45 protein-coding genes and 2 tRNA genes are annotated in these 57,671 nt (G+C 48.9%); 26 read left to right on the forward strand and 21 right to left on the reverse strand.

Annotated elements, in window-relative coordinates; genetic code table 11:
• Positions 1–87 precede the first annotated feature (87 nt).
• The 3 genes from EFB08_RS05150 to EFB08_RS05160 are packed head-to-tail and all read right to left on the reverse strand — an operon-like array spanning position 88 to position 2,682.
• Entirely contained in the window at positions 88–1,230 is a 1,143-nt protein-coding gene (locus EFB08_RS05150; RefSeq protein WP_123125854.1) for an outer membrane beta-barrel protein, read from the reverse strand.
• A 12-nt stretch (positions 1,231–1,242) separates the two neighbouring features.
• Complete coding sequence (locus EFB08_RS05155; protein WP_123125855.1) at positions 1,243–2,130, reverse strand: hypothetical protein; 888 nt, start codon at positions 2,128–2,130, stop codon at positions 1,243–1,245.
• A 12-nt stretch (positions 2,131–2,142) separates the two neighbouring features.
• Complete coding sequence (locus EFB08_RS05160) at positions 2,143–2,682, reverse strand: RNA polymerase sigma factor (protein ID WP_123125856.1); 540 nt, start codon at positions 2,680–2,682, stop codon at positions 2,143–2,145.
• Positions 2,683–3,014: 332 nt separating this feature from the next.
• Here EFB08_RS05160 and EFB08_RS05165 point away from each other — a divergent pair, with 332 nt between their 5' ends.
• Entirely contained in the window at positions 3,015–3,407 is a 393-nt protein-coding gene (locus tag EFB08_RS05165; RefSeq protein WP_123125857.1) for a rhodanese-like domain-containing protein, read from the forward strand.
• Between the two features lie 168 nt (positions 3,408–3,575).
• Here EFB08_RS05165 and EFB08_RS05170 read toward each other — a convergent pair whose 3' ends face one another.
• The 6 genes from EFB08_RS05170 to EFB08_RS05195 form a co-directional block, all read right to left on the reverse strand.
• On the reverse strand, positions 3,576–4,496 hold the full coding sequence (locus EFB08_RS05170; RefSeq protein ID WP_123125858.1) for a bestrophin family protein: 921 nt from the start codon (positions 4,494–4,496) through the stop codon (positions 3,576–3,578).
• 47 nt (positions 4,497–4,543) lie between these two features.
• Positions 4,544–4,990, reverse strand: a complete 447-nt coding sequence (locus EFB08_RS05175; RefSeq protein WP_123125859.1) for a hypothetical protein — start codon at positions 4,988–4,990, stop codon at positions 4,544–4,546.
• A gap of 196 nt (positions 4,991–5,186) precedes the next feature.
• The gene (locus EFB08_RS05180; RefSeq protein ID WP_123125860.1) at positions 5,187–6,560 is read right to left on the reverse strand and encodes a HAMP domain-containing sensor histidine kinase; all 1,374 of its coding nucleotides are present in this window, start codon (positions 6,558–6,560) and stop codon (positions 5,187–5,189) included.
• Positions 6,557–7,246 carry a response regulator transcription factor gene (locus EFB08_RS05185; RefSeq protein WP_123125861.1) on the reverse strand — a complete coding sequence of 230 codons (690 nt, stop codon included), beginning with the start codon at positions 7,244–7,246 and terminating at the stop codon, positions 6,557–6,559. The genes EFB08_RS05180 and EFB08_RS05185 overlap by 4 nt, the downstream gene beginning before the upstream one ends.
• A gap of 278 nt (positions 7,247–7,524) precedes the next feature.
• The gene (locus EFB08_RS05190; protein WP_123125862.1) at positions 7,525–7,884 is read right to left on the reverse strand and encodes a CoA-binding protein; all 360 of its coding nucleotides are present in this window, start codon (positions 7,882–7,884) and stop codon (positions 7,525–7,527) included.
• A gap of 73 nt (positions 7,885–7,957) precedes the next feature.
• Positions 7,958–9,535, reverse strand: a complete 1,578-nt coding sequence (locus tag EFB08_RS05195; RefSeq protein ID WP_123125863.1) for an NAD(P)/FAD-dependent oxidoreductase — start codon at positions 9,533–9,535, stop codon at positions 7,958–7,960.
• Between the two features lie 632 nt (positions 9,536–10,167).
• On the opposite strand from EFB08_RS05195, the gene EFB08_RS05200 reads away from it, so the two are divergent.
• The 3 genes from EFB08_RS05200 to EFB08_RS05210 all read left to right on the forward strand — a co-directional run bounded on the left by EFB08_RS05200 (position 10,168) and on the right by EFB08_RS05210 (position 15,641).
• A complete protein-coding gene (locus EFB08_RS05200; RefSeq protein ID WP_123125864.1) occupies positions 10,168–13,293 on the forward strand; it encodes a SusC/RagA family TonB-linked outer membrane protein in 3,126 nt (1,041 codons plus the stop codon).
• 22 nt (positions 13,294–13,315) lie between these two features.
• Positions 13,316–14,791, forward strand: a complete 1,476-nt coding sequence (locus tag EFB08_RS05205; protein WP_123125865.1) for a RagB/SusD family nutrient uptake outer membrane protein — start codon at positions 13,316–13,318, stop codon at positions 14,789–14,791.
• A gap of 442 nt (positions 14,792–15,233) precedes the next feature.
• Positions 15,234–15,641 (forward strand): T9SS type A sorting domain-containing protein, encoded by a 408-nt coding sequence (locus EFB08_RS05210; RefSeq protein ID WP_165864807.1) that lies wholly within the window; start codon positions 15,234–15,236, stop codon positions 15,639–15,641.
• A 197-nt stretch (positions 15,642–15,838) separates the two neighbouring features.
• Here EFB08_RS05210 and EFB08_RS05215 read toward each other — a convergent pair whose 3' ends face one another.
• On the reverse strand, positions 15,839–16,807 hold the full coding sequence (locus tag EFB08_RS05215; protein WP_123125867.1) for a tryptophan 2,3-dioxygenase family protein: 969 nt from the start codon (positions 16,805–16,807) through the stop codon (positions 15,839–15,841).
• 223 nt (positions 16,808–17,030) lie between these two features.
• On the opposite strand from EFB08_RS05215, the gene sdaAB reads away from it, so the two are divergent.
• The 4 genes from sdaAB to EFB08_RS05240 are packed head-to-tail and all read left to right on the forward strand — an operon-like array spanning position 17,031 to position 21,567.
• Complete coding sequence (gene sdaAB, locus EFB08_RS05225) at positions 17,031–17,711, forward strand: L-serine ammonia-lyase, iron-sulfur-dependent subunit beta (RefSeq protein ID WP_123125869.1); 681 nt, start codon at positions 17,031–17,033, stop codon at positions 17,709–17,711.
• Complete coding sequence (locus EFB08_RS05230; RefSeq protein ID WP_123125870.1) at positions 17,712–19,178, forward strand: TolC family protein; 1,467 nt, start codon at positions 17,712–17,714, stop codon at positions 19,176–19,178.
• Between the two features lie 7 nt (positions 19,179–19,185).
• Positions 19,186–20,565 carry an efflux RND transporter periplasmic adaptor subunit gene (locus EFB08_RS05235; RefSeq protein ID WP_123125871.1) on the forward strand — a complete coding sequence of 460 codons (1,380 nt, stop codon included), beginning with the start codon at positions 19,186–19,188 and terminating at the stop codon, positions 20,563–20,565.
• 3 nt (positions 20,566–20,568) lie between these two features.
• Complete coding sequence (locus EFB08_RS05240) at positions 20,569–21,567, forward strand: NAD(P)H-dependent glycerol-3-phosphate dehydrogenase (protein ID WP_123125872.1); 999 nt, start codon at positions 20,569–20,571, stop codon at positions 21,565–21,567.
• A gap of 122 nt (positions 21,568–21,689) precedes the next feature.
• Here EFB08_RS05240 and EFB08_RS05245 read toward each other — a convergent pair whose 3' ends face one another.
• The 3 genes from EFB08_RS05245 to pdxH are packed head-to-tail and all read right to left on the reverse strand — an operon-like array spanning position 21,690 to position 24,219.
• Positions 21,690–22,259 (reverse strand): Maf family nucleotide pyrophosphatase, encoded by a 570-nt coding sequence (locus EFB08_RS05245; RefSeq protein WP_123125873.1) that lies wholly within the window; start codon positions 22,257–22,259, stop codon positions 21,690–21,692.
• Positions 22,246–23,523, reverse strand: a complete 1,278-nt coding sequence (locus EFB08_RS05250; protein WP_123125874.1) for a DUF1015 domain-containing protein — start codon at positions 23,521–23,523, stop codon at positions 22,246–22,248. Before EFB08_RS05250 ends, EFB08_RS05245 begins: the two co-directional genes overlap by 14 nt.
• Before the next feature lie 42 nt (positions 23,524–23,565).
• Positions 23,566–24,219 carry a pyridoxamine 5'-phosphate oxidase gene (gene pdxH / locus EFB08_RS05255; protein WP_123125977.1) on the reverse strand — a complete coding sequence of 218 codons (654 nt, stop codon included), beginning with the start codon at positions 24,217–24,219 and terminating at the stop codon, positions 23,566–23,568.
• Between the two features lie 203 nt (positions 24,220–24,422).
• On the opposite strand from pdxH, the gene EFB08_RS05260 reads away from it, so the two are divergent.
• The 4 genes from EFB08_RS05260 to EFB08_RS05275 all read left to right on the forward strand — a co-directional run bounded on the left by EFB08_RS05260 (position 24,423) and on the right by EFB08_RS05275 (position 27,602).
• Positions 24,423–24,989, forward strand: a complete 567-nt coding sequence (locus tag EFB08_RS05260; RefSeq protein ID WP_227006225.1) for a YqgE/AlgH family protein — start codon at positions 24,423–24,425, stop codon at positions 24,987–24,989.
• 25 nt (positions 24,990–25,014) lie between these two features.
• Positions 25,015–27,228 (forward strand): DUF349 domain-containing protein, encoded by a 2,214-nt coding sequence (locus tag EFB08_RS05265; protein WP_123125875.1) that lies wholly within the window; start codon positions 25,015–25,017, stop codon positions 27,226–27,228.
• 129 nt (positions 27,229–27,357) lie between these two features.
• Positions 27,358–27,433, forward strand: a tRNA-Thr gene (locus EFB08_RS05270).
• 96 nt (positions 27,434–27,529) lie between these two features.
• Positions 27,530–27,602, forward strand: a tRNA-Thr gene (locus tag EFB08_RS05275).
• A 111-nt stretch (positions 27,603–27,713) separates the two neighbouring features.
• Here EFB08_RS05275 and EFB08_RS05280 read toward each other — a convergent pair.
• The 4 genes from EFB08_RS05280 to EFB08_RS05300 form a co-directional block, all read right to left on the reverse strand.
• A complete protein-coding gene (locus EFB08_RS05280; RefSeq protein ID WP_123125876.1) occupies positions 27,714–28,124 on the reverse strand; it encodes a response regulator in 411 nt (136 codons plus the stop codon).
• Positions 28,125–28,241: 117 nt separating this feature from the next.
• Positions 28,242–28,685, reverse strand: a complete 444-nt coding sequence (locus EFB08_RS05285; protein WP_123125877.1) for a hypothetical protein — start codon at positions 28,683–28,685, stop codon at positions 28,242–28,244.
• A 219-nt stretch (positions 28,686–28,904) separates the two neighbouring features.
• Positions 28,905–29,231 (reverse strand): hypothetical protein, encoded by a 327-nt coding sequence (locus EFB08_RS05295; protein WP_123125879.1) that lies wholly within the window; start codon positions 29,229–29,231, stop codon positions 28,905–28,907.
• A gap of 354 nt (positions 29,232–29,585) precedes the next feature.
• Positions 29,586–29,942, reverse strand: a complete 357-nt coding sequence (locus EFB08_RS05300) for a cupin domain-containing protein (RefSeq protein WP_123125880.1) — start codon at positions 29,940–29,942, stop codon at positions 29,586–29,588.
• Between the two features lie 276 nt (positions 29,943–30,218).
• On the opposite strand from EFB08_RS05300, the gene EFB08_RS05305 reads away from it, so the two are divergent.
• The 7 genes from EFB08_RS05305 (at position 30,219) to EFB08_RS05335 (ending at position 40,872) form a co-directional block, all read left to right on the forward strand.
• Positions 30,219–31,598, forward strand: coding sequence for a hypothetical protein (locus EFB08_RS05305; RefSeq protein ID WP_125077652.1), 1,380 nt, complete (start codon positions 30,219–30,221; stop codon positions 31,596–31,598).
• 2 nt (positions 31,599–31,600) lie between these two features.
• Positions 31,601–32,014, forward strand: coding sequence for a hypothetical protein (locus EFB08_RS05310; RefSeq protein ID WP_123125882.1), 414 nt, complete (start codon positions 31,601–31,603; stop codon positions 32,012–32,014).
• 3 nt (positions 32,015–32,017) lie between these two features.
• The gene (locus tag EFB08_RS05315) at positions 32,018–33,469 is read left to right on the forward strand and encodes a hypothetical protein (RefSeq protein ID WP_123125883.1); all 1,452 of its coding nucleotides are present in this window, start codon (positions 32,018–32,020) and stop codon (positions 33,467–33,469) included.
• Between the two features lie 157 nt (positions 33,470–33,626).
• Positions 33,627–37,082: a cell division protein FtsA gene (locus tag EFB08_RS05320; protein WP_123125884.1), complete on the forward strand. Its 3,456-nt coding sequence runs from the start codon at positions 33,627–33,629 to the stop codon at positions 37,080–37,082.
• A gap of 79 nt (positions 37,083–37,161) precedes the next feature.
• Positions 37,162–38,208 (forward strand): hypothetical protein, encoded by a 1,047-nt coding sequence (locus tag EFB08_RS05325; RefSeq protein WP_123125885.1) that lies wholly within the window; start codon positions 37,162–37,164, stop codon positions 38,206–38,208.
• Between the two features lie 243 nt (positions 38,209–38,451).
• Positions 38,452–40,206 (forward strand): hypothetical protein, encoded by a 1,755-nt coding sequence (locus tag EFB08_RS05330; RefSeq protein ID WP_123125886.1) that lies wholly within the window; start codon positions 38,452–38,454, stop codon positions 40,204–40,206.
• 6 nt (positions 40,207–40,212) lie between these two features.
• Positions 40,213–40,872 carry an OmpA family protein gene (locus EFB08_RS05335; RefSeq protein ID WP_123125887.1) on the forward strand — a complete coding sequence of 220 codons (660 nt, stop codon included), beginning with the start codon at positions 40,213–40,215 and terminating at the stop codon, positions 40,870–40,872.
• Positions 40,873–40,975: 103 nt separating this feature from the next.
• Here EFB08_RS05335 and EFB08_RS05340 read toward each other — a convergent pair whose 3' ends face one another.
• On the reverse strand, positions 40,976–42,073 hold the full coding sequence (locus EFB08_RS05340) for a BamA/TamA family outer membrane protein (protein ID WP_123125888.1): 1,098 nt from the start codon (positions 42,071–42,073) through the stop codon (positions 40,976–40,978).
• 415 nt (positions 42,074–42,488) lie between these two features.
• Between EFB08_RS05340 and EFB08_RS05350 the strand changes: the two genes are divergently transcribed.
• The 3 genes from EFB08_RS05350 to EFB08_RS05360 are packed head-to-tail and all read left to right on the forward strand — an operon-like array spanning position 42,489 to position 46,632.
• The gene (locus EFB08_RS05350) at positions 42,489–43,187 is read left to right on the forward strand and encodes an HD domain-containing protein (RefSeq protein ID WP_123125890.1); all 699 of its coding nucleotides are present in this window, start codon (positions 42,489–42,491) and stop codon (positions 43,185–43,187) included.
• Positions 43,188–43,209: 22 nt separating this feature from the next.
• Entirely contained in the window at positions 43,210–44,871 is a 1,662-nt protein-coding gene (locus tag EFB08_RS05355; RefSeq protein ID WP_165864808.1) for a M14 family metallopeptidase, read from the forward strand.
• Positions 44,872–44,880: 9 nt separating this feature from the next.
• A complete protein-coding gene (locus EFB08_RS05360) occupies positions 44,881–46,632 on the forward strand; it encodes a M14 family metallopeptidase (protein ID WP_123125892.1) in 1,752 nt (583 codons plus the stop codon).
• Between the two features lie 78 nt (positions 46,633–46,710).
• Here the strand turns inward: EFB08_RS05360 and EFB08_RS05365 are convergent, their stop codons facing one another.
• A complete protein-coding gene (locus EFB08_RS05365) occupies positions 46,711–47,478 on the reverse strand; it encodes a hypothetical protein (RefSeq protein WP_123125893.1) in 768 nt (255 codons plus the stop codon).
• 458 nt (positions 47,479–47,936) lie between these two features.
• Between EFB08_RS05365 and gyrA the strand changes: the two genes are divergently transcribed.
• From gyrA to EFB08_RS05390, 4 genes are all read left to right on the forward strand, one after another.
• Positions 47,937–50,576: a DNA gyrase subunit A gene (gyrA, locus tag EFB08_RS05375; RefSeq protein ID WP_123125895.1), complete on the forward strand. Its 2,640-nt coding sequence runs from the start codon at positions 47,937–47,939 to the stop codon at positions 50,574–50,576.
• 60 nt (positions 50,577–50,636) lie between these two features.
• On the forward strand, positions 50,637–51,788 hold the full coding sequence (locus EFB08_RS05380) for a tetratricopeptide repeat protein (protein WP_123125896.1): 1,152 nt from the start codon (positions 50,637–50,639) through the stop codon (positions 51,786–51,788).
• A 158-nt stretch (positions 51,789–51,946) separates the two neighbouring features.
• Positions 51,947–52,345 carry a methylglyoxal synthase gene (locus EFB08_RS05385; protein WP_123125897.1) on the forward strand — a complete coding sequence of 133 codons (399 nt, stop codon included), beginning with the start codon at positions 51,947–51,949 and terminating at the stop codon, positions 52,343–52,345.
• A gap of 79 nt (positions 52,346–52,424) precedes the next feature.
• Positions 52,425–52,988, forward strand: a complete 564-nt coding sequence (locus EFB08_RS05390) for a DUF4136 domain-containing protein (RefSeq protein WP_123125898.1) — start codon at positions 52,425–52,427, stop codon at positions 52,986–52,988.
• A 145-nt stretch (positions 52,989–53,133) separates the two neighbouring features.
• On the opposite strand, the gene EFB08_RS05395 is transcribed toward EFB08_RS05390, so the two are convergent.
• Positions 53,134–53,514, reverse strand: a complete 381-nt coding sequence (locus EFB08_RS05395) for a hypothetical protein (protein WP_123125899.1) — start codon at positions 53,512–53,514, stop codon at positions 53,134–53,136.
• A 429-nt stretch (positions 53,515–53,943) separates the two neighbouring features.
• The gene (locus EFB08_RS05400) at positions 53,944–57,384 is read right to left on the reverse strand and encodes a patatin-like phospholipase family protein (protein ID WP_227006226.1); all 3,441 of its coding nucleotides are present in this window, start codon (positions 57,382–57,384) and stop codon (positions 53,944–53,946) included.
• Between the last annotated feature and the right edge of the window lie 287 nt (positions 57,385–57,671).

The raw sequence follows: 57,671 nt of genomic DNA on the forward strand, positions 1-57,671 counted from the left end.
CTTTCAATTAAAAGGAAAACATGGCTGGTAAAAACAAAAGAGGAGCGAAGTCGCTCCTCTTTTGTTTTCATATGTTCTTACTTCAGGTTAGAATTTCAGGATTCTTACTCCGGCGGCGAAGGCGTTGGCTTTTGGTCCTTTGTTGTCCTGGAACATATCATTCAGGTTATACTTGGCGAAGAACTCCAGGCTTCTTACTCCGATGAACCCGGAGAGGCCGTATTGGAAATCGTTCAGGTAGAAATCATCTTTGGCTTTGCTCTTCACGTTGTCCCCGGCTTGGGAGTATTTCACTTTGGAGTGGCTGCTGAGCATGTAGCCAACGAAACCTCCGCCGCCTAGTTTAAAGGCTGTTTTGCCTTTTCTGTTTTTGAAATCGAAACCCAGTTCCAAGGGCACGTTCAGGGAAGTAGTGGCCAGTTTGCTTTTCTCCAGGTTGATTCCAGTGGGGATCACAAAGTCGGTTTTCTCGCCCGTGTTCTGGATCATGATGTTGTCATCAAACATGTAGTTGTGGAAGTCAACCGTGAATCCGGTGATGAGGCGCACAGGGCTTTCTTCTCCGCCAATGCGATTGTACCATTTGGTATTCAAGCTGATGTAGCGGGAAGCTGCTGTCCTGAATTTTATGTCTTGTACCGGGCTGCCGGCCAGTTCTTCTTTGTTCAGCCAGGTAGAAAGGCCCGCGTCTATCTGGAAATCCAAAGTTCTTCTAGGGTGACGGTTTTTATACCGCTCCTCATCCCTTTCCCTTACTTCGGTAGTGTCAGCATCGCCCACGTTTACCTTTACCTTAGTGGAGTTGGTGTCTTCGTTGTGGTCAATGTCAATGCCTACTTTGTCGGTGATCCTGATGCGTTTCTTTTCTTTGATGGTCACCTCGGTACCCTCAGGGCCGTTCTGGGAAATGGTAATGTTCACGTCCTCAGAAGTGTTGGCCTGCGACTTGTCAATGGTCACGGTCACCTCGTCGCCTTTTTTTCCGGCCGCTTCAATCTGGTCGGCGTATTTTTCCACCAGTTGCATCAGGGAGTCTATGCTCTGGTTTTTTAGATTTTTCAAATCTTTCACGTCTTTCACCACAATCAGCAACCGGGCTTCATTTTTGAGCTTCAAAATGAGCGTATCCTGGATTGCAGCCGGTTTAGGGCTAAATGAACTGGCGTGAGAAGGCAAGGCGATAGCTGCAGCCATCATGATGGCCGTAAGCAGGGCATACATACGTTTCATTGAAATGGGATTTTAGAGTTCTATGGACTTTGTGATTTTTTTGTTTCCTATGCGGGTTTCCAAGGCATAGGTGTGTTTGGTAATTCCTAGTTCTGAAAGGTTCACTTTCTCACCGTCTTTGAGGTTCTTCACTTGTTTCAGGATGCCTTTCAGAACACGTCCTGTTCCAGCTTGCCCCTCAGTCTGCGGTGTGTCAGTTTCTTTAGTAGATGCCTGGGCGAGGGATGGGGTTGCCTGGGCATTGTCTAATTTTACAATTATTTCTAAACCGCCGGCAGCATCTGGAGTAGCTTTCGTAGCCTCCTGGGTTTTAGAAGGCGTAGTGGCCGCCATCATCACCGGTTCTTGGGCTTTTTCCGGAGCTTTTGGTCTTTCAAGCTCCCGAGCTTCATTTCTTCTGGTCTCTCCCGCCGCAGCCTTCACCTTTTCTTTGGCAACCGGGGCAATAGGCTTGGTATTCACCGAAGCCAGGGCTTGGTTTTGCTCTGGTGTTTGGGAAGGAGTTACGGGAAAAGAGGCTGTATTCTCATTTTCATTTGATGCCGGGGCGGTGGTATTTTCCACTGAAGGAGAAATCACCTTTGGGGTAGAGGGTTTGGCATCTTGCACCGTGGCCACTGTACCTGAAGGTTGCAGCGGATCAATGTTCTCCCGATTCACCCAAAGTCCCACGCTCAACAACATGGTCACCGCTGCGGCGGCAGAGTAATACCACATTCTTATGGTGCCGCGCTCCTCTTTCTCTTCAGAAGCCACCGGCACCATGAATGGATTAGGGGTTTCCGGCTGACTCGCCTGTTGCATGCGGGCCTGCATCCGCTCCCAAACATCGTTAGATGGGGTAACCGGTTTGTCTTTGAGTTTATCTCTGAATAATTTATCTAAATCTTCTGCGCTCATAGTTTTATCTGATTAGAGGGCGATCATTACTCCTTGCTGGGCCAACATGCGCTGCAACATGGCCCGAGCCTTACTTAACTGCGATTTTGATGTGCCTTCACTGATGTTGAGCATTTCGGCAATCTCTTTATGCGAGTAGCCTTCAATGGCATATAAGTTGAAGACTGCCCTATATCCGGCCGGAAGTTCCTGGAGCAACCCCATCATTTCCTCGGCACTCATGTTACTTTCTGCCGAGGCATCTTCCGACGCCAGATAGTTGTGTTCTTTCTCTATGGCCAGATGCAGAGGCTCCTGTTTGCGCAGGTGCTGTAGCGCTTCGTTAACCATGATGCGGCGCACCCAGCCTTCAAAGCTTCCTTTTTGCTCAAACCGGCTCACGTGCTGGTACACTTTCATGAACCCGTTGATCAAGACCTCCTCAGCATCCATTTCGTTCTTGAGGTACCGCAGGCAAACACCCATCATGGGTCCGGCGTAACGGTCGTACAAGAGTCGCTGGGCTTTGGCATCGCCTTGCTGCAGTGCTAGTACCAGATCTGTCTCGTTCACGGGTTGTAGAAGTTTAAGCTATAAAGTTTGCCTGTTTGTAATGATAGATGCATCCCCTAGAAAATCGGTTGCCTGGGTTCCTAAAAAAACTTTAGTAAATATAAGAAGTTGCGAATACTTTGCGTTACAAGGCATTATTTAATCCTGTAAATACCTGTTGATCAATAACTATACAAAATCAGATCTTGTTCTTACCAATTGTTAGAAGCACAAGAAAATTTGTTTTGGGGCTTGATTTGAAAAAGGAGGCTTAAAGCAGAATCTGTTTTAAGGAACCTACCCCTGAGTGCGACGGTTTTGGTTTACAGAGACAAACTTTCCAACTTTGCAGGATGAGAACTTTCCTTTTTGCCTTCGCCTTGTTTTGGGCGCAACCTCTTTGGGCTCAGGAAGCCCCTAAAAGCACCTTGGTTCCTTCTGAATACAAGGAAATAAAGAAAAAAGAGAAAGGGGTGCTGGTGGATGTACGTACGCCCCAGGAATTCCAAAGCGGACATTTGAAGAAAGCAGTGAACTCAGACTTCAAGGGTGGGCAGTTCAACCAGGAATTTAAGAATTGGGATAAGCAGGAAACGTATTACCTGTATTGTGCCTCGGGCAACCGTAGCGGCCAGGCCCTAAAACTGATGCAGGAGGCAGGATTTACGAAGGTCTACAACCTGGGAGGATTCAAAGACCTGGAGGCAAGCGGCCTGCGGGTGAAAAAAGCCAAACCTTCCAAATAGTTAATCAGGCTTCTTCCGGCTAACTATCATTTTGGGCCTATTTTCTTGAAAAAGGCTCTAAAACGATAATCCTGGTTTAAGCATTCATATAATGTAAAAGCGCCTTCTTCCATGAATGAACCTATTTAAGGTTTTCATGGAAGAAGGCGCTTTTATTTGATCAGCCTATTATAAAATATAGAAGGCTACTTTCTGGTCTTTTTTAGGAGCTGATTCCGGTTCCTGGTATTCCCGAAGCATCTGTTTCAGGTCACGGTCTATGGTTAAGGCAATGGTGCTCATGGGTGTGTCAGTGGGTTTGTTCTCAAAGGGATCCTGCAGGTGAATGGCCATCTTTTCGATGAGCAGGAACGAGGAGGCTACCGCAATCACCAGCGGCACCATTATTATCCCGAACACATCAATCACCCCAAACGGAAGCATCAGGATGAAGAGCACCAGGGCCAGATGCGTGTACAGACTGTAAGTTGCCGGGAACACTGTGTTCTTGATGCGCTCACAGCCTCCCATGGAATTACAAAGCCTGGTAAGGGTTCGGTCTAATTCAATCTGCTGGTATTTATTGATCCAACCTTCTTTATAGGCCTTGCGCAAATCATTACCGTGCAATTCCAGCAAGCCCACCGGTTTGTTGGTGTAATCCCGTAGAAAAGCCAGCTGCTCTTTGGTCATCAGTTCATGGGCACCTTCCAGCGGAGAAAGTTTTCGTAAGGATTGTCCCAGGCTATAGCACCAGGCAATCTGCCGTTTCACAAACCTTTCCTTGAAATAGAGCGCTTCCACGGAGTTGTAGGGCGTGTCCACAAAGTTGAGGACCTGCCGGGTGAGGGTACGGGAATCGTTCACGATGGCTCCCCACAGCGTGCGGGCCTCCCACCAACGGTCATACGCCTGGTTTGACCTGAATGCCAGCAACAATGACAAAATGGTGCCCAGCATAGTAGGCACGGCAATTGGAATAGAAATCCGGGTAAAATGGAAGTTGACGTAGATGACCGCCACAAACACGGCATAAGCCGATACCAGTAAAACTTCCGTTTTGATTTTCCCGAACACGTATCGGATGGGAATATTATTTTTTAATAACATAGGTCAAAATTTAAACTATAAAATAGGAGGAAGGCTTTTGATGAACCTTATTCAATACCCGTTAAGGCCAGTTCCTGAGGCGTGATCTGGATGACGGGTAAGCCGCACTTGGCCAGGAATAAAGAAGGGTTCAGGCTCTGTTTCCCGATAGCCTGGTACTGGTAAGAAGCCGGGGAGGCAATGAAGTCAATGGCATTGGCTTCCAGAAAGCGTTTGAAAGCGACCATGGTAGTGCCGTAAAAGCAAGTCCAGTTCACGGTTACTTCTGGATACGCCTTTTCCAAGGCCCTGCATTGGCGGAAAAAATCAAAAGACACGAGAGTTTCCTCCCGGCTGCGACGGGACAGCATCAATAATTCCGTGATGGAACTTGACAGCCCGAAAGGATGGAAGAACAGAACTTTCAGAGGCATCCCAGGGAAGGTTTCCACCAGTTCAGGGACACAGGAGAAAGAATCATTTTGGAAGTTAGAAGGCAGCAATACGGTGGCCATAGTTTGTCTTGGTTAAGGTTTCTTGAACTTTAGACAAACCTACGGGGGGCACATTAAGCCCATTTAAGAGCTAGATTAGAATCCTATTAGAATTCACGCAAAAGCCTTAATCTACCCAAAAAAGGCTCTGAAAGGAAGTAAAAACTACTGCATTTCGGGCCTTATTTCCTGAAAACACCTGTAAAACAAAGGATGCCTAAACCGCTTCTGCGATGGGTAATTGAATCCGGATTTCAGTACCGGAACCTTCCTGGGTTAGAATCCCGATGCTGCCTTTGTGCAGCCGAATAATGTTGAGAGACAAAGGTAGTCCAACGCCGTGGCCTTCAAAGTCAGTGGTGTTGGAAGCCCGGAAGAAAGGCACGAAGATGTAGGGCAGTTCCTCCTCGGGAATGCCGATGCCCTTGTCCTGCACCGAGATAGTCAATTGCCCTTTCTCGGAGGAAATCTGCACCTGCACCGCCTGGTTATGCGAGTATTTACAGGCGTTCAGGACGATGTTGCTCACGGCCAGTTTCAACAGGTTCACGTTGCCGTTCACCAGCAACTGAGCCTCATCTGGCGGTAATTGGTTTAAATCTATCTGGATGTTGTTTTCGGGGTAAAGCTGGTCCGCCGATTCTTTCACGAGCCAAAGCAGTTCATCAACCCGTACCTGTTCCCAATTCTGCTTTTTTCCATCGAATCCGCTTTGCGCAATCCCTAAAAGGCTGGTGAGGATGTCCTTCAGCTTGCTGGACTCTTGCTGGATCTTCTGCAAGGCTTGTTGGTGTTCTGGCAATAAGCCTGGTTGAGCCAGCGCCAGCTCGGCTTCGCCTTTGATAATGGTCAGGGGCGTGCGTAACTCGTGGGAGGCGTTGCTCACGAAGTTGTTCTGCGTCTCAAAGGCGGTCTCCAGCCGGATGAGCATGTCGTTGAAGGTCTGGGTAAGTTCGGTGAGTTCGTCTTTGTTCGTGCCCACTTCTAACCGCAGGTTAAGGTTTTCTGCCGTAATCCCCTGCACATTCCTGATGATGTCGCGCACGGGTTTGAAGGTGTGTTGGGTGAAACTCCTGCCCAGGAAAAAAACCAGTACAACACAGAAAACGAATCCCAGCAGCAGAATACGGGAAAGGTGCGTCACCAATTCCAATCCGTAAGGATTTTTGGCAGAGACCACTACCAGGTACCTGTCACCATTGCTCTGGTAAACGCTTCCGGCGTAAAGCGCCTGCTTGGTTCTGAACCGGGCGGTTCTATCCTGTAGAGCCTCGGCCAGGAAGGGAATCGGCAAGCCGCTTTTCCTTAACTTGGCTAAGGCGTTTCCCTTAGGAATTTCCAGAATGTATTCCTTTTCATCGGGTAGTTTCTCCAGATAAGCCTGCCTCAGTTTCTTTATTTCCTCGGGCTCACCCGTGGCTTTGATGTCCAAATGGATGGCCGAGGCCAGGTTTACCCGCGTTTCCAGCCGTTTGTAGAAATCCTCGAAGGTGTAGTGGTTGGTGAAGAAGTAAATGAAGCCGCTGAACAGCAGAATCACCAGAGAGGTTAAAACGGAAAACAGGAACGTGGCTCGGGTCTGAATGGTCATGCTTCTTCCTCTTTGAGTACGTAGCCCATGCCAATGATGGTATGGATGAGCTTAGGGGCATAATCTTTATCAATTTTCTTCCGAAGGTAATTGATGTAGACGTCTACCACGTTGGTGCCCAGGTTGAAGTCTATGTTCCAGACGTTCTCCAAGATCTCAATCCGGGAGACTACCCGCTTGTGGTGTTGCACCAGGAACTCTAAAAGGCGGAACTCAGTGGCGGTCAGAGGAATTTTGTTTCCCTGGCGGCTCACCTGTTTCTCCAGCGTGTCTACCTCCAGGTCGGCGATCCTGATTTTAGTTTGCGGGGCAATCCCGTTCTGGGAGCGACGGGTAAGCGTTCTGATGCGGGCACCCAGTTCAGAGAAATTGAAAGGTTTTACCAGGTAATCATCGGCACCGCTGTCAAGGCCCGTGACAATGTTCTCCGGTGAATCTAAGGCGGTAAGCATGAGAATGGGCGTTTCTACCTGGTGTTCGCGCAGTTTTCGGCAGACTTCCAGGCCACTCATTTCGGGCAGCATCAGGTCTAAAATGATGAGGTGAAAGGGAAAATCCAGCGCCATTTTAAGACCGGCCGTTCCGCTCATGGACACGCTCACGGCGTAGCCTTCCTGCTTGAGGCCCCGCTGTAACAACTCAGCCAATTTTGGCTCATCTTCCACCACAAGGATCTTCTTATCCATAAATACCTGCTGCTGATTCGTTCAAAACTAGTACTTGAACGATAACCAGCCAAAACCACAAAGGTTATTCCTCTAGTGTAAGGGTACTCCTCAAAGCTGGGAAAGTGTAGAAAGGCAACAGAATTGCGGAGTTTTAAAGGAGAAAAACGGTGTTTGCGGCTCTTGCTTTCCTATTTTTCATCTGTTTAAACAAAAAAAGAAGCGTTTCAGGGCCGTTTATGTGAAACAAGCCCTAAAACGCTTTTTGCTATTATACTGCGGAATGTCCGCTGCCGTTATTAGTAATTTCCTACCGAAAGCATCACCAGCGTACAGGCATGCATGGTTTTGATGTTTTGCTCCTGGGCTTTTTTCTCCAACTCGTAATTCTCGGTTCCTGGGTTGAAAATGATGCGTTTGGGCTTTAGAGAAAGGATGTAGTCATACCAACTGGGCTGGTTCTGTGGTCCCACGTACAAGGTGACGGTATCCACCTCGTCAATGGTGGGCTTTTCAGTTTCAATTGGCAAACCGGCAACTTCCCCGCGTTTGATGCCCACGGGTACCACCTGGTGCCCAGATCGTTTCAGCTGATGAACAGCCTTATAACTATAGCGCGCCGGGTTGTCCGAAGCACCAATAACCACTGTCTTTTTCATCTTTTTACCCCTCTTTTTGTAAAAACAGGCTTGAAAGGCCTTTCCGTATTTATACTCCTAAAACCGGCTTAAGTTAACGTTGCACCAACAAAGCCACCTGTTCGGCGCATCTTTCCCCGTCCATGGCCGCCGACACAATGCCCCCGGCGTATCCGGCGCCCTCGGCACAAGGGAACAGGTTCTGAATCTGGGGATGCTGCAGGGTCTCCTTGTCCCTGGGGATGCGAACCGGCGACGAGGTTCTGCTTTCCACGCCCACAATCTGCGCATCGTTGGTAAGATAGCCACGCATTTTATAGCCGAATTCCTGAAAACCGCCCCGAAGCCTTTCCCCGATCATGGGTGGCAATACCTCGCGCATGTCCACTGAGGCAAGCCCCGGCTGGTAGGAAGTGTCCAGCAGCGAAGAGGAAACCTTGCCTTTCACAAAGTCGTGTAGCCGTTGGGCCGGGGCTACCTGAGTGCCTCCCGCAGAAGCCCAGGCTTTCTGCTCCAACGCTTGCTGAAGCCTAAGCCCAGCTAAGGCACCATGTTGTTTCAGATCCATGTCCTCCAGGTTTACTGCCACCACAATACCGGAGTTAGCATATTTAGAGTCACGCCGGCTAGGCGACATGCCGTTCACTACCACCTCGCCAGGCGCTGTAGCTGACGGAACAATGAAACCACCGGGACACATACAGAACGAGAAAACCCCGCGCTCCTGGCCTTTGTACGCCACCTGTTGCACCAAGGAATAAGAGGCGGCCGGAAGATGCATGCCCCGGTCACCGTCGCAATGATATTGGATGCCGTCAATAAGACTTTGCTGGTGCTCTACCCGTACGCCCATGGCAAAAGGTTTGGCTTCAATAAGGATGTTTTTGGCATTCAGCAACTCGTAAATGTCCCGCGCAGAGTGGCCGGTTGCCAGAATAACCGCTTCCCCTTCAATGGAAGAACCATCAGCGGTGATGACGCCCTTCATCTGGTTTTTCTCCAGGATGAAATCTGTCACCCGGGTATTGAAGTGAATTTCGCCGCCGGCTTTCAGCACGGTTTCCCGCATCTCGGCAATAAGCACCGGAAGCTTGTTTGTCCCGATGTGCGGGTGTGCGTCGAAAAGGATGTCTGTGGTGGCGCCGTGCTGCACCATAATCTGCAGGATGCGCTGCACATCGCCCCGTTTTTTAGAGCGGGTGTAGAGTTTGCCGTCTGAATAGGTACCCGCTCCGCCTTCGCCAAAGCAATAGTTGGAGTCTGGGTTCACGATATGCTCTTTGTTGATGGCTGCCAGGTCGCGCCGGCGGGCGCGTACATCCTTGCCTCGTTCCACTACTACGGGTTTAAGGCCCAGTTCAAGGCAACGGAGCGCCGCAAACAACCCTGCAGGTCCAGCCCCTACAATCAACACCCTTTTGGCGGTTGGTTTCACCTCTGGGTACTCATAGGTGGGCAGTAGCACCGATAGATCCGGGATTTGGGTGTACACATCGGCCCGTACCTTTACCTGCACCTTGCGGCCCCGGGCATCAATGGAACGCTTTATTTTATGGATGAAGGCCGCCTTCTCGGGGTGGGTGAGGCCGGCTTGTTGCAGGATTTCGCGCTCCAGGAGAGCAGGGTCATAGGCCACTTCGGGCGACAAGACCAGGTCAAGTTCTTTTTTCATGAAAGGTGGTAAGGTAGTTAACCCTAAAGTTGCTGTTTGCTCCTCTTCTATTAGCAAAGAAGAAGGCAAAGATAGATACTCTTCCTGAACCAAATGCAGGCCCGGAAAATTCGTTTAGAGGCTGCATTTAGCAAAACAATCCTAAAATGATGGTTCCGAAAAATAAACCAGGTTCCTTGTGTGAATGCATGTGGCTCATGTTTATTTATAAATACCTGTAAACCAATTGATAAGGGCGAGCTTTTTTGTTTTATTAATATAACCTTTTCCTGAAGTATTTAATAAAATAAAGAATCTTTTAAAAAAGAAAAGTACATAAACTAATTTGTATGCATAGTGCGTTATTTTTGCAAATCAGAGTAATCTGAATTTGAATGATAACCAGAAGGAAAGGAGGGAAGAGAAAGGAAGAATACGGAAAAACCACATCTACAATCACCACCCATAAATCGCTTACACCAGTTTAAATCTATTCTGGCCCAGACAAACTCACAGGTTCCTACCAAAGCGTTGAAAAATAGGAGCTCAACTTTTTAAGGGAAGGAAAATAGACACCTTGCATTTTCTGTATTCGGGTGAACCAACCCTAATCTTGATGCAAATTTCCCGGCCCATAACAATCAAAAACCTAAATGAAGAAAGTTATATTTTTCAGCTTCGTTTTGTTGCTGTCGCTGGTTAGCCATGCGTGGGCGCAAAGTCGGACTATTAAAGGAAAAGTAACCGATGCTAAGACTGGCGAAGGAATGCCAGGGGTTACGGTTCAATTAAAAGGCAGCACGAACGCTGCCCCTACCGGCGTAACCGGTGATTACGAGATTTCTGTGCCTTCTAGTGACGGAACCCTGGTTTTCACCTTCATCGGGTACACCAATAAAGAAGTGGCCATTGCGGGTCAAACCACTGTAAACGTGGCTCTAGTGGAAGATAACACCCAGCTGAGCGAGGTGTTGGTAGTGGCGTACGGTACGGCGGAAGAGAAATCCTATACGGGTTCTGTAACGGCGGTAAAATCTGAATCTATTGAGAAAATGCAAGCCAACGACGTGACCAAGGCCCTTTCTGGTTTGGCTCCAGGCGTGCAGGTAACCTCTTCCAGCGGACAGCCAGGTACTACCAGTGCCGTGCGTATCCGGGGGGTTGGATCTGTGAATGCGAACAGCTCTCCGCTATACGTGGTAGACGGTGCGCCATATTCTGGTGACATCAACGCCATCAACCCGCATGACATTGAGTCCATGACTGTACTGAAGGACGCTACCGCGGCTTCGCTTTACGGATCAAGAGCGGCCAACGGTGTGATCGTGATCACTACCAAAGGCGGAACTGCCCCTAAAGACGCTACCATCACCTTTGGTGCTACCGTTGGGGTTTCTGACTTTGCGGTGAAAGACTACGAGACGGTGAATGCCAGCCAGATGTATGAACTGACCTGGGAAGCACTGAGTAACGATGCCAGAGCCTCTTCTTCTTTGTGGGCAGGGAAATTTGCCTCCCCTGAGGAATATGCCTCTAAAACGGTAGTTACCCGTTTGGCAGGTGCCGGAAACGGTCAGCAATACAACCCTTTCAATGACGCAGAACCGGTTGGTTTGGATGGCAAGATCAAGCCGGGCCTTACCCCAGCCTGGGATGAGGACTGGAGAGATGCCTTGTACCGCAAAGCAGTTCGTCAGGAATATGACCTGAGCGTGCAGGGCGGTAACGAGAAAAGCAATTACTACTTCTCCGGGAACTACCTGGACCAGCAGGGTGCTTTCATCACCTCTGGCTTTAAGCGTTACTCTACCCGCCTGCGTTTAACCTCGCAGGTGCGTGACAACATCAAAGTGGGCTTGAGCGCTAACCTATCCTATACAGACCAGAATGCCCCAACCTCCAGCGGTACTTCCTTCCGGAACGTAGTGTCCTGGGGACGGAACATTTCCAGCATTTACCCGATCTACAGAAGAAAGAACGCCGATGGTTCTCCTTTCACAGGTCCACAGGAGTTTGACTTCAACACAGCCCGTCCGTACGGCGGTAACAGCAACCCGGTAGGTACCACTGCCCTGGACATCATCCAGGGAAGCAACCTGACCTGGGGCTGGAATGGTTTTGCAGAGATCTCCTTCCTGAAAGATTTCAAATACAGAACCTCCCTGGCTTTGAACGGAGACAACTACCGTGGCGAAACGTTCTACAACCCAGAATTCGGTGATGCCGCCGGTTCCATCGGGGGCCGTGGCACGCAAAGCAGAACTTCTTTCACGGAATATACTTTCAACCATATCCTGAGCTGGAACAAGACCTTCGGGCGGCATACCATTGACGCTTTGGGAGGTTTTGAGGTGTACAACCTTTCTTCTAACTCAGTATCTACCCAGAAGACCGGCTTCATTCCAATTGAAGGCATGACCGAGTTGGATAACGCCGCCACCATTGTGAGCTCCAATTCACAAAGAGACAGACGTGCGCTACAAAGCTTCCTGGGTCAGGTGAACTATGGTTTGGCAGATAAATATTATTTGTCAGCTTCGTTCCGCCGTGATGGTTCTACTCGTTTCAAGGCAGATCAGCGTTGGGGTAACTTCTATTCAGTGGGTGCTTCCTGGAGACTTTCTGAGGAAGACTTCATGAAAGAACTGCTGTGGGTGAACAATGCTAAGTTACGTGCTTCCTACGGTACTTCCGGTAATGAGAACCTGGGTTCTTACTACGCCTACAGAGGTCTGTATAATACCGTGTACCCAGATTTATCTGAACCCGGTATGGTTGTTACCACGCTGGAGAACCCTTACCTGACCTGGGAGAAACAAGCCATCTTCAACGTTGGTTTAGATGCCACCCTGTTCAAGAAGTTTGATGTCTCATTGGATTACTATGACAGAGCCTCTAAAGATTTGCTGTTGAACAAACCAATGGCCCCTTCAACCGGCTTTGTGGGTGTTTCTGCTAACCTGGGTGCCATGCGCAACAGAGGTTTTGAGGCCAACATCACTGCCCACATCGTGGATACCGAGAAATTCGGTTGGGATGTGAACCTGAACGCCGCTCATAACACTAACGAGTTTACCGAACTTCCGCAGCCAACCATTCTTGCCGGCACAAAGCAATACAAGGTAGGTCAGTCCATCTATGACTTCTTCATTGAGGATTTCGCAGGTGTTGATCCTAAGACGGGCTTGAGCATGTGGTACCGTGATGTGACCAACGCCGAGGGTGTGGTGGAAAGACAAACCACTACCAACTACGGTTTGGCTACCCGTTACTATGTAGGCAACGCCCTGCCAGACGTAACCGGCGGTTTGTCTAACAACATCCGTTACAAAGGCTTTGACCTGGGTCTGTTGTTCTCTTACAGCTTTGGCGGTAAAATCTTGAACACAGACTACAGCGGCCTGATGGGTGGCGGTGCTTCTGCGGGTACCAACTGGAACACAGATATCCTGAACAGATGGCAGAAAGAAGGTGACGTGACCGATGTTCCTCGTCTTGGAACAGGCCAGTCTCTGAATGCCAACGCCCGTTCTTCTCGTTTTCTGACCGATGCTTCTTATGTGCGCATGCGTAACGTGACGCTTGGTTATACCTTGCCAGCATCGGTGCAAGATCGCCTGAGAATGAAAGGTCTGAGAGTTTTTGTACAGGGTGATAACTTGTTTACCTGGTCTAAAGGCTTGGAAGGAATGGACCCAGAGCAGTCGCTTGACGGTATCACCAACAACAGCTTCCCAACCATGAAGACCTACTCTGTTGGGGTGCGTGCCTCTTTCTAACAACAGACAAATTACTTAGTAGATGAAAATCAATAAATCGAGAATATATACTGTCCTGTTGGGAGCTACCCTAGGTTTAGGGGCTTGCCAGGACGATTTTCTGGAAACGGTTCCTTCCAACGCAGCGTCCTATGAGCAGGCTTTCAGCTCTCCGGCGGCGGTTGAGGCGGCCCTAACCGGAATCTACCGGTTGATGCGGGATGCCCCGGTGAACTCAGGTTCTACTGCCAGCCATGACAACTACGGTATTCCCCACTTCAATGAGACCTGGGATGTAATGGGCCAGGATATTATGGCCAATTCCGGTTGGTTTGCCTTCCAGTATGAGTTGGACAATAAACTGTCTACTTACCGCGGTACAACCATGTTGTGGGCAACCAACTACAACATCATCACCAACGCGAATAACGTCCTTGCTAATGCTGCAAAGGTTCCGGGCATGACGGAGACCAAGCGCCTGGAGTTTGAAGCCGAGGCGAGAGCCTTACGTGCCTTTGCTTACTTCAACCTGGCCAGAACGTATCAGCATACGTACTTGAAGGACCCGAATGCGTTGGCTGTTCCCCTGGTGTTGGAGCAAACCACCATTGACACCGAAGGTAAGCCAAGAGCCACCCTTCAGGAGGTGTTTACCCAAATCTTGGAAGACCTGAGCATTGCCGAGCGTGACCTGCCGGTGACCAGAGTTGCCAAAAGCCGCGTAAATAAAAACGTAGCCCAAGGGTTGCTGGCTCGGGTGAATCTGGAGATGGGACAGTGGGCGCAGGCCGCCGATTTTGCTGTGAAAGCAAGGGAGGGTTTCCCTTTGATGACGCCAAACCAGTGGAAAGAAGGATTTAACAACTACGCCAACGGAGAGTGGATCTGGGGTCTTGCCCAGTCTGCTGACCAGCAAGTTGCCTTCGCCTCGTTTTACTCCACCATGGATGGTCGTTATACCTTAGATGATAAGGGAAACAGAACCTACGTGCGCAGGGGCTACAACAACATCCGGGCAAACGACAAGTTTGTGGAATTGTTTGATGTAACCGATGCCCGCAGGGAGTTCCAGGAAGCGGTTGGTACCACCAACTCTAACCGCTACACAGTGACCAAATTCAAGGACCTGCCTGACCTGAGCGGAGACTTCGTGTTGATGCGTGCTGCAGAAATGTACCTGATTGAGGCCGAAGCCAAAGCCCGTTTGGGTGAGAATGAGGCAGCGCAGCAATTGGTACTGGACCTGCGTCAGAAGCGTTTCACAGATGCCACTGCGGCGGTTAAGCCAACCACAACCGGTGCTGAATTGGTGGATGAGATCTGGGTTGAAAGAAGAAAAGAGCTTTATGGCGAAGGTTTCGGCCTGATGGACATCAAGCGTCTTCAGAAACCGTTGGTGCGGGAAGGGAATCACACGGCTGTTTTAGGAACTACTCCTGCCAACAGTGACCTGTTTATCTACATGTTCCCTCAGTTAGAAATCAACAACAACCCTAACTTCGGACCTCAGAACCCATAAGGGAACCAAAAAGTAAATCATATAAAAGGCTGCTCCTATTGGGGCAGCCTTTTTTGTTTTGGACCTGTTTTTGTAAAAACAGCTTATAAATAGGTTTCTTCTCTGATGGTTTCAAACCGGTTCCTTTCGAATTCTCATCTAGATTCCAGGGAAGGCTTATAAGGGCCGAGATTCCGAGAGAAGTAGGAGCTATTTCCTCCTTTGTTTGGGTGCTTCGGAAGGGGCATTTCCTGCTTCAGCCAATTTATCCTAGGCTTCGTCAGGTACCGCTTCTCATTTGAGAAACAGTGTTTTACATTTAAATTAAAGAATCGCCCAAAAGCAAGATTAAATTGAAAATATAAAGCATTAAAAACCGATATATTATTGAAGGTTAGCCTCTTATCGGAGTAAAAAGTTTAGTAAAGGTAATTTTCCAACTTGATTCTAAAAACAAATGACCATGTCTACCCTCAAAAATGGAATTGCCGCTTTCTTTCTGATTAGCCTGATGTTTCTGGCTCAAGGCGCTGTCGCTTCCCGGAACTTTGTGTTACCAGGTTCAGTGTTGGGGCCAACGGAAGTCCAAAGTTCTGAAGGCACCCCCGAGTTAGTAGTCAGTAGATTGCTTAAGCTCTATCCTAACCCCAATTCCACGGATGAGGTGAACATCAAAGGTTTTACTCCTAAAACCCAGGCCACCATTCTCGTCAAAAATGCCATAGGGTACATCGTCATGAATGAAAAAGCCTACATCTCAGATGAAAGAGGCGAGATTAACATCAAAATCAATTCACTGCAACAAGGGCATTATTACATAGGTATTAAAGTAGACAAAGCACAAGTGATCAAGAAATTGATTAAAATTTGATACTGCTCTTTATTTATAGTGGAATTAAAAAGGTTTTTAATAAAAGAGTAAGGGAGGATTTTGGTGAATGGCTAAGTTGTTTTAAGGCGGTTTTCTGAAAACAAGCCTTTAACAACAGGCACGCACCCAAATCCATATAAATTCAGAAAGGGAGTCAAGCTCCCTTTCTATTAATTAATCTACCTCGCAGGAGAATCTTAATCCACTTCTCCTACAATATTGTTCACCCAGCCTTTGCCCCAATTCTCCTTTTCCTCCTGCGTCCAGACCTCAGGGTAGAAGATGCGCTTCTGAAACTTGGGAGGTAGGTATTTTTGCCAATTGGTTCCGCCGGTAGCCGCAATGATCTCTGGGTCGCGCTGGAGGTACCGTACCGCAGATTTGTAGTGCATGAGGGGCCAGTTCACATTCACATTGCTGTCTAGTTCTTTGAGGTGGTTCAGGAGTTTTTGGTTTTGCTGCTCTTCTTCTGAAAGGCGCTTGAAAACGGCCCAAACGTTTTTATCCTGAAACTCCCTGGCGTGCTGCATCAGGTCTGCCGAATACTTTTCTTCAAACTGCAGCAAGGTGAGGGTCTTGGCACCGGTGGCCGCTTCGGTGGCGCCTTCTTTCCAGTAAATGCACCCGAACATCTCTTCATGGGTACTTTGCAGGCCCAAGGCTTCCCGTTTGGCTTTGTCGGTGAGGTTGCGCAGATCGGTGGAACAGATCTCAATTTTGCGGTACTGCACACTCTGGAATCCGCTGGCAGGCATGAGGGCCATCCTGAACTTGAGGAATTCCTTGGGGTCCATGCCGTCTACCATCACATCGAAAGAATCGATCAGGTTCTCGAAGTAGCGGTTGATGCGGCCAATGCGAGTGATGAGCATTTGGGCGGTGGGGGAAGGGTCCTCGCCAATCTGACGGTACTCATGCAGGCATAGCTTGAAATACAGTTCCGTCACCTGGTGGTACATGATGAAAATCTCTTCGTCCGGAATTTTGGTGCGAGGCGTCTGCAGGCTCAACAGGGTGTCTAAATGTATGTAATCCCAGTAGTTAAGGAAATCTGAGTACAGGAGACCTTCCAGATAGGAGGCCAGGTCCTGGCCCAGGGGGCTATATTTCTGTTGGAGACGTTCCAGCAGTTCCAGTACCTGGGGGGAGAAGGTGCGGTCTGGCATATATTATTTTCTGAATGTTGTAATTATCTTTCTTTACTTGCGACAAAGAAAGTAAAAGAAATTGGTTTGGAAGCTTCTGGTTTCAGAATCATGTAGGGTGGAGCAACCGAACCAGCCTTTTACGCAACTTTCCGGAAGAGGGCCCAGATCCGTTTTTTTCGCTGCGGCTGCCCAAGGGTGAACAATATCTTTAACTTTGGTGCCCAAAGAAAGCACTAAGACAATGGCAGAGAAAAGCAGCATTTTTGATATGATCGGGCCGGTAATGATTGGACCTTCCAGTTCGCACACAGCGGGCGTGGTTCGGATAGCACGGGCCGCCATCCGGATTTTAGGGTCTTCCCCCGCAGTGGCTACCATTACTTTCTATAACTCGTTCGCCCGCACCTATGAAGGCCACGGAAGTGACCGGGCCATTCTGGCCGGGCTTTTAGATTATAAAACCGATGACACCCGCATCAAGGAGTCCTTTTCCCACGCAGATGCCCAAGGTTTGAAATATACCTTCAAATCTGTGGGAAACGCCTCTACCATGCATCCCAATACCATCAAACTGAACCTAACAGCCGCCGACGGTCGCACTGCCGAAGTGATTGGCCAAAGCCGGGGAGGGGGTGTGATCAGCATTGTGGAGGTAGACGGGTTTCCTTCCAATTTTTCTGCCAACCTACACACCCTGATCATTGACGCCGATGACGTGACCGGCAGTATTGCCTTCATAAGCAGCATCATAGCCCACGATGATTGCAACATTGCCACCATGAACGTTTCCCGGAAGGGCCGAAACGATGTTGCCCGCCAGTTCATCGAAATGGACTCGGGCTTGCGCCCCATCTCGCTGGAGTACCTTCGACAGTTGAGTTGGGTAAAGAACGTGATCTATATCCCTAATATTGACTTATAAATGAGACGTTTCTCTACTAAATTTCTGTCTACGCTGGGGCTGGTCATTGGCTGCCACACAATTTCCCTGGCACAAACCTCTTCGGGCACCGAAACCGTCTGGACCCTGCAGCAATGCGTTGATCATGCAATCAAAAACAACTTGCAGATAAAGCAGTCTGGCCTTTCTGTAGAACAGGCAGTTATTGATTTAAAACAATCTAAAACTGATCAGTTGCCTTCCATCAACGGAAGTGGTTCCCATAGTTTCAACAACGGTTTCTTTCTAGACCCAGTAAGAAACCAGATTCAGAACCAGCAAGTTTGGGCTGGCAACTTAGGCATTAATGGCTCAGTTAACCTTTACAGTGGTCTACAGGCGCAGAATACCATTAAACGGAATAAACTGGAGTACGAGGCCGCTCAATTAGACCAGCAGAAAGTACAGAATGATATCACCCTCAATGTGGTGACGGTCTACATGAATGTGCTGCTCAACCAGGAAATTCTTAAAACCAACCAAGAACGTTTAAACCTGACAAAAAGCCAGTTAGAACGAACCCAAAAATTATTTAAAGCGGGAAGTATTCCTGAAAGCAATGTATTAGAACTCAATGCGCAAATAGCAAGTGATGAACTTAATATCATCACGGCTCAAAATAACATTGAACTCTTTGAATTACAATTGATCCAAATGTTGAACCTCCCGGATGCTAATCCTGGCAATTTCTCCATTGAGGTTCCGCAGATTCCTGATCCAGACCAAACGGTAATTGGTTTCAACGCAGAAGAGGTATTTGCTTCGGCTTCTACCAGAATGCCTGAGATATTAAGAACAGGGCTAAGGATTAGAAGTGCTGATAAAAACATTGCCATTGCCAAAGGAGGATATCACCCTTCCCTAAGTTTGGTGGGAAGTGTAAGTACCCGTTACTCCAGTGGATCTTCTTTGTTCAACTTTGGAAATGTAGTTAGCCAGAGGACTTTGGTTGGATACGAAGATGAGGGGATGAGTCAGCCCATTTATATCTATACCCCGTCTGTTGAGCAAACCCCTAAGGACTATCCTTACTTTAACCAATTACAAGATAACATTGGCCAATACATTGGTATAAATTTGAATGTCCCCATTTTCAATGGGTTCAGAGTACGCAATAATGTGCAGTTGTCCAGATTAGGCCTGAGAAATGCCCAGATCAATTCTGATATAGCCAAAAATGAATTGAAGCAAACTATTGCCCAATCCTATACAGATGCGATTAACGCCCAGAAAAGATTTGTAGCGGCTAAAAAGCAGCTGGAAGCATTTGAGCAAGCCTATAAAAATGCAGAGATTCGCCTCAACAACGGCCTCATCAACAACGTGGATTTTAACGTGGCCCGCAACAACTTGGTGAAAGCGCAGTCAGACATCATCCAGGCAAAATACGATTACACCTTCAGACTTAAGTTCCTGGAATTCTATCAGGGAAAAACCATTACTCTTTAATTGACTCATGGCGAAACGCAAATCAAACAAACTGTTGTACATTCTGGGAAGTCTTATTGTGCTTCTGTTGGTAGGCCTAATGGTAGCCAAAAAGAATGGGTGGATTGGCAAGGAAGAAGGAATTGAAGTGGCAGTAGCCAAGGCAAAGGCTGCCAATATCATAGAAAAAGTAAGCGCCTCGGGTAAGGTACAGCCCGAAATAGAGGTAAAGATAAGCCCCGATGTTTCTGGAGAAATCACCGAACTGTATGTGAAAGAAGGAGATTCTGTAGTAGCAGGCCAACTATTGCTCCGCATCAGGCCTGACAATTACCAGGCCATGGTGGAAATGCAATCGGCTTCGGTGAATACCCAACGGGCAAACCTGGCTCAATCCCGAGCGCGGTTAAATCAGGCGGTAGCCAATAGCAAGAACATCCGTCAGTCATTTGAGCGCAACCAGAAGTTGTTTGAGCAAAAGGTGATTTCCCAATCAGAGATGGATGCCGCCCGCGCTCAATTTGAAGCCAACCGTGCCGAGGTAGACGCCGCCCGCCAGAGTGTTCGGGCAGCGGAGTCAACGGTACGCAGCGCCAGCGCCTCCCTGGAGGAATCCCGCCGGAACCTAGACAAGACCACCATCTACGCTCCGGTAAGCGGCACCGTTTCTAAGCTGAACGTAGAACGCGGCGAACGTGTGGTAGGAACCTCCCAAATGGCCGGTACCGAGATCATGCGCATTGCCAACCTCAACAACATGGAGATTCGGGTAAACGTGAACGAGAACGATATCGTGCGGGTGCGACTGAATGATTCGGCGGTGATAGAGGTAGATTCTTACACTAACACCAACCGTAAGTTCAGAGGAATTGTTACTTCCATTGCCAACACGGCCAAAGACGCTACTACTTTAGAGGCAGTTACCGAATTTGAGGTTAGAATCAGGTTGCTCAACGAGTCTTACAAAGATTTAATCCAGAAGAATGGCCGTACGCCTTTCAGACCGGGCATGACTGCTTCGGTGGACATTATCACCGATCAGAAAAACAATGTGCTGTCGGTTCCGTTAGCGGCTGTAACTACCCGGGCAAAAGAAAAGGAGGGTTCTAAAAAAGAACCTTTGGCTAACAGCCTTGCCCAAGAAGACAAACCCGTGCGGGCAGAAGACCGGCCACAGGAAGTTGTGTTTGTGCACGAAGGCGGGAAAGTAAAAATGGTGAAAGTGACCACCGGCATCAGTGATTTTGATAATATTGAGATCCTGTCCGGATTAAAATCTGGTCAGGAGGTAGTGTCTGGTCCGTTCAGAGCCGTTTCTAAGCAGCTTAAGGAAGGAGATCTGGTTACCATCAAAGATGAGAAAGCACTAAGCAAAGAGTTGAAAGAAGATACGTCAGAAGAAGATTAAGCCTTGCAGGAACGAGAAAGAATAGCCGTTTTAGGCGGTGGAAGTTGGGCTACAGCCCTGGTGAAGATTTTATCGGAAAACAAAACAGATGTAAGCTGGTGGCTTAGAAACAAGGAGGATGTGAACCATCTTTGTCAATATGCCCACAATCCCAGGTACCTGAGCGGTATCCATTTCAACCTGGAATATGTTCATCCGTCCAATGACATCCTGGAAACCGTTGCGCAGGCAGATTGGGTTATTCTGGCGGTTCCGGCAGCCTTTGTGAAGCAGGCTTTGTCTCCGCTTGCCCAGGATGCCTTTCAGGGGAAAACCTTGGTGTCTGCTATCAAAGGGATGATTCCCGGCGAAAACCTGCTCATCACCGATTTCCTGGAGCAGCATTACGGGGTTCCTGCTGAACGGCAATGCGTCATTGCCGGACCATGCCACGCCGAGGAAGTTGCCCTGGAAAAACAGTCTTACTTGACCATCGGTTCAATTGATCTGGCCCGCGCCGAAATGTTCTGCGCCTTGCTCCGGAACCGCTACGTAAAGGCCAACCCTCTGGATGATATTGACGGAGTAGAGTACTGTGCCGTCATGAAGAACATCATCGCGCTGGCCTGCGGCATTGCCCACGGCCTGAACTATGGCGACAACTTTCAGGCGGTACTGGTGTCAAATTCCATGGAAGAGATTGAGCGGTTCCTGGATGCTCTCATGCCCCTTCATCGTGACCTGAAAGGAAGTGCCTACTTAGGCGATTTGCTGGTGACGGCGTATTCCCAATTCAGCCGGAATAGAACCTTCGGGAATATGATCGGAAGGGGTTATACGGTGAAGTCTGCTCAATTCGAGATGAACATGGTAGCTGAAGGCTATTATGCCGTGCAAAGCATTTATGAATTGAACAAGCGCCTGAAAGTAGACATGCCTATTACCACAGCGGTGTACAACATCCTGTATGAGCGTATTTCACCAGGAGTTGAGATTGAAATCTTAAAGGATAAGTTTAAGTAAAAACCTAAACTTATCACTTCTTATTTAAACAGAAATCCCGCTCTTGCATCCAGGAGCGGGATTTCTGTTTTAGAGGTATTTTTATGAAAATAGCCCCTAAAAGGGTTAAAAAAAATTGTTCTTTAAAACACCAGCAGCTCTTCATACACCCGGTGCACCGGCAAGCCCATCACATTGAAATAAGAGCCTTCAATCCGTTCAATTCCTACCAACCCTAACCAGTCCTGGGCACCGTAGCTGCCAGCTTTGTCAAAGGGTTTATAATGGTTAATGTAGAAGTCAATCTCCTCGCGGGTAAGGTCCCGAAAATGAACGGTGGTCACGTCATGGAAGACTACGCTCTTGTCTTTGCTCAGGAGGCAAACTCCGGTGTACACTTCGTGGCTGCGGCCCGAGAGCATAGTGAGCATGCGGGTAGCCTGGGCGTGGTCGTAGGGTTTGTTCAGGATGGTTTCATCCAGACAAACGATGGTATCGGCGGTGATGATAACTTCGTCCTGTTCCAATTCGTCCTGGTAGAAACTGGCTTTGTGGGCCGCCAGATATTCGGCTACCTCGGCTCTGCCCAATTCAGGGGGATAGGTTTCATCCACTTCCTTCACCCGAATCTCAAAGGGAAGTCCTAAGTTGGTGAGCAGTTCTTTCCGGCGCGGGGAGTTGGAGGCCAGAATGTATTTTTTAGTTAAATTCATTTTCGTCTATTGAGCTGAATAAAAATCCGCAGATGACTTTGGGGAAAAAGAAGGTTGATTTCTGGGGCATCACGGCACCGGAGTGACACACCCGCTGCACCTCTTCCATCTTCACTTCGTTGGTGATGAGCGCCAGTTGGGCTTTACCAGTATCTACTTTGGTTAGGCATTCAGCGAAGGACCGCACGTAGGAAAGTCCCGGGTAATGGCGCTGTTCTTCGGCGGAAATGCCCAGTACCCGTTCCAGGATAAAGTAGTGCATGACGGTAAGGTCTAATTCTTTTACTTCCTGAGGGATGTCCCAATTCAACTGCGCATGAACCTCCGGTCTAAGCCGCGCTTTAAACGCTTCTCCCTGTAAGTACACGCCAAATGCCCATGGCTTTCCGGTGATGACCTCGTTCAATTCATACGTATCCTCGATGGGGGTGACCACAAAGAACTCCTGTAAACGGTCCAGAAACTCCCCGGGCGGAATGGGTAAATGGTCTAAAAGACGGTGGGTAGGAAGAATGCGAAGGTCGTCAGAAGCCGCATTGGTCAGGTACATGAGATGGTAATTGAAGGGCTCGTCTCCGGTGGCCTCAGGGTAAAGCTCCAGCATCTTTCTGCGGTACTGCAAAGAGCCTTCGTAGCGGTGGTGCCCATCGGCCAGAATCACTTGCTGGTCTTTCAGAAGGTCCACAAACCGTTGGATGACCCGGGCATCATGGATCACGGAAAGCACATCGCGCACTCCCTGGTAATCTTCTGACTCATACAGAGGCGAGGTGATGCTCTCGTCCATGTACTGCTCCAGGGAAAAGGAGGGATCGGTGAACAGGCCATGCGTGGCGCTGGTGTGCATCTGGGTTTCTTCCAGCAAGGCGATGCGGTCATTCACGGCGGCGGGAATGGTGTTCTCGTGCCGGAGGATCACCTGCTCTTCCCACTGATAGGCTTTGATGTGACACATGAATCCTTTGCGGCAATACTCACGGCTGGAGCCCGGCAACCTGAAATACTGGTAATATACGTAGATGCCCGGTAATTGGTCCTGGAGCAGGATTCCGGCACGTTTCCAATGTTCTGCGGTGCGGCGGGCACTGTCTGCGGGGTCTGGCCCCGGAGGAACCGATAAGTGGATGCTGTTATAGGAATTTCGGTACAGAGCCTGCCGCTGCTTCAAAGAAACCACATCGAACAGGGGAGAAGTGAGCGCGTCTATGGAAAACGGAAGCTTCGGGTTGTACCGGAAACCTTTGATAGGGAGAATTTCAGCCATGTACTGTTTTGATGCTGTTTTAAGAAAAAGAGGCCGAAAACCTCAGGGAGCCAAGCGTTGGATATGCCAGGTGGTGTTGCTTTCCAGTTCATACAACAACCGGTCATGCAAACGGTTCTGGCGTCCCTGCCAAAACTCTATCCGATCTGGTTTTACCAGGTAACCGCCCCAATGCTCGGGCCGGGGTACCACTTCCATCTCCTTAAACTTGTTGGAGTACTCTTTCTCTAAGTTCTCCAGGATGGTACGATCTGAGATGGGTTGACTTTGGGGCGAAGACCAGGCGCCAATCTGGCTCCCACGGGGCCGACTATGGAAATACGCATCGGAAATATCTGCCGAAACCCTTTCTACCCGGCCTTCCACGCGCACCTGCCTTTCCAGCGCTGGCCAGAAGAAGGTGAGGGCGGCAAACGGGTTCTCCAGCAACTGCTGACCTTTGCGGCTTTCATAGTTGGTGTAAAAGATAAACCCTTCTTTCTCCAGGGCTTTCAGCAACACCACGCGGGCGGTAGGTCTTCCCAGGGCGTTGGCGGTACTCAGCGTCATAGCCGTTGGCTCGTCTGCCTTGGCGGTTAGCGCCTCCTGCATCCAGGTCTGGAACTGTTGGAGAGGGTCTCTGGATACGGCTTCCAGGGAGAGTTCCTTTAGAGAATAGTTTATCCTGATATCGGCGAGGGACAGAGGTGCATCCATGGAATTGACACGGTAATGATTAAATAGGCCCAAAAGTAGGGCTTTCTCTTTAATATAGGGAAGATTGGTTTCAAAAGCCCCCCTTATCAAAGAAACAGATACGACCGCTTCTTTTTCGGCGTTTAAAGTACGCAATTTAAGGGCTCCCGCAAACCAAAAGCCTACCTATTCAGTAGGTATAGAGAGCTTAAACCACGGAAAAGATGACTAGAAAAATGGCGAAAGAAATCCAAAAGGGAAGCATACTGATCTCTGAACCCTTCCTAGGGGATCCCAATTTTGAGAGAAGTGTAGTGGTTATCTGCCAGCATGACAAAGACGGAACTGTTGGCTTGGTATTGAACAGAGTTTCTGCCCTGCATCTATCAGATGTGATTGACATCAACCACGAAGTTTTTGACATGCCCCTGGCAGTGGGAGGCCCTATGCAGCCAAACACCCTGCACTATTTACATCGGCTGCCTAACCTGCCAGATGCACAAGCCATTGCCCCTAACCTATACTGGGGGGGAGACTTCGAGGAGTTAACCCGATGGATGAACCAAGGCATAGTTTTACAGGACGAAATTAGGTTTTTTGTGGGTTATTCCGGGTGGAGCCCTGGGCAGTTAGAAGAAGAAATTGATAAAAATGTTTGGTTTGTTAATAACAATGCTGGGAATAAATTGCTTACTTTGAATATAGATACCTTGTGGCGCGATATTTTAAAGGAAATGGGAGGCAAATACAAGATGTATGCCAACTATCCCGCGGACCCAAGCTTAAACTAATCCAAAGGCGCAAAGCCCCACGTGTATGATAAACCTAAATCCGGAAGATCAGCAAAACGGAAGAACGGACACACAATCTCCCCAGGAACAATCCACCAACGACCAGAACTTGGATCCGCGAAGAATACTGGAAGACCGTATAGCCGAAATAAACGCCCAAAACGGGACACCTGCCACCACAGTTGATACCATAGAGCAGGTTCCTTCCTCTGAAAGTACCACTGCAGATGCAGGTGCAGAAGTTGCTGCTCCTCAGGTAGAACCTGAAGTAACGCAGTCTTCCGTGCTGGTTTCCAATGAGGCGATTACTGACCCAATTCCTGATTCAACCCAAAATCCGGTTCCAAATACTGAGGAGACAATTACTTCTGAGTTAGGTACAATTGAGATGGAAACTGAAGCAACTCCTGATGCGTCTGCTTCAACTCCTGTCTCAACTCAAGGGGAGATTCCTTCATTTGCAACAGCGGAAGTACCTGCAGAACCGGTTGCCCAGGAAGAACACCATGCCGAAGAGGAGGAATTGCACCTGGAAGAAGATTACTCCCACTTAACGGTTGATGAGTTAAGAGGCAAGATTATGGCGCTGGCTCAAGAAGGTAATGTACGTAAGTCTGGGAGAGCTCTGAATACCCTTTATAGACTTTACGAACCGCATTTCCAGGAAGAGCGCCAGGATGCCTTGAACCGGTTTATCGCCGAGGGCGGGTCTCCTGACGATTTTGACTATAATGCCCCCAAAGCTCACAAAGACGTAGAGCAGGCCATGCAGCGGTTCCGCGAAGCAAGGTTTAAGGAGCAACGCCAGGAGGAGGAGCAGAAAACCCAAAACCTGCAGAAGAAGCGCGACCTGCTTGAACGACTTCGGGTGCTGATTGAATCGGAGACCCAAACCAGCGGCAACGCCATCAAAGAATTGCAGACCGAGTGGAAATCCATTGGTCAGGTGCCTAACGCCGAAGCCCAGCAGCTGTGGAACTCCTACCATGCCTTGTTGGACATGTATTACAATAACCGCAGCATTTTCTTCGAGCTGAAAGAACTTGACCGGAAACGGAACCTGGATGCCAAGAATGCCTTATGCGAGCGGGCCGAGGGATTAGCCAAGGAAGAGAACATCAACAAAGCCTTGCAGGAACTGCGCCACTTGCACGACGAATGGAAACACATTGGCCCCATTCCGAACGAAGTGCGCGACCAGGTGTGGAACCGCTTCATCCAGGCATCTGAGCAGGTGCATGAGAGAAAGAAGCAATTCTTTGAAAGCCGCCGCAACGAAGAACTGGCTAACCTGGAGAAAAAAAGGGAGCTGCTTGCCCAGATTGAACAGTTCCAGCATTTCACCTCTGACCGCATCAACGATTGGCGCGATAAAACCGATCAGATCCAGCAATTGAAAGAAAACTGGGATTCGGCAGGGCTGGTGCCTAAGGAAAATGCTGAGGAAGTGAACAAAGCCTTCTGGAGCAGCTACAAGGCTTTCTTCCACCATAAAAACACCTTCTTCAAAGCCCTGGACGAGGAGAAGATGCAGAACTACCGCCAGAAGGTGGCGCTCTGCGAAGAAGCCGAAAGCCATCAGAACAGCGAGGAGTGGGACAGCACCAAGGAAAAGCTCATTCAACTGCAGAAGAAATGGAAAACCATTGGGCGGGTTCCAGACAAGTACTCAGATAAAATCTGGAACCGGTTCCGGACGGCCTGTAATGCCTTCTTTGACAGACTGCACCAGGAAGCTCAGAACAAAGAATCTCAGCAAAACCAACTTTCAGCGCAAAAGCAGACGTACTGTGAGCAGTTAGCTACCAAAGTGGCTGACCCAACCTTTTTGGGTTCTCTGGAGGAGTTCAACCAAATCCACCAGGAATGGCAGTCTTTCTCTAACGAGGGCAAGAGAAACCCTAAGGTAGAGGATCGGTTCCAGCAGCTTTTGGCCAAGTACCTGGACAAGGTACCGGAAATGAGTCCGCAGCAGAAAGAACAGACCCTGTTTCAGTTGCAGTTGAACCACTTGAAGGCAAGCCCAGACGGAGACCAGAAGCTGTACCAAAAGGAACAACACCTGCGCCGGGATATCACCTCGCTGGAAAACGACATTTCTACCCTTAGAACCAATATTGAGTTTTTTGCCCGTTCTAAGAACGCTGAGAAGCTTCGGGAGGAATATCAGTCTAAAATTGATGACGCCCAAAACCGCATTCAGCACCTGAAGAGACAGTTGAAGGCTTTGCGCTCCTAAATTTTTCTGCTTGACATTCAAGGGCTTTGTAGAAGGGAAGGAAATTTGTTGCAGGTGACTTTTGCAAATCCCGAAAAGAGGTCTACTTTTGTATCGCTTTCAGAAACCGCCTAGGTTCTGAAAGCAAAAGCCTCCATAGCTCAGCTGGTAGAGCAACTGACTTGTAATCAGTAGGTCGCTGGTTCGATTCCGGCTGGGGGCTCCAAAAACAGCACTTACTAGGATAAACCTGTAAGTGCTGTTTTTTAAATCTTTATTTTAGTACCGTTTTCCAGAAAACACCAGAATCCTGGAAAAAGAAGCCTCCATAGCTCAGCTGGTAGAGCAACTGACTTGTAATCAGTAGGTCGCTGGTTCGATCCCGGCTGGGGGCTCTCCTTTAAAAGCACTTATCTCTAGTTGAGGTAAGTGCTTTTTTGTTTTTCCTTATTGCGCCTGTATTACATAGGAGCGTTAAGGAATTTCAGTACTGACCCTGTTCTTCATTATTTATCTGGCGAAGTGGCTTGCGAATCCTGGGCTAAGATTTTATTCAGCGTGCGAGTGGTAAGTGGCTTATGATGGATATCCTCTATTTGGTATTCCTTCGCTTGATCCAGGTCCTTGCGGCTGATGGAGGAGGAAAAAAGAACTGTTCTGGGTGTACAGGCAAGTTCCAGTTGTTTCAGAGCTTTCAAGAGTCCAAATCCGTCTAAAATAGGCACCTGAATGTTCACTAACAGGAGGTCTGGGCAGCAACCGGTTTTGTTATAGTCTAGAACCAGTTGATAAGCTTCCATTCCGGTGCGGGCAACTAAAATTTCTTCGGCAATGTCCATTCTCTCCAACAGGGTGGAAGTCAAGTAGACTGAAACGGGATCGTTCTCTACCAAAAGCACCTTCTTAAACTTCTTCATTTGACTTGAGCATTACAGGATGACGCTTGTCTTTCATATTCATATAAGGTGAAAGGCTCTCCTGGGCAGGTACGCAAGGAATGGAAGAGAAGTCTGGATTTTAACCCAAGCCTTACGTTAGGCGGGGAGCATAAGCCAATCTAAAGCACTTGCATAATCAATGAAAACCTCGTGCTGGATTACCCCTTTGGCTTTGTAGCCTTGCTTTCCTTTGTCAGTGAACTCGGTGTTGGAGACTAAGGCAGGGTAAAAGTCCGGGGTTACGACTGCTAATTTCTGGATGGTCGTTTTAGAAGCCAAATCCTGAAACTCGGTAAGAACCCAGTTTTTCTCCTCTGGGGTGATGATGTAGATCTGCAAGTCGTCTATGAGCCAATTCTGCAGCTGGTGCTGGGTCGTAATCTTCAAGGCTTCTAAGAATCCAATCTTCCGCTCCTCAAGGTTGATCTGGCGTAACCATTCCACTAACAGCAGAGAACGGTCTTTATGAAGATGGATGGCCACAAACTCAGTCTGGAACACAGGTTCTGGCTGTGACTCTAATGGAAGTTGCTTATCCATGGACTTTCTTTACTTTGGGAAAAGGAAACCTGAAAGTCGAAAGGGTATGGGGGCGTTTCTTGTCGACCGCCTTCTTGCGGAAAGGAATATCTAGTTTACTAAAAAGACACTGATTTTCCAAAACCGGGCTAAAAACAGCCGTAGTAGTACAGGACATGCTGATATAAATAATCTTTGCCTCTACTTGCGGTTGAGGTGCAAAAAAGTAAAAGTGAGGCATTATGAATGGATGCGCAAATGGGTAATCAGTTTTAAAAAGCCTTGTTGCGCATCATGGTAGGCTTTCAGGTACGTAAAAATATCCTTTTTGGGAGAGGAGAGAATGGCATTTGCTTCATGCTGAAGAACATCTGCCAGCCAGGAGATTTCTTTTAGCAAAGGGTTGTCTGGGTGGGCCTTTTGCAAGTGGGTAATCAGAAAACGTAAATGAAGAGCCAGAACTACCACTTCTTCGATATTCTCCCCACGCATGAAATCTTCCTTCTCTAAACCCTTTTGGATTCTCTTTGCAATTATATTATAATATTCATAGTGTTGTTGTGGCATGAAGCATCCTTTTCCTTAGGTGTACTTAAAGAGTGCATATTACTTAATAGGAAAGGAAACCACTATAATTAATCGTTAAATAGTTTATTTTGTCCGTTAGGGGTAAGCAAAAACCAGTTAAATGTAACTGAGATTTAAAGATGCTTATACGTTACCTATTAGAACTATTTAAAGGATTGTTAAAAAAGCTATTCAAGAACCTTCAAAGCTTTTACTTCAGATAATCTTTCCACTCCCTCACGTAACAGAAGCTATCCTTGTTTTCTTGTTATTTATTGAAAAGGGGTCCAAAATATAGAACAATAGGGCAGATAGTCCATGCCTTCGGTTTATCCAAAATCAAGTAAAAGAAAGTCAATCAGGTAGGAAGTTGATCTGGGTACCTTCTGCAAAAACAACGTAAGCCCTTTTCCAGGGTTGATCATCGGCCATTTTCCATTTATGCCCCGATCCTGTAACATCGGTAGCGATGAGTACATCGCCGGTGCACAGGATGAAGGTTTCCCCTAAACTGGTGGTAAACTCCAGGGAACCAGATAAAGTTAAAACATACTGCGTGGTTGGGGCCGGGTGCCAGTCATACTCTGAAAAGGGCGGTGTTTCCTTGAAATGAAGCGAAATTACCTGGGTAAATACTTTTTCGGCAATGGTGCCTTGCTCAAAATAGGAATGTCCGTCCTCGCCGGTATACAGTTTGTAGGCCCTGATCATAGAAGTAGAATTGGTTTACCTGTATATACCCATCTGCAAAGCAGGGGTTTCCTGAATATTATTGGGAGGCAAATGGAAAGGGGTTTAAAAACCTTGATACCGGTGTGCAGGGGAGGGTCTACTTATCGTTCTAAGAAAGAGACAGGAAGGTAGTCCCCTTTGAAAGCTTTAGGGCCGGTTTTAAGAAAATGGCTGCAAAACCTTGGAAAAAGTCTTATTTTCATAGATAACCTTTTTCCTATATTGCAAGTAAGTGCGCAATAATACATAGACCACATGGGCATAGACAGATCAGGATGTATTCGTAGAAGTCAATTGCTGCTCCTTTGCGGGGCATTAGTTTTCTCAGGATGCTATAAAAAAGAAACCCGGCAGGAGGGAGAGCCTTCGCTGAATGCCAACACCGAGACCCGCCCTACTACCCAGAAACCGGATAAGGCACAACAGGAGGAGCAACCAGCCAGTACCACTGCTTCGAAAGTTGATGTAGATATGTACCTGGAGGTTTCCAACGGGATGAAGGGATTTATGCCCCTTCCGGCCGCCGAGAAAGAGCCCACGGTTTTCCAACGGCAACTAAACAAACTTATCTCAGAGATACAGGACGGCATCTACGTGGATGCGAAGCGGTACTACCTGGCTGGTCAGAACACCCAAGGGCAACCCGTTTTAGACAGCGTTTCCTATAATACCCTTAAAAACACCATCACCAGCGGCATCCGGGCTGATGTGCGGGGTACGCCTTTGCCAGACTTATTGAGAGCCGCCCTGGAGAATTCCGTCAGAAAAGAAGCAGTGAGTGTTATTGTCTCGGATTTCATCCATGGGCCTGATCCAAACAACCCCGGACAGTTCCTTTCCCTGGACTCTGACATCAGAAGTAGCCTGAAACAGGCCGAGCACCAAAACCTGGTAGTGGCGGTGCTGGGGAATGCCTCGCCTTTCTTCGGGAATTATTTTCCGGCGGTGAAGAAACCGGCCGTTAAACGGACCCTCAACGGGGAAGAAGTGCCGTTTTATATCTGGGTGATTGGCAAGCAGCAGGAGGTGCAGACCGTCATTAACAAGGTGCTCCGGAATTTACCGGCCCAGCAAGCATACTTCGGGTTTGCTTATCCATCGGTTCCTTACTCGGCACTTCTCAAATCCAATACTTTCAGGCCGCTGGGCGTTGTGTACTGTACCAGCCGGACGGCAGAAGTATGTACCAGCGTAAATTTAAAGCCCGAAAAAGAAGAGCCGGTAGAATTCACCATCGGGTTGAACCTCAGTGATTTCCCGGCTTCGCTTCAACAGGTAGCCTTCCTGAAGCAGCACCTGAAACTGGCCGTTACTGGCGGCAAGGCCTCTATTGGTACAGTAATTGCAGCTTCAGAAGACGTCAAGGCCACGCCAGAATTAGCCAAATACACGCATTTTGTCAGGGTACGGGTTCCAGAGCTTACGGCCAACACCGGTTCTTTCACGCTGCAGTTGCCGCAGGTTCAACCGGCCTGGGTAAACCAATGGTCTACCGCCAACGACAACAACCCGGCCGGGGCGCAAAGGAAAACCTATCAACTGAATAATATCATGGAAGGCGTTCAGGCGTTATACCGTGATAAAAGCGAAAACGTATTTAGTATTACCATGAAGTTTAACAAAGAAACAAACTAAGGATGATCCAAAATTTCTTCTCCGGGCTGTATGAGCTTTTCCTGGGCCGACCAATGCCAGCCAACTACACCAATGATTATCGCGAGGTGGTTTTCCCTAACACGGGTATCCAACTGATTCTGATCTCGCTGGCCATGGTCATCCTCTATTATTACGTTTTCAACCGGGTCATGAGCACCGGCTTTTACAAACCCAAACACTGGATCATCATGCTCATCATCAATGCGGTCATCGCCTTCATTGTTCCTATTACCCAGGTGAACGGCAACGGCATTGAGACGCATTCTTACACTTACACCTTTGCGCTGGTGAACGCAATCCTCAGCCTTATTCTATTCTTTATTTTCTCTTTACTGCTTAAAAAAGGATCTGTCCAGGCCTGGACAACTCCTATGAAATGGCCTCACACACGATAAACTATGGCAAAACTTTTTGTATTCGGAATTGGGGGCACGGGCTCCAGGGTAATCCGTTCCCTGGTCATGCTCATGGCCGCCGGTGTCAAGATCAAGAACTGTGATAAGATAGTACCCATCATCATTGACCCCGATACCCAGAACGGGGATATGAACCGCACGGTAGAGCTCCTCAAAACCTACAAACACCTGCACGACCAATTGGGCAAACGTGACGAGGGCTTCTTCCACACCAACATAAGTACGCTTTCCAGCATCGCCGGCGACGGATCTTCCAAGATCAGAGACTCCTTTGTATACGATTTTGGAGGCATTAACAAGCCCTTCAAAGACCACGTAGGCTACAACCAACTGGATATTGACTCCCAGGCGTTGGTAGATTTGCTGTTCACCCCCGAGAACCTGAACAACAGCCTGGACGTGGGTTTCAGAGGCAGCCCGAACGTGGGCAGCGTGGTTTTGAACGAGATCATTGATTCACCCGAGATGCGTTTCTTCGCCTCCAATTTCCAGGCCGGCGACCGTATTTTCTTCGTGAGCTCCATTTTCGGGGGAACTGGCGCCGCTGGTTTCCCGCTCTTGCTGAAGAACTTCAAGGATGTGCATTCCAAGCTGCCCAATGCCTCCAGCCTGAACTCGGCGCTGACCGGTGCTATGGTGGTGTTGCCGTATTTCTCCCTGGAGCAACCTGCCCCTGGTGTTGATGCGGATTTTATTGACTCCAACACATTTACTACAAAGGCCAAGGACGCGCTTTCGTATTACCAGAACCACCTTACCGGGGTGAATGCCACGTACTATATCGGCGATACGCCAGACAAGCCGCTGGAGAACAATCCGGGTAGGGCCAGCCAGAAAAACGATGCGCATTTGGTGGAGTTGCTCAGCGCCTTATCTATCATCGATTTCATGGACTACTCAGACAATGAGCTGACCGGATCCTCCATGTACCATGAGTTCGGGTTGCGCGAAGACGTAGACAATGTGCAGTTCTCGCATTTGGATCAGGAAACCAGAGACCGATTGGCCAAGCAGCTGATCAGGTTCCACTATTTCACCCGCTACTACAACACGTATGTGCCCGAAGATGCCCAAGCTGCCTACGCCAAGGGGGTTGATCTTTCCGGAGCCATGCGCAATGAGCCTGTTTTCAAAGAACTGAACAAATTCCTGACCAGTCCTGATTTTGGTTACGAATCCTGGCTTAGAGAGCTGAACAGAATGGAACGGACCTTCTCGGTCTTCCACCTGAACGAACCAGACTTTAACCGCATGGTTTCAGATAAACAAGTGGAAACCGGCTTCCTGAACAAAGGCATCCATCAGGGCTCCTTCGTGAAAGAACTGAACCGGGCCTCAGAATCAATTTCGGACCGGGAAGCCTTCAAGGCAACTATCAAAGCCTTCGAGATTGCTACAAACAATTTGGTAGAGGATAAGCTGAAGTATTCTTAACGCGTTCTCCTTTGTTTTAGGGGCCTTTTTCAGAAAACGTCTTTAAAACAGGAAACCCAAAATCGCCCTTACAAGGGATAACATGAAAAGAGAGGTTCCCCCGAAATCGTTGTTTCAGGCCTCTTTTTACTTAAACATCTTAAAAGCAGATTGATTTATGCCGAAAGTACTTCGTCTTCATAAAACCGGCTCTAACGTAGAAGGATGGGCTAAAACCAGCCAGATCACCAGCACCGAGATAAAGGACATGGTGGATGGTGCCGGTGGCCGGGCCCAGAAGATCAATGCCTCCATTCCTACGCCTTTTGCTCGCATGCACCTGTTTGAGACAGCGTTTGACTTTGTGAAGCAAGGGGTGACCAACTCCCAGAACAGCATCTACCACAAGTTTGTGACCCATTTTTGGGATTTGTGGGAATTGCTCTACAACCACCAAAGCTACGCGCAAGGCGGAAACAAAATCGTGATCCGTCGCTGGAACAAACACCAGCAGCTCTCGGCCATGCAGTCAAACCCCAACACCAACCTGCTGGGCAAAACCTTGGAGCTGTTCATGAACGACAACCGGTTCCATGGCGTAGAGGACTTGTTCCTGTTTTACCTGGAATCTACTTCTCCGCGCGGAGACCGTCATTTGCAGTTGCTGGGCGGCACTTCGCCGTTGACCTTCCTGTTTGTGTCGCCTAACGTGCAGCCGTTGGCCATTAACCGGGCTCAGAACGTAGGTGTGTACTTTGACAACAATTTCATCTCTCTGAATGACCGCGAGCGTGATTTCAAGGAGTATGTGCACAAGCTGTTCGTATCCAACCCGGAGTACATCCGGGCTTTTCCGGCGGTGTACAATGCCCTGGACGAGCACCTGCTAAAGAACATCAGCATGTCTGGGGTAGGAGGGCATACCGCTATTTCCGCCGAATATCTTCCGTTGGTAGATTTGCAGCAGAACCCGGTACACGTTGGGCACCTGAACTTCCTGGTGAAAAAAGACCAGACCGCGGTGACCAGCAGCGATTTGTTTTTGCGCCCAACCAACCCCATGTTCACCGGAGACCGCCCGATCATCCTAAAACCAGACCTTCGGTTAGCACCCCATGTTAAGTACGTGAACAACCTGGCCTGGCCCACCAACACTAACGTAGGCTACTCAGACAGCAAAGAAATCGCAGCTCGTTCCCTGCCTGGGGTTGGGTTCAACTACCCGTACCTTACTGTCAATGACCTGTTGCAGGAAACCATTGTTCAGGTGCCTTACGAAGTGAACACTGACCGTTTCTTCAGCGGCACGGTGCTGTACCAACCCGGCGTAACTGAGAAAATCTTCAATTACCTGTTGCCGGTGACCAGCCTGTACTTTGAATATTTTACTCCTCAGGATTTAGCCACCCACCTCACGTTCTACGTGGATGTGAACCACGTTCGCGTTACCCTGCAGATACCCACCGAAAAGGGCAATGTAGTGTATGAACGCAGCTACTATGACAATCCGCTGAACTCAAAAGATGCCCACGGGGAGGTGATTCCTGAGAAAGGACATATCCTTAAATCTCGGGTGGGCATTGGGGTGTTTCCTTTTTACAAGTTCGTGGATGCCCCGGCCTACAATGATTTCTACAAAGTCATGCTGGTAGACGAGGACATTGATCCTTTGCTGGTAAACCGGAACCACTCACTTACCTTTTATTCTGGAGGCAGGCAATTGGATGCTGGTGGCGGCATTATCTCAGCCACTTCGCAACGCAGAACCAAGAAAAGCAACAGCAGCGCGGGCAGCACTTACTACGAGATTAGAGGCACGCACTTTGACTATGCCGAGCTGGTACACGCCGGGGTAGACGTGACCGGCAGAGCCTTGATCGTTCCTAAGTTCCAGGAAATGCACCAGGGCATCCAGAACTTCACGTTTGCCATTGACTTCGGGACTTCCAACACGCACATCGCGTATACTTCCGGCTCCAATCAGCCACCGAAGGAGTTTTCTATCACAGCCAACGATCTGCAGGTGGTGATGCTGAACAAACCTTCTGATGATGCTTCCCTCACCGATTACCAACGGTTCCACAAAAGGGGCTTCGGGCGTTTGTTTGCCGTGGAGACATTACTGAAACGCGAGTTTATTCCGTTGATCATCAACTCCGGCGGATCTTTGTACTCCTTTCCAACCAGAACGGCTACCTGTGAGTCCATCGACTTTGAGAACCAGATTCCTACTTTGTTCGGGAACATCAACATCGGGTTTTCCATCAACACCGAGGGCACGCACCAGGACCAGTACAAGCAGAACTACCACACCGATCTTAAGTGGAGCGAAACCCTTTCTAACACCGGCAAGCGCCGGATTGAGGCTTTCTTCACCGAGATCATGCTGCTCATCAAAAACAAGGTGGTCTTGAACAACGGAAACGTGGCGAACACCAAGGTGGTGTGGTTCGCGCCGCTGAGCTTTGATGATTATTCCCGCAACATGTTCCAGAATGTGTGGGATGGGGTTTACCACTCTGTTTTCAAAAACGGGCGTAATACAGCTTGCATCACTGAGTCTGTGGCGCCGTTCTATTTCCTGTCCAGAACCGGGGCCGTGGTTCCTAGTCAGGATGAAAACCTGATTAACGTGGATATAGGCGGCGGTACCACCGACGTGCTTTTGTTTACCAACCGCAAGCCTTCACACAGCGCCTCGTTCCGCTTTGCGGGAAATGATTTGTGGGGCGATGGGTTCGCTTCGGTGAAGACGAGCAAAGACAACGGCTTGCTACAATACGGCGTGGCGCACGTGCTCCAGATTCCACTAACCGAGGAAGGCAAGGAATACAAGAAGTTCCTGGAAACCGCCCTGGATAACCCTGATTTCAGCTCCGCGGACATCACCAGTTTGCTTTTTAGCTACGACAAAGAACTGCATTATAGCTCCCAGTTATTACAGGCAAGACAACTGCGCCTGATGTTCTACCTGCACTTTGGGGCATTGATGTACCACCTGGCGCAACTCACCCAGCAGTTAGGAACGCAAGTGCCGCGTTATATCTGCTTCAGCGGACAAGGCAGTTTGTACATCAAGTTGCTGAGCGCGGGTAATAACCTGTCTAATGTGGAGCGGTACGCTAAAACCATTTTCAAGAAAGTGACGGGCCAGGAGGCGCCGGCTAACTTTAAACTGGTGCTGGTAGACAACCCGAAACAGGTAACTGCCAACGGTGGTGCCATGGCTCTGGAAGGCAACAACCTGTCTGACCTGACGGATATTCCGATTATGCGCCCAACTGGGGCCGCTACCGGCGAAGATGCGCTGAAAGCAATCAACAAGAGCCAGATCTCGTCTACCATCCGGCAGGAAGTATTGGACAATGTGATGGCGTGTTTGGAGATGCTTCTGGATGATGCAGACATTGCTCCGTTGATGCGTTCCATGGGCGTGGAGGTAGATCCGCACTGGATTTTGAACTTCATGCGGACGCACATTCAGGATAGCTACACAATGGTGCTGGAAGAAACCCTCAGAGGACTATCAGACCGTGAGCTGATCCCAGAGACCATGTTCTTCATGCCTTTGAAGCAGTCTTTGTACCTGTTGTCTAAAGAATTATACCAGCAACAGGTAGGGGCCCTCGTTTAACCTCATGCCTCAGATGCTTTCCAAAAAGCATCTGAGGCTTTTATAACCACATTCATTAAACAAGACAAGAAATATCGGTATGGAATATGTACCAATCATCATAGGTATAGTCGCGCTTTTAGTCGCGGCTTTCACCTTTTACAAAGTAAGTGGCATGGTGTACAGAACACAGGCCCTGGAAAGAAAAAACCGCGAATTGGAAGCAGGGCTTAAAGCGCTGGAAAACCAACTAAGAAGAAACGCCAAAAACCAGCCACAGGAAAGCAACCGCCCGGCCAGAGGACAACAACCCGCCCCGCAGCAACCGCAGAATCCCCGTAACCAGCAACCGCAAACCCAGGAGCCCAGAAAGCAACAAGGTCAGCAACCCGGCAGAGGGCAGCAGCAACCCGAGCAACGCGCCCCTCAGAACCAACCACAGCAACAGCGAACCCCACAGGAACCCCGGCAAAAGCAGGAAGGACAGCCTCAGCAGCAAAGACCGCCGCGCGAACCCCGTGAGCCTAGAGAACCCCGGGAACAGCGGCAACCGCAGGAGCCTCGTCAGAAACAACCTCAGCAACCGCAACCACAACCTGCTGCTCAGGGTGGAGGAGCCAGCCAGGCCCAACGTCCGCCGCAGCAACCACAGCAGCCCAGAAGAAACGAAAACCGCAGGAGAGACCCTATGAACGCACCAGACCAGGAAGGAAATCCATCGGCGCAGCCCGCTTCGTCCGTTACTTTAGGCCACGCGATTGTAGGAGATGATCTGCTTAACGAGTTGACGTTGGAGCAAACCCCACAGTCCCAGCCCGAAGCTCCGGTAAGTCGTACCCGTTACGCTATCATTCCGGAAGACGGCACCATCAAAACACACCAACTGCAGCAACGCCCAGATTCAGACTCTTACCTGGAGATTGACTCTCCCTCTGATGGAAGCAACAGTACACCGTACCGGTTCAACCTGGCGGGAAACCAGGCCTTTGTGATCTCCCAGGGAATGGACCGCCTGGAGAATGCGTTCTCCTTTGAGAAACCCTCTAACCGTATGGTCAGCCGGATTGTCCATCAGGGCGATGGGCTTTTGGTTAGAACCAGCAGTGGCTGGAAAATTCAGGACAAAGCCAAAATCGATTTCCGGTAAAATAAGCTGGTGAAAATTTACCTGAACCCCAGTTGAGGTAAACTAAAACCAAAATGCATGGAAGAACCGCTTTCGGCCTGTTTTCTGAAAAACGGGTTGAAAACGGTTCTTCTTTCTTATAAGGTTTTGAAAGTAGTTACTATACCTTTGTGCTATTTGCATCAAACCTGTAACCTGCTACCACCACGCCATTAATAGGATTTGGCGCTTTCTAACTGCCCAAATTTCTGATACATTACATCCATGGAAGGAATTTTTATTTTTGAAGCGCTGCTGGTCATCCTCATTATTGGGTACCAATGGCGCGTGTACCAGGCTAACCGAAAAAAGATAGAAGAGGTAGAGACGCTTTTTCCGTCAAAGGAGAACCTCTCGGTTACCCGGCGGCCCCTGAGTGCCAAAACAAGTTCGGCTTTACCGGAAATCACCCAGGACCAGCAATGGGACAAACTCCTATACGGCGAGGCTTTCCGGGAATTCTCACCCACCAACCCGGTGGTGAAAAGAATCATTGCCGTTGATTCAGAAGAACTGCACATTGAGGCTCAGAACGGCGAAACCCCTTTCTACACCATCAAGATTGAGAAGTTCAGACAACTCCTTCAAAACGGAAACATCTACCTGGTTAATGCCTTGGCCCCGGTTCTGGCTCCACCTCAAGAACAGGAAAGAGAGTCTGAGGTAGACCTGATTGAGGCAACTTCTCCGTCTCCCACTTTCCTGGAAATAAACCAGAGCACCAATGAATACCTCCGGCTGAACAAAGGAGCCGCCGCCGATTTCAACATCCTGAAGGATGTGGCCGAGCGCTACTCCGATTCTCTGGACAGTGAGGTTCAATCTACCATTGGCACACCTTTGTACGTGGGTTTGCTGGGTACATTCTCGGGTGTGATCCTGGGGCTTTCCAGCCTGGTTTGGACGGGTCTAACCAGTTCCGGCGAGGAGGGTTCTTCCTTTATCACCGACCAGAACATTCCTTCGTTCTTGTTTGGTGTGCTCATTGCTATGGCTGGTAGTTTCTGCGGTTTGCTGTTCACCATGATGGGGAACTATGCCCTCAAAAATGCCCGGACCCTCCGCGACCGGCGCAAGAACGATTACTATACTTTCCTGCAAACCCACCTTTTACCCAAGCTGAATTCCGATATGTCGGCAAGTCTGGGAAATTTGAAATCGGTGCTGGATTCGTTCAACAAAGATTTTCTGGACAAGATTTTGGGCTTCCGCCCGATTGTAGAGACCCTCACTGACAACATCAGCACACAGAAAGAATTCATCCAGAAGCTGGATCAGATTGGGTTCACGCAGATGGCCAATGCTAACCTGCAGGTGTTTGACAAGATCAAGGAAAGCGAACGGCTGTTCATGAATTTCCTGCAGTACCAAGAAGCGCTGAATGAATCGGTTAGGAAAGGGGGCGAGCTGACGCAGAACATCAACCAAGTGCTGAACCGTCTGACCAAGTTGCAGGAAGGCTTTGACCAGGTGCCCGGGTATCTGCAGCAGCACGATGAGTCCATTCAGCGGCAGATTCAGTTCTTCGCCCGTCACGAAGAGGAACTGGACACCATTGCTAACCGCACCGAGCAGTATTTTGACAAAGCGGCCCTAAAGCTTACCGACCTCATGCAAGCCCGATTGCAACATCAGGAACGCGATGCCCAGAATGCTTACGAGAAGTGGCAGGAGCATTTCAGGAGGCTGAACGAAGACAACCTGTACCAGCGCATCCTGGACTACATGCGTCCGTTCGAAAACCTGAACCCGCAGCAGGAAAACCTGAATCGCCAGCAACAGGATTTAGCCCAGGAACTAAAGCAAACGAACGAGCGGCTGCTCCGCAAGATCGATACGGATACTGAGATCCAGCAGAAATTACTGCAGCAATTAGCGGTACTCAACGCCAACGTGGAGAAAAGCATGGAACCAGGCGCCTTCAAAGCCGCTTTGGGTAAAATCTTCGGGACGGGGGCCAGCAACGGCCGGAAAGGGTAGAACGCCATGAACAAAGAAAACCAAGATTTTTTCTGGCCCAGTTATGTAGACCTCATGACGGCCCTGTTCCTGATCATGCTGGTGCTGTTTGTTCTCAGTTTTAAGTTGTTCACCGATAAATCATCTGAGAACCTCCGCAATATTGCCCGTTTACAGGTAGAGGTGCAGGAGAAACGCAAACTGGACGAGATCAAAGCAGCCCTTTCCCGGTTAGATAGCCGCTATTTCCAATATAATGAAAGGTACAAACGGCATGAGTTGCTGGTAGATGTTCTGTTTGAGCAAAGCAGCGCCACTATTCCGCAACGTTCCCTGGTTCCCTTGCGGAGAGCAGGGCAGGAACTGAGCCGTGTGGTAAACTCAGTAAAAGGGGCTGATGTCAAATACCTGATCGTGATTGACGGGAGGGCCGCCAGCTTTCCCCGGGGCGATGCGCGTAACGTCACCCAGCGCGAATACGCCCTTGAATTAAGCTACAAACGAGCCTTGGCTTTGCTGCAGTTCTGGAGAAACGCCGGTATTAAATTCCCGAAAGACAGGATAGAACTAATTGCCTCGGGCAGTGGCTTTGAAGGAGCAGGCCGTACCGGCGATGTTCGCGACAGAAGGTTCGTGATTCAGATTCTCCCCAAAGTAGGAACGCTGGAAACGAAAAACATCCGGTAGGTAGCTAAACCAGCTTTTCACAAGCTCCTTTATTTAACAGGAAGCCGCTGCAAAGATGTTTGCAGCGGCTTCCTGTTTTTAGTTTGTTTTGGCAAAAAGAAGCTTAAAATGCCTCAGCGAAGGAAAAGTAAATGTACATGCCTTGGTTGGAGAAAGCCACATCGCCGCGTACCACCATGCCTTCATTGTTCAGTTTGTAACGCAAGCCGCCGCCGCCGGCTAAATGGAACTCGTCAATGGCAAAATCGGGGATTCTTTTGGAGACCTGTCCGGCCCCTCCGAATACCGCTCCTCCAATTCGTCCTTTGATGGGAAAGCGGTAATCTACTTGCCCCACTATGGCGTCTTCATCCCGGAAACGGCCTTCCAGGAAACCCCGCATCACGTTCACGCCTCCCAGGGGTGCCAGGAACTGGAAAGGCGCATCCCCCACGGTAAATGTGAAGAGTCCTTGCACTGCCAAAACACCAGGACCCAACCCAGACATGTACTTCCGGAGGTCCAGCCTATACCGCGTGAAATTGTCTTCCCCTCCCAGGTACTTCCCGAAGAAAAGTGCAGAGAACTGATGGTACACCCCTTTAGAAGGGGTATAGACGTTGTTGCGGCTGTCTACCATGAGCAATGGTCCAATACCGGAGGCCAAAACCCCATCGCTCCCGATGATGGTTTTCTGGGCTAACTGACCTTCCGGTTCCACCTCGGGAATGGTTTCTTTTTTGAACTCGTACCGAGCCCCCAGGTAGACCTTTTTGAAAATCTGCTGCTCAAACTGCCCGAAGAAATTGATGGTGCGGCTGGTATAGGCCTCCTCCAATTCATCAGGGGTTTTGTTTCCTATCCCGAAGAAAAAATAAGGATAGTCGTTGTATTCCGCCTGGGCGGAAAGATGCTGGGCATTGTGTTTGCGCCAAACATCGGCCGACAGGGTAGTAAGAATTTGTTTGCGGGTGGTGTACACCAGGGTAGGGGAATATAGGTCCGGTCGGTCAGTGGGCAGGGTTCCCTTTGACTTGCGCACGTGCACTATTTTGGTCCCAAACCCGAACTGCGTCTCGGGGGTGTAATACGCTACCGGGTAGATGTTCCACTTCCGGTAAGCGGGTGCCACAGAATCTGGGGCAACAACCTCTTCAGTTGTTTGGCCAAAGGAGGAAAACCCCAAGGAGGTAAATACCAGTAGGAGTATCGTTTTTTTCAAAGGATTCTAATTTAAGGTTCTGCGCCTCTATACGTTATAAAAAGAAATTTATATGTATAAATACTTAATAACAATGTCCTTAAAGTGCGTTAGTCTGGCAAAACGTTAGGTATTTACCAGTTGACAGGTTTTTAGTCTTTCAGAGTTGGAACGGGTTTCCAGGCAATCCTTAGAAATCTGTTTTGCTCCAAGCTTCGGCTTTACTGGTAATCGTAAAGGAATTAAGGTGACCTTATCGCCTGTAAAAACTGTTTTAAACCTCTTTTTCTTAAAACCAGTGCAAACCAGAATTGTTCTGGCAAAAAGGAAAGGCTGGTTTTGCATTGGTTTAAGGAAATCGGCTCTTAAACTGGATTGTACATAGACCTTGTTTTCCCGAGGCGGGGCTTTGCCGATTTTTAAGTAGTTTTCCGGGATGAATGCGGAAGAACTGGTGGCAAGCACTGCCCAACATGTAGAAAATCTATTCTCTGGCGAAGGCTCCGGCCATGACTGGTGGCATATCAGACGGGTGTGGCAGAACGCCCTGTACATTGGCCGAAAAGAGCCTGTTGATGTAACGGTGGTGCAACTTGGAGCCTTGCTGCACGACATCGCCGATTGGAAATTCCACCACGGCGACGAAGAAGCCGGACCCAGGGAAGCTGAGAAATGGCTAAAATCCCAGAGCGCTCCAGAGGACTTGATTCTGAAAGTTTGTCAGATCATCCGGGAGGTTACGTTCAAGGGGGCCGGGGTGGATACCACGCCTTCCACGCTGGAAGCCCAGGTGGTGCAGGATGCTGACCGGCTGGATGCCATCGGGGCCATCGGGATTGGGCGGGCTTTTGCCTACGGCGGTCACAAAGGGCGCGAGATGTACCACCCAGGCAAGGAGCCGCGTTTACACGCTTCTTTCGAGGAATACAAGAAAAATCAGAGCCCTACGCTCAACCACTTCTACGAGAAGCTTTTCCTTCTGAAAGATCGGTTCACCACCAAGACGGGTCAACAACTCGCTCAGGAACGCCATGGCTATATGGTACAGTTTGTGCAGCGGTTTTTACAGGAATGGCACGGCGAGGAATTACCGCCAGCCGCCTTCATTCCCACAGAAACATCCGCCAAGAGTTAGTTTTGGTTTCAAGTACCTTTTCATGAACAAGAAGTTAAAAGCGGCCTTTTTGGGCATAGCTTTCTCGGGCGTCAGCACTATGGCCTTCGCCCAGCGCGATTACCAAAGCTACAGCCAGCTGACAATCCGCCTACAGAAACTGAGTGCCCGGTACAGCAAACTGGTCTCGCTCACCACCGTGGGCAAAACCGCCACGGGCAAAGAAATCTGGCTCCTGACCATGGGCCGCGATAACGCCGCGAACAAGCCCGCCATTGTGGTAGCCGCTGGCCTGGAAGGCACGCAACTAGCCACCACCGAACTGGCCGTACAAATGGCTGAGCAGATGCTGCTGGGCGCTGTTTTGCAGGACTCCGTTATGGAACTGCTGCAATCCAAGACTTTCTACATCTTTCCCAATCTTAACCCCGACGCCTCTGAGCAGTACCATGAAAAACTACGCTGGGAACGCCTGGGCAACGCTCAACCCATTGACGATGACCGGGATGGACGCATGTTTGAAGACCCCTATGAAGACCTGAACAAAGACGGGCTTATTACCATGATGCGGGTGAAAAACCCAACTGGTACTTTCCGTCCGGCCAAAGAAGATCCAAGGGTCATGGTGAAAGCCGATGTCTCTAAAGGCGAAAAAGGCGAGTACCTGCTGTACACCGAAGGCATCGACAACGACAAAGACGGCAAGTGGAACGAAGACCCCGAAGGCGGCGTGATGTTCAACCGGAATTTCACCTTTGATTATCCTTACTTTCAGGAAGGCGCCGGGGAGCACCCCATGTCTGAGCGAGAGACCAAAGCTTTCGCCGATTTCATGTACGAAGCCAAAAACGTGTACGCGGTCTTTCTTTTCGGACCGGCCAACACGCTTTCGGAACCCCTACGGTATGACCGGGCCAAGGCAACCAAGCGCATTGTGAGTGGTTTGCTGGAGAAAGACGCCGCCGTGAACGATCAGGTCTCTAAGCTGTACAACAATGCCACCCGTTTGAAAAATGCCCCCAAAGTGGCCCCTTCTCCCGGCGATGTATTGCAGTGGGCGTATTTCCATTACGGCAGGTTCAGCTTCAGCACGCCCAGCTGGTGGACTCCTAAACCAGAGTTGAGCAAAGATACCACCGGCGGAAAAACTCCGCAGGAACCCTCAGACCATGAAGATGTCAATTTCCTGCGCTGGGCCGAGGCCAATGATATTGCGGGCACCTTCGTGAACTGGAAACCCATCAAACACCCAGATTTTCCTGACCAGGAGGTAGAAGTTGGCGGCTTGGCTCCATATGTCAAGCAAACCCCGCCGGTGCGCCTGTTGGAGCCCATTGCCCGGAAACATTTCCAGTTTTTCTCCGCCTTCGCCAAATGGATGCCTTCGCTCCAGATCGTGAACATTTCCTCTGAGAAAGTGGCCGGTGGCCTCACCCGCATCACCGCCGACGTATACAACCAGGGATCACTTCCTACACATTCTGAACTTGGCGACAAGTCACGCTGGGTACAGAAGGTGAAAGTAACCCTGAAATTAAGCGACAACCAGAAACTAGTGTCAGGGAACCGGATTCAGTTGAGCAATGCCCTGGCGGGCGGTGAAAAGTTTCAAGTCTCGTGGTTGGTGAATGGAAAGGGTTATGTGTCCGTCATCGCCAACAGCCCCACCGCTGGTAAACAAACCAAAGAAGTGTTTTTACGCTAGTACCTGCCCATGAAGAAGAGAATCTTATCCATAGCCCTGCTTTCAATGGGTTTACTAGCCTCAGGCACTAAGGAAACGAAAGCCCAAACCCCTGATCAGGTTTTCAGGGCGGCCGGAACCCCACAAAACCCCAAAGTGACGGTGAGCTGGAACAGGTATTATGATTACGATGGCTTAACCGAAATCTGTGCCAAACTGGCCAAAGCCTATCCAGACTTGGTAAAGATGGAAACCATAGGGGATTCCTATGAAGGTCGTCGTATCTGGGCGCTTACCATCTCTGATTTCAAGACCGGAGACCCTGACCGGAAACCCGCCATGTACATTGACGGGAACATCCACTCAAATGAGATTCAGGGATCTGAGTTCGCCCTCTACACGGCTTGGTACCTGGTGGAGAATTTTCAGGACAACAAGTTCATCCAGGAACTGCTGCAGCAAAAGACGTTCTACATCCTTCCTACCATCAACCCAGATGCCCGGAATAACTTCATGCACAGCGCCAACAACGCCCATTTGCCCCGTTCGGGCATGATTCCGTTGGATGACGATGGCGATGGCCTGGTAGACGAAGACCAGCCCGATGACCTCAACAAAGACGGTCACATCACCTTCATGCGCCGCAAATCACCTAACGGCCGCTACATCATAGATCCGCAGAACCCGCTGCGCCTGATTCCGGCCAAACCTGACCAACCCGGCGAATATGAGTTGCTGGGCTACGAGGGCATGGACAATGATGGAGACGGCAAGGTGAACGAAGACCCACCGGGCTACTACGATCCCAACCGTGACTGGGCTTGGAACTGGCAACCTGATTACATCCAGCGTGGCGCCTACAAATACCCGTTCTCCATCCCAGAAAACAGAGCCATTAAGGATTTCGTGTTGCGCCACCCCAACATTGCCGGGGCGCAGAGTTACCACAATAATGGGGGCATGATTCTGCGTGGCCCCGGGGCCGAGGAAGACCAGAATACCTACAGCCGTGAAGACAACCAGGTGTATGACCTGCTAGGAAAATACGCTGAACAGATTATTCCAGGGTACACGTACATGGTGGTGTACAAAGACCTGTACTCCGCTTTCGGAGGTGAGTTGGACTGGTTTCATGGGGCAAGAGGCATCTTCACGTTCTCCAATGAGTTGATGTCTCCGTACCTACAGTTTGACCGCAAGGGCATCAGCGGGCAAGAACGGGAAGCGGAGCAATATGACTTCAACAAAATGCTGCTGTTCAATGATGCGTTCGTGGAGTGGACACCTTTTGACCATCCCACCTTCGGGAAAATTGAGATAGGAGGCTTCAAGAAGAACTACCCACGGGCGCACCCGGGCTTTTTGCTGGAAGAGGACGCGCACCGCAACATGGCATTCACGGTTTACCAAGCCTATCAACTGCCGCAATTGGAGATTCAGGAGGTAAGCACCAAAAAACTTTCGAACGGATTAACGGAGGTTACCGCGACCGTGGCAAACACCCGCATCATTCCCACACACTCCAGCCAGGATCTGAAATACCGCATTGAACGCCCTGACTACATTGCCCTCCGAGATTCTACGGTGGTAGCAGGCATGATCCTGGAAAACGCCGACCTTAATTTGGGCAAGGAACAGAAACTGAACCCCGCCAGATTGGAAATCCCTAACATTCCCGGCATGGGCTTCATCAAAGTGCGCTGGATTGTAAACGCGAACAAACCTAACCTTCAGGTTGAAATTGACAGCAGAAAAGGAGGGGTGGTCAGCCGCCGTTTTTAAGCTTATTTCTTTAAAACACCTCTAAAACAAGAAGGGCAGCCACATTGGCCGCCCTTCCTGTTTTGGTATGATCTGGTATTACAAGGTTTGGTAATAGGAGGCTACTTTGATTAAATCGGCCTCAGAACTCATGGACAGTTTCTGGCTGGAGATATACGCCTTCAGCTTATCGGCCTGATTAGGCAGCGCCTCCACCATGGACTTCTTGTTCAACTTTACCCGCTGCATTTTGCCGTTTGCTACCACGTAATAGTTGGTTTCGTTAACAAGCTCATCATAGGTCTGGCCAGCGCTGTAAGGTCCTTTGAAGTTGGCTTCCACTTTCTTTTTCGCAATTCTTTTCACCAGGGCCACTTTCCCGTCTTTACTGTCATGCAGCACGGCAAAGAACTCATTGGCTAAGGTGGGGTCAAACGCCTGCGCTTCACTGATTCTTCTGAACTCCAGGGGATTTCCGCCGGTAGGCAGATTCAAACTAAACGAGATCACCGGGGAGGTACTTATTTGCAGGGTGTCTTTAGAGTTGGGGGAAACGGCTACCAAAAGGTTTGAAAACACATCATACTTCAACTGAAGGTCTTTTATGATCTGGGTCTTACCCGTATTCCCAGCTTTCAACTCAATTTGTCCAGGAGCCCAGGCATCCATGAAAAAGGGACTACCTTTCAGGCCTTCGTACCGGTTGTCATACAAGCGTACGGTCGCTGAATTCCCTCCTGCAGCCAGTGCATCCAGGTTCATTTGCGCGGCGGCACCTAGTGGGGCATTGGTCTGCGAAAAAGCGATGGAGGCATCCATAAGGCCTAATGCAAGGAAAACGGTACCTTTTAAGGCAGGAATTTTCATAAATTCAGGTTAAACATAGAAGCAGGAACAATGACCAATATATACTTTTTCGTTGATTAATTAAATGAAGTTAAGCGGGTTTGTCTCTTCTGCTTTTTCAAAACGAAAAAAAAAATGACATTTTTACACCATGATAAAGTATGTAAACAAAAACGCCTTTTCCTTTTTTACCCTTGTTCTGGCTTTTTCAGCCCTTTCATGCCGCCCGGCTTGTCCCATTAATTCCTGCCAAACCCGCATGGTGCACCGCCACGGCGAGGGAGAGTACAGGGGTATGCCATGGTACAAAAAACAGAATCCCAGAATAGGGGAGAAGCTTCAGAAACCCTCCAAGGAAATGCAAAAAGAATTGGACGGAAAGAGTAGCCGTAAGAAGTCCAAAAATTAGCAAATCACTATCTTTTTTCGTAATTTGCAGGCTTATAAATAGTACTAATATTAAGCTCTATTGAAGTAAAATGGCAGAAAACGAGCGGATAATTCCCATCAACATAGAAGACGAAATGCGCGGGGCGTACATTGACTATTCAATGTCCGTAATCATTTCCCGGGCTCTTCCGGATGTGCGGGACGGCCTTAAACCAGTGCACCGCCGCGTGTTGTATGGGATGTCTGAATTAGGAGTTTCCTATAACAAAGCATACAAGAAATCGGCCAGGATTGTAGGAGAGGTTCTGGGGAAATATCACCCGCACGGTGACTCCTCTGTATATGACACCATGGTCCGGATGGCCCAGCCCTGGTCACTCCGGTACCCCTTGGTAGACGGACAAGGCAACTTCGGTTCCATTGACGGTGACTCCCCGGCGGCTATGCGTTATACCGAGGCCCGCCTCAAGCGCATCGCCGATGAACTTTTGGCCGATCTGGAGAAAAACACGGTAGACTTCGTTCCCAACTTTGACGACTCGCTCAAAGAGCCTAGCGTTTTCCCGGCGAAATTCCCAAACCTGCTGGTAAACGGAACCTCCGGTATTGCGGTGGGTATGGCCACCAACATGGCGCCCCACAACCTGACCGAGGTAGTGAACGGCACCATCGCCTTCATTGACAACCCAGAAATCACCGTGGCCGAGCTGATGAAATACATCACGGCTCCGGATTTCCCTACAGGTGGTATCATCTTCGGGTATGACGGTGTGAAGAACGCGTTTGAGACCGGTCGGGGCCGCGTAATCGTGCGTGCGAAAGCCGTTATCGAAACCACCAAGACCGGCAAAGACCAGATCATTGTCACCGAGATCCCTTACATGGTGAACAAGGCGGCTATGATTGAGAAAACCGCCGCTCTTATCAACGAGAAGAAAATAGAAGGCATCTCTGACCTGCGCGATGAATCTGACCGCGAGGGTCTGCGCATTGTATATGACCTGAAGCGTGACGCCGTTGCCAATGTGGTGTTAAACAACCTGTTCAAATACACCCAACTACAGTCTTCTTTCGGGGTAAACAACGTGGCTCTGGTGGGTGGCCGTCCGATGACGCTCAACCTGAAAGACCTGATCAAGCACTTCGTGGAGCACCGTCATGAGGTGGTAATCCGGAGAACCGAGTTTGAACTGGAGGAAGCCCGCAAACGCGCGCACATTCTGGAAGGTTTGCTTATCGCTTTGGACAACTTGGATGAAGTGATCAACCTTATCCGGGCATCGCGTGACCCTGAGGTTGCCCGTGCCGGTTTGATTGAGCGTTTCCAGCTTTCCGATATCCAAGCCCGTGCTATTCTGGAGATGCGTCTACAGCGCTTGACTGGTCTGGAGCGTGACAAAATTGAGAAAGAATACGCTGAACTGAAACAACTCATAGATTACCTGATCAATGTGTTGGCAGATGAAGGCCTCCGGATGGAAATCATCAAGCAGGAGCTTTCTGACATCAGAGACCGCTACGGTGATGAACGCCGCACCTCTATTGAGATGATGTCAAGCGACATCTCCCTGGAAGACATGATCCCGGATGAGAACATGGTGATCACCATTTCGCACGAAGGATACGTGAAAAGAACCCCATTGACCGAGTACCGCAGCCAAAGCAGGGGCGGGGTTGGTTCAAGAGGAGCCGCTACTTCCAAGCAAGACGACTTCACCGAGCACTTGTTCATCGCCAGTACCCACAACTACCTGCTCATCTTCACCGAGGCAGGGAAAGTATTCTGGTTGAAAGTATACGAGGTACCCGAAGGCGGAAAAACCACCAAGGGCCGCGCCATCCAGAACCTGATCAACATTGAGCGGGAAGACAAGGTACGCGCCGTAATCAACGTAAGCGGACTTAAGAACCCAGATTACGTGTTGAACAACTACCTGGTGTTCTGTACCGAGCAAGGCACGATCAAGAAAACGCCTCTGGAGGCTTATTCAAGACCAAGACAAGCCGGTATTCAGGCCATCACCATTAACGAAGGCGATCGCTTGCTGGACGTTCAGTTGACCAACGGAGCCAATGATGTGATCATTGCTTTGCGTTCTGGCCGTGCTGTAAGGTTCAACGAGGAGAAAGTACGTACCATGGGACGTACTGCCGCCGGGGTAAGGGGTATTACGCTGGCTGGCGAAGATGACAAAGTTGTTGGTATGGTTTGTGTACACAACCCAGATACCAATTTATTGGTGGTTTCTGAAAAAGGCTTCGGAAAACGCTCCTCACTGGAAGAGTACCGGATCACTAACCGCGGGGGTAAAGGGGTGAAAACCCTGAACGTCACCGAGAAAACCGGTCATCTGGTAGCCATCATGGGAGTTATTGACACCGATGACCTCATGATCATCAATCGTTCTGGTATCACTATCCGGTTACGGGTGGCTGATTTAAGAATCATTGGTCGGGTATCACAAGGCGTACGTTTGATCAGGCTGAACGAAGGAGATGAAATCTCATCGGTAGCCAAGATTGAGGTAGAAGACAAGGCGGAAGTAGTGCTGAATGAGTCTGACTTACCGGCATCGGAAGTTCCGCTTGATGAAGCTTTAAACCCGGAGGATTTGATTGACCCGATTGCCGAAGACGATGTAGAAGAAGAGGAAGAACTGGAAGACGATGTGATTGATCCGGAAACCTCCTCAGATCTTCTGGACCCGGATACGTTAAGTGAGAACTAATTTTTTATCCTTCTAGTTTAACATAAAACAACACAAACAACCCCTAATTTAAAGAAAACAATGAAAAAGTTTCTTTTAACAGCAGCAGCGGTGCTCTCCATGCAGTTGGCATTTGCACAAACTTCTGCGGTCACCAATGCCATCATGTACCAGCAAAAAGGTACGTTAGATAAGGCAAAAGAAGAAATTGACAAAGCCGTAGTACACGAGAAAACTGCCAACAATGCCAAAGCCTGGTATTACAAAGGAGTGATTTACTCAGATATGGCTAATCACCCTGTCTATGGTAAACTGATGGACCCAGCCGAGGCTTCTAAGCAGGCGTATGAGGCGTTCTCTAAAGTTCCAGCCCTGGAAACCAAGAAAAAGGAGTTCACTGAGGAAGCCAACAAGCGCAAAGAAGCTCTGATGAACAACATGTATGCCTTCGCCCTGAATGCGGGTGTGGAGCACTACAACAACAAGAAGTTTGCCGATGCCCAAAAGGCGTATATGCAAGCGATCACCTACAAGCCAGAAGACACTACTGCGTACATCTATGCCGCTTACGCAGCGGCCGGTGCTGAGGATTATGCCTCTGCCAAACAACTGTACACCCAGTTAGTAGATAAGAACTTGGCTTCTGCGGCCGTATATGGTCAGTTGCTGTACATTGCGAACAACGTAGAGAAGAATGAGAAAGAGGCGTTGGCTGTGTTGGAGAAAGCCCGCGCCAAATACCCTAACAACCGTGATTTCATGTTACAGGAACTTGACCTGTACCTGAAATCAGGCCGTGAGAAGGAAAGCATGGACAAACTGGATGCGGCCATCAAAGCAGATCCCACCAATGCCAACCTGTACACTGTGCGCGGAAACATCCTGGAGAGACTGAAGAAACCAGAGGAGGCACTGGCGTCTTACCAGAAAGCTGCTGAAATTGACCCAAACAACTTCGATGCTCAGTACAACCTGGGGGTTTACTACTTCAACAAAGGCGCGAACCTGAACAACAAAGCCAACAAAATGAGCCTGGCCGAGTACCAGAAGAGCGGTAAGGCAGTTCAGGCCGAAGCTAAGAAGTACTTCGCCCAAGCCATGCCTTACTTTGAAGGTGCTTTGAAAGTACAGCCTAAAGACCGTACTACTGTTCAGTCACTTCTGAAAGTTTACACTGCTCTTGACAAAACCGCCGATGCCAAGCGCATGGATGCTTTGTTGCAGACTCTGTAATTCCCTCACTATATACTTCAAAAAAGGGGCTCATACGGGAGCCCCTTTTTTTATGCCCTTTTTCCAAAACAGGCCTAAAACGAAACCAAAAAGACGGAAAACTCTATAAGGTTAGAACACTTTCAAAACTAGTTTTATCTTGAGTAAAATTTTGATTTATGCCAGCCGAAAAAGCCATTGCAATTATCGCGCATGACGGAAAAAAGGCAGAAATGGTAGCCTTTGTGAAAGACCATTCAGTCCTCTTCCAGAAAACCAAATTAGTAGCCACCGGTACCACCGGGCAATATGTAGAACAGATCGGGCTTAAGGTGAAGAAGCTGCTCTCGGGTCCTAAAGGCGGTGACGCTCAGATAGCAAGCCTGGTAGCGGAAGGGAAGGTGCATGCAGTGCTGTTCTTTCGAGATCCGTTGGGCAAACACCCGCATGAACCCGATGTGCAGATGCTAATGCGCCTTTGCGATCTCCATAATGTGCCGCTGGCTACTAATCCGGCTACTGCCAGGCTGTTGGTAAAAGGCTTTGAGTTAGAACAGGGTCAAAACAGAATTTCCTGATTATTCATCTTTTCGGGTCACTTCAAACCAAATCTACTGAATCCAGTACATTACTTAGATGTACTAACGGTTGATCGTGATGAAGAAAAATAGATGGATACCTTTGGCAATTCTGCTGGCGATTATTCTAAATGCCTGTAGTAGTTCTATTAAGGTGATGAATACCCAAGCGGCTCCGGATTTTAATTTGACTTCGTACAAGACTTTTGGCTTTGCCCAAGACAATGCCTTGGCCGTAGGAGATAGCATTGAAATCCCGGCTGAACACTTGGCTTTATTCCAAAGGGAAGTAAGCCGGCAACTGGAGCAACGGGGTTTAACCCAAACGTCCACAAACCCGGACTTATTGGTGAATCTAGGTATTGTGGTGGCAGAGAAGACCCAAACCCGCCAAACAGATTTCAGAACAGATGCCCCGTATTATTCAGGGCAGCGGCGGTACTCCTGGAAAAGCAAGGAAGTAGAAGTTGGCCGTTACAAAGAAGGCACCATATCGGTGCATCTGGTGAACAACGCCCAGAATGCTCTTGTCTGGAGTTCCGAAGCAGAAGCAGTGGTTCCCAGAAAAGCCGAGAAGGTACAGGAAAAGATCACTGAAGGTGTAGAAAAACTTTTCAGTTCACTATTACCAACTGCCAAATAAGAGGAAGGAAAAGCGAAGAAAGTCCTTAATTATGTTAACTAAAAAGCCTCTTTCTTTAAAGAGGCTTTTTAGTTAACAGGGAACAGGGAGCATACTGTATAGTAGCCTCTTTTCTAAAAATAGGCCATAAACATCTTAATGGGCTTTAAGACTTGCCTAATTCTTGAATAAATTCATCCAGCATGTCTTGACTGTAGCCAATTCTTCGGGCATACTCCAGGCAAAGGTTGTATTCGTTTTTGTCAACCACTCCGTCTTGCAGCACCATCATGACAAGGCTTTGCAGCTCCATTGTTTTCTGCAGGCCGTCTTCAGGGATAATAAAGGATAGCAGGGAAAGGTTATCGGCAATGGGCGCAGTATCTTCCTCCGTTAAGTTAAGCCGCCTTCCAATATTGACCAGGAAATCACTTTCTTGCTGATCTAAATAGTTATCAGCTATAGCAACTAAAATGAGGTTCTGAAAAAAGGAGAGCTTTTTCTGTTTTGTATTAAGAAGTTCATCGAAGGATGTTTGGGTAGCCATAATGAATCAAGTTGATTTACCTTAGACTACCGCAAAAAGAGGATGAAGGTTGTGTGCACTTGAAAATCAGTATTGATGGAGGTTTGTTACAACCTCAAAGTCTAAATCTATACTTACTTAAAAGCGCCATTGAAATTGTAAATGTTAAGCTTATCATCAAAATCTAAGTAGGAGAAGTTCTTTCAAAACTTTACTTAACATAATATAAATTATAAGACTTTTAAGTATACTTGAGAACAGAGGCTTATAGCTTATTATATGTTAAGTAAAGCTTCAGTTTTAATTCTATAATATAGAATCTACATTGCTTTGAACCTTAAAGAACATCGTTAAGCAATTTAGTAGATTAATAACCTTAGCGCCTATAGCAAGATTCCATTCATATACCATTTAATTTTAAGATGAAATCCTTCAAGAGCCTTACTCCAGTTACCAACCAATTTTACCAAGGTATGGTCTGTTAATGCGTGCTCTTTGAATATTAGGAATGATAGACTCATGTAGGTTTGGTTTGAATAAGCCAAACTGAGCTCTTACCTGTTCATCATTCAAGGCAGATTCCATTATGTGCAACCCTAATTTGCGATAGCTTTCAAACTGAGCCTCGCTGAAAAACTGGTCCCCTGTAGATTGGTGCGGGAATGCTGGAAATTTCAGGCTGTATTCCCGAACATCTACTGCTTCGTCGCCGGTTATAGAAGACTTTAGGTAGATCAACTTACCTGAGGGTCTACCAATGGAGTCTTCCGGATACCAGATGTTCCCGATAGCGAAATGTTGGGCCGAATAAGAAGTTTCTTTGTTTCGGGTGGTGATGGGCGTTACGTCAATTTCTATATCAACCCCAAAATCTATACGGCACCTCCGGATGGCGTTGGCGAGGCCATCGCAGGTGAAGCGGTCATCCTGTTCTCCGTCTCCTAAAACAATCAGGCGGGTTCTCCGACGGACAAGTTCATATAAGCCCATGTTGTCAAAATGACCACCATCAGAAAGGCACACATAATCACGCCGGGTATCGGTTTTGCCTAAGAGGTCATAAATAAGGTAACCCAAACCGAACCTAGGGTCAGACCGTTGCCAGTCGCTGCGCCGTGGATTGCCCATCCACCAGCCCAAGCGGGCATTGAATACGGTCATCAGGAATGCAGCCGTTGGAGAGGAATGGTAACCCTGGTTCGGGTTTGCCGCCGCGCCAGAAATGGCCATGGTGGTTCCAATGCCGGGTCCGCCCAATTTTTTTCCATTAGGATACGCATACTGTTCTGTAGGCCTGAAACCGTACTCAAAGGATTTTCCCGCAGAACTGATGGAAGGTCTAAGCCGGCAGAAATCAAACCCACAGTACAAGGGCGTAAACACAAAAGATTCGGCTTGGCGGTCCTGGCGGTCCAGTTCTGTGGCTTCGGTGGCATTTAAGGTGGTGTTGATTATCAGCAAGGGTCCTGGGTAGCCGAACTTCGTTCTTAATTTGGCAAGTTTAAGGTCATCTTTACTATCAAAACCGGTAAAATGATTGACGCTGGCTTCCCGTTCTGTGCGCCGGCGCGATGCAGCAAGGTATCCCCTCATCAGGCGGTTCCTATAAAAGTGGTGCATAGAAAATTCGTTCACCCCTACTCTCCAGGCCAGAAGGCTGGTGAGGGCGGCCAAAACAAGTAATAAACCAAATGCTTTAAAAAGTGAACTTCCCTGTATGCCCACGTGACGTACTATGTTTCCGATAACTTCTGAGGCAATAATCAACATGCCTACAATAAAGAGGTAAGGCGCAACCCGCACCAACAAATCCTTCCATTTAGAAGTTGTTGCTGAGGAGGACTGTTCAACTGGCGTAGCAGACCCAAAGGCGAACCTAACAGCTATTCCTATGAGGGCTACCCAGCTTCCTGCTAAGGGCAGTATATAGTCTTGGCCTACCTGAATGAGTCTGCCCCCTAAAAGGCAAACGGTTGATAGTAGAATCCACCCCATAATGCCGCGGTGAACATCGGCCCCCATACGCCCCCACCACTCTCGTCTATCATCTGGAAAAAACTTGCCTAAGAGGGCCATCCTGATTACCACCGTAAAGCTCAGCACCTCCAAAACAAGCGGAGTACCTATGATAAAAGCCAGGTTCCCCAAAAACTCCTTTGAACTGATTAGCTCTTCAAAAGTAAAGGACCCGGTGTTTTCGCGCCAGGAAGGTGCATCCTTTGATAAAATGACTAAAGAATGCAGGGCATGCCAACCCAGTGCCAGTAACATGGTTCCGGCAAAGGCAGCCACCACGGAGAACACCATCAGAAGGAAGATGGCCCAGGCTTGATATAGGCGGGATCGTTTAGGCAGGCAGGCATCATAGCGGCCCAACCCTGCCACCAGCAAAAGGCCTGCGGAGCCAACGTACGCGACTGGCAGAAGCAGGTAGAACCTATCCAGTATTGAAACGGAAGTATTTTCATCAGCCAGAATACCATTGGAGAAGAACCAGCTGCTTACCATGAAAGCCGTTAGCAGACCTGTGACCAGCAATCCTCCGGTTATTAGGTACGTTTTCTTTTCTTCGATTAAGCTAGGTGGTGGCAGGTTTTTGGTGTAGGAATGCATGCCCCAACCAGCCAAAACAGCCCCGGCCAGAATAAAACCGCTCGTTACCCAGAGCACCGATTGCCGAGTGGTGCCTTCGGGCCAGAGTTGCTGCCACAGCAGGCAAAGACAAAGCCCTGCCACCAGAACGGTACAGAGTAACAGCATAATGACAACCTGGTTCAGTAAGGTATTTCTTAGCCAGGTCAAGCCCACGGTCCAGGAGTCAGCAGACATGATGCTATTGTTGGGAGCAAGATAGTTGCTGAACATGCGGAGCCAACGGATGGGCCTTACCTCCTCTCCCATGGGGTCAGCCGATTTTTCAGGGTTCAATCTATCCTGGACTTTCTGAATAGAGCCTTCTCTTTCAATCCAGGCCGAAAACCAAGACCCGATATATCCGCCCCCGGAAACCGTTGAAAGGTAATCAAACTGGGTCAGTAACCCGGCTTTGGCCAGCCCCTGCAGAATGCCCAGGTTGAACGTGGCCGACCGAATTCCCCCGCCTGAAAAGGCGAGCGCCCGCAACCTCATGTCTGCCGCCTGCTTCAGCGGGCCTCCCCTTTTTACGGTTGGAGGTTGTTCCCGTAAGTTTCGGCTTTGGTGGATTTCCTGCAATTCTTCCCGGTAGACAGTCTCAAAAGGCAAAGGAACTTTCTGCTCTAGTAATTTTTGGACCAGGGCTTGGTCATCTTCGAGCAGGAGTTTGGCCTGTTCGTTTGAAGCCATTTTATCTTGAAGCTCTCGCTGTTTGATAGCATCGTACTCTCCTCCTCCCAATGCCAAAACAACCTGCACCGGCATATATCCCAGTGCCTCCACCAGTGAACGACGGGAACCCGGAGTGGTATAAAGCAGATGCCGGATGGCTACTCGCCAATGCTGGGGTGCGGGATAGGAGTCCAGTTGAGTTCTGGGCTTACTTTCTGCCTCTTTCTTATGAATGGACGAAGTTCCCGGAATTATTTCATATGACAGCTTCGGCCCCAGAAGCGGTCCCTTTTCTTGAAGCCATTTCAACAAAGCGGCAGAGACGGAGATGAATTTATCTGCACAGACTTCTTCTGAATTCCGGCTTTTCTCCTTCAGCCACATGAGTTCTTGAGTCCGCTTCAGATACCGCTCTTCCGTTTTTACCCCTTCCAGGTGTTGGAGGATAGTTTCGAAGTCTTTTTCCAGAAACACCACAGAAACTGACTTCCTTTCTGACCTGCCCTTCTCAGTTGAACGCACCACGTCCTGCATCAACTCTATAATTGACACCGCCCTTGAAGTTAAATCCAATATAGCATCCATGGCTGAAGATTGCTGGTATTATGCTAAGGAAGTAGGAATAGACATCAAAGAAGCTGGCAGAAGAATTCCAGACTTTAAGGTAGCATTGGTCACAAAACGTTCAGGTAAACACCCGGTAATTTTCGTGAGAGGAAGTAAGATGTTAAGTATTTAGAATAAGGGTTAAAACCATTTATAATTTTAGAAAATGATTGCGGGTCCTCACGGACATTCACCTTATGAATTTCCCATATAAGAGCCTTATTTTTATATTCTATTGGTGGAGTTTTACCGTTACTTTTATAAAA

Origin of the sequence: Rufibacter latericius, assembly GCF_003721515.1 — a bacterium.
Classification (GTDB): Bacteria; Bacteroidota; Bacteroidia; order Cytophagales; family Hymenobacteraceae; genus Nibribacter; species Nibribacter latericius.

Bases quoted from the DNA above. Each gene is read 5' to 3' on its own strand.
- EFB08_RS05380 (WP_123125896.1), top strand. From the start codon at position 50,637: ATGAAAAAGTTTCTTTTAACAGCAGCAGCGGTGCTCTCCATGCAGTTG.
- EFB08_RS05390 (WP_123125898.1), top strand. From the start codon at position 52,425: ATGAAGAAAAATAGATGGATACCTTTGGCAATTCTGCTGGCGATTATT.
- EFB08_RS05400 (WP_227006226.1), bottom strand. From the start codon at position 57,384: ATGGATGCTATATTGGATTTAACTTCAAGGGCGGTGTCAATTATAGAG.
- EFB08_RS05320 (WP_123125884.1), top strand. From the start codon at position 33,627: ATGCCGAAAGTACTTCGTCTTCATAAAACCGGCTCTAACGTAGAAGGA.
- EFB08_RS05215 (WP_123125867.1), bottom strand. From the start codon at position 16,807: ATGCCAGACCGCACCTTCTCCCCCCAGGTACTGGAACTGCTGGAACGT.
- EFB08_RS05355 (WP_165864808.1), top strand. From the start codon at position 43,210: ATGAACAAGAAGTTAAAAGCGGCCTTTTTGGGCATAGCTTTCTCGGGC.
- EFB08_RS05250 (WP_123125874.1), bottom strand. From the start codon at position 23,523: ATGGCTGAAATTCTCCCTATCAAAGGTTTCCGGTACAACCCGAAGCTT.
- sdaAB (WP_123125869.1), top strand. From the start codon at position 17,031: ATGGCAGAGAAAAGCAGCATTTTTGATATGATCGGGCCGGTAATGATT.
- EFB08_RS05155 (WP_123125855.1), bottom strand. From the start codon at position 2,130: ATGAGCGCAGAAGATTTAGATAAATTATTCAGAGATAAACTCAAAGAC.
- EFB08_RS05385 (WP_123125897.1), top strand. From the start codon at position 51,947: ATGCCAGCCGAAAAAGCCATTGCAATTATCGCGCATGACGGAAAAAAG.
- EFB08_RS05295 (WP_123125879.1), bottom strand. From the start codon at position 29,231: ATGCCACAACAACACTATGAATATTATAATATAATTGCAAAGAGAATC.
- EFB08_RS05280 (WP_123125876.1), bottom strand. From the start codon at position 28,124: ATGAAGAAGTTTAAGAAGGTGCTTTTGGTAGAGAACGATCCCGTTTCA.
- EFB08_RS05235 (WP_123125871.1), top strand. From the start codon at position 19,186: ATGGCGAAACGCAAATCAAACAAACTGTTGTACATTCTGGGAAGTCTT.
- gyrA (WP_123125895.1), top strand. From the start codon at position 47,937: ATGGCAGAAAACGAGCGGATAATTCCCATCAACATAGAAGACGAAATG.
- EFB08_RS05300 (WP_123125880.1), bottom strand. From the start codon at position 29,942: ATGATCAGGGCCTACAAACTGTATACCGGCGAGGACGGACATTCCTAT.
- pdxH (WP_123125977.1), bottom strand. From the start codon at position 24,219: ATGGATGCACCTCTGTCCCTCGCCGATATCAGGATAAACTATTCTCTA.
- EFB08_RS05150 (WP_123125854.1), bottom strand. From the start codon at position 1,230: ATGAAACGTATGTATGCCCTGCTTACGGCCATCATGATGGCTGCAGCT.
- EFB08_RS05365 (WP_123125893.1), bottom strand. From the start codon at position 47,478: ATGAAAATTCCTGCCTTAAAAGGTACCGTTTTCCTTGCATTAGGCCTT.
- EFB08_RS05310 (WP_123125882.1), top strand. From the start codon at position 31,601: ATGATCCAAAATTTCTTCTCCGGGCTGTATGAGCTTTTCCTGGGCCGA.
- EFB08_RS05395 (WP_123125899.1), bottom strand. From the start codon at position 53,514: ATGGCTACCCAAACATCCTTCGATGAACTTCTTAATACAAAACAGAAA.
- EFB08_RS05175 (WP_123125859.1), bottom strand. From the start codon at position 4,990: ATGGCCACCGTATTGCTGCCTTCTAACTTCCAAAATGATTCTTTCTCC.
- EFB08_RS05245 (WP_123125873.1), bottom strand. From the start codon at position 22,259: ATGAATTTAACTAAAAAATACATTCTGGCCTCCAACTCCCCGCGCCGG.
- EFB08_RS05180 (WP_123125860.1), bottom strand. From the start codon at position 6,560: ATGACCATTCAGACCCGAGCCACGTTCCTGTTTTCCGTTTTAACCTCT.
- EFB08_RS05260 (WP_227006225.1), top strand. From the start codon at position 24,423: ATGACTAGAAAAATGGCGAAAGAAATCCAAAAGGGAAGCATACTGATC.
- EFB08_RS05185 (WP_123125861.1), bottom strand. From the start codon at position 7,246: ATGGATAAGAAGATCCTTGTGGTGGAAGATGAGCCAAAATTGGCTGAG.
- EFB08_RS05200 (WP_123125864.1), top strand. From the start codon at position 10,168: ATGAAGAAAGTTATATTTTTCAGCTTCGTTTTGTTGCTGTCGCTGGTT.
- EFB08_RS05330 (WP_123125886.1), top strand. From the start codon at position 38,452: ATGGAAGGAATTTTTATTTTTGAAGCGCTGCTGGTCATCCTCATTATT.
- EFB08_RS05230 (WP_123125870.1), top strand. From the start codon at position 17,712: ATGAGACGTTTCTCTACTAAATTTCTGTCTACGCTGGGGCTGGTCATT.
- EFB08_RS05170 (WP_123125858.1), bottom strand. From the start codon at position 4,496: ATGTTATTAAAAAATAATATTCCCATCCGATACGTGTTCGGGAAAATC.
- EFB08_RS05325 (WP_123125885.1), top strand. From the start codon at position 37,162: ATGGAATATGTACCAATCATCATAGGTATAGTCGCGCTTTTAGTCGCG.
- EFB08_RS05305 (WP_125077652.1), top strand. From the start codon at position 30,219: ATGGGCATAGACAGATCAGGATGTATTCGTAGAAGTCAATTGCTGCTC.
- EFB08_RS05285 (WP_123125877.1), bottom strand. From the start codon at position 28,685: ATGGATAAGCAACTTCCATTAGAGTCACAGCCAGAACCTGTGTTCCAG.
- EFB08_RS05190 (WP_123125862.1), bottom strand. From the start codon at position 7,884: ATGAAAAAGACAGTGGTTATTGGTGCTTCGGACAACCCGGCGCGCTAT.
- EFB08_RS05165 (WP_123125857.1), top strand. From the start codon at position 3,015: ATGAGAACTTTCCTTTTTGCCTTCGCCTTGTTTTGGGCGCAACCTCTT.
- EFB08_RS05265 (WP_123125875.1), top strand. From the start codon at position 25,015: ATGATAAACCTAAATCCGGAAGATCAGCAAAACGGAAGAACGGACACA.
- EFB08_RS05205 (WP_123125865.1), top strand. From the start codon at position 13,316: ATGAAAATCAATAAATCGAGAATATATACTGTCCTGTTGGGAGCTACC.
- EFB08_RS05350 (WP_123125890.1), top strand. From the start codon at position 42,489: ATGAATGCGGAAGAACTGGTGGCAAGCACTGCCCAACATGTAGAAAAT.
- EFB08_RS05315 (WP_123125883.1), top strand. From the start codon at position 32,018: ATGGCAAAACTTTTTGTATTCGGAATTGGGGGCACGGGCTCCAGGGTA.
- EFB08_RS05335 (WP_123125887.1), top strand. From the start codon at position 40,213: ATGAACAAAGAAAACCAAGATTTTTTCTGGCCCAGTTATGTAGACCTC.
- EFB08_RS05195 (WP_123125863.1), bottom strand. From the start codon at position 9,535: ATGAAAAAAGAACTTGACCTGGTCTTGTCGCCCGAAGTGGCCTATGAC.
- EFB08_RS05360 (WP_123125892.1), top strand. From the start codon at position 44,881: ATGAAGAAGAGAATCTTATCCATAGCCCTGCTTTCAATGGGTTTACTA.
- EFB08_RS05210 (WP_165864807.1), top strand. From the start codon at position 15,234: ATGTCTACCCTCAAAAATGGAATTGCCGCTTTCTTTCTGATTAGCCTG.